The sequence below is a fragment of the Afipia dichlorophenoxyacetatis genome (assembly GCF_055386385.1).
On sequence record NZ_AP029250.1, the window covers coordinates 4141102 to 4198772 of the forward strand.

Genomic DNA, 57671 nt, shown 5'->3' on the forward strand with positions numbered 1-57671 from the left:
GACAGGCGGCTGGAGCCTGCTGCTGAGCGTGTTTCCATTCACGGTCTATCCACTGTTCGCGGAGGAATCCTGGCTCGGCCCGTTCCGCGGCTCCCAGTCCACGCTTTCACAGACCACCGCGTATCACATGCTCTCCGGTGAAAGCCTGCTTGGCATTCCGATTCAAGCTTTCGCCGATACCGTGATTGGCTTCCTTGTTTTCGGAACCGCATTGATGATGACGGGAGCCGGAAAATTCTTCATCAATCTATCGTTCGCACTGTGCGGCACATTTCGCGGCGGCGCTGCGAAAGTCTGTATTTTTGCCAGCGGCTTGCTCGGAACGGTTGGCGGGAGCATTGTCTCCAACGTCTTGACCGCCGGCACGATGACGATACCGGTCATGAAGAAAACCGGCTTTACACCCTCTTACGCCGGTGCGATCGAGGCCTGCGCATCCACCGGCGCCGTTCTTGCACCTCCCGTGCTTGGGGCCACTGCGTTCGTCATGGCGCAATTTCTCAACACGGGTTATGCCGATGTCGCGCTCGCCGCGACCATTCCTTCCATTCTTTATTACTTCGGGTTGTTCGCGCAGGTGGACAGCTATGCCGCCCGTCACAATCTGAAAGGTCTTCCCCGTGCAGAGCTTCCTCGCCTGAAGGACGCTTTCCTCGACGGCTGGTACTATTTGTTCGTCATCGTCATCCTTGTGGTGATGCTGCTGTACTTCAAGCGAGAGAGCCACGCACCGTTCTATGCAACCGCCCTCCTCGTGATCCTGCATCAATGGTCGGGACCAGCCCCGTGGAAGAATGGCAATACTATCGTTCTTGCCATCTCCGTCGTGCTGACCGCATTGATGGTGTGGTTCGACATCGCCAATGCCTTCTTCTGGGGCATGTGTGCGCTGGCGGCGATGAACGAATTTTTCCCGGGCAAGAACTGGGGCGGAGATCGCTGGATCAGCTTCCTTGAGTTGAACGGCAAAACATTTGTCGAACTCATTGCCATCCTGGCCGGATGCGGCCTGCTCATCGGCGCGTTCTCAAGCACTGGCGTCATTTCGAGTCTCGCCAACGATCTTCTGCGTCTGGCCGGCGGCGATGCATTCCTGCTGCTGATCATGTGCGCTATTACGAGCCTTATTCTCGGCCTCGGACTGACGACGACGTCCTGTTACATCTTCCTCGCAATTCTGGTTGCGCCAGCGCTGGAAAAGCTCGGGCTCAACAGAATGGCCGTGCACATGTTCATCTTCTATTGGGGAATGCTGTCGTCGATCACTCCGCCTGTCGCGATCGCGTCCTTCGCCGCGGCTGGCATCGCCGGCGCCCCCGCCATGAAGACGGGCTGGGAAAGCATGTGGGTCGGCAGCATCATCTACTTCATCCCGTTCTTCTTCGTATTGAATCCGGCGCTGCTGCTTCAGGGTGAGAGCCCGTATCTCGAAGCGATCGGGCTGACTGCGATCGCCTGCGTTGGCATTGTGTTCATCTGCGGCGGCATCCAGGGATATCAGGCCTATGTCGGCGATTTGCGGCGCGCCGGCATGATGGAATGGCCGTTGCGCATCTTGCTGATCATCGGCGGGTTTACTCTCGCAACGCCGGGCGGCGGCATCATGCCGGTCTCTCAGCTGCAGATTATGACAATTGCGGTGGCGATTCTCGTTCCCACGGTGCTCGTCGCACTCTTCCTTATGCGGCGAAATCCACTAGTGGAGCAGATTTGACATTCGCCATTCGTCATGCCGCGGGCTCGTTCGGCGAATGTCAAACCAAAGAACCACTAGTTCCGGTTTAAATCCAATTGTGGCAACAATTGTGTCGATGCACTGCGATATCGACCTGTGCGTTGACGACACACCTGGCAAAATACTAGTGGGGACTAGGCCTCTTAACTGACTTGGCGTCTGGAATCTAACCGCAGCTACTTATAGTCTGTGGCCAATTGACCGACTTGACCAGAATAGGAACAACAATGCTTAGAACGCTGCTTGTCGCGACCTTGCTTGTATCGGCCACGACCATCTCATTTGCTCAGAACACCGCCCGCGGCGGCACTCCCGAAGAGCAGAAGGCCTGCGCTCCGGATGTCTCGAAATACTGCCGCGCTGTGATGAATGACAGCGACCTCACCATCCTGGGCTGCCTGAAGGCCTACCGCACGAAGCTCAGCAAGAAGTGCGACAAGGTCCTGACTGACAACGGACAGTAAACTTTCCGCTTCACTGAAGAGGAAGATAGAAGGCATTGCGCGGCCCTCAAGCCGCGCAATTTTATTTTTATCTTATGCTGATTTTCGCGCGGCGTTATCGACCAGCGTCTTTCCGAGCGACCAGATTGCGCCGGGGACGCGGTGGCTGCTTTCGATCACTGTATCGAAGGCACTGGTGATCCAGTTGCAGTCTTCGTCCGTAATTGTCAGCGGCGGCAGCAACTTGATCGTATGGCTGGCGTGGCCGGCGACCTGCGTGAGGATCTTGTGATCCTTAAACAGCGGAATAGTGATCAGCTGACAGAACAGCCCTTTGCTTGCGGTCTCCAATACGCTCCACGACGCCTTCAGCGCGAGCGATTTCGGCGGTCCGAACTCAACACCGATCATCAGACCCTTGCCGCGCACGTTCTTGAGCAATTCATAACGCGGCACCATTGCCGACAAGGTCGACAGCAACTGGGCACCACGCGTCGCGGCGTTCTCGATCAGCTTTTCGGACTTGAGCACATCGAGGGTCGCGATCCCCGCCGCCATGGCAAGATCGTTCTTCGCAAAGGTCGAGCCGTGCACAACGGCGCGGTCCATGCGGTCAAATGTCTTGTCAAAAATGGCCTTGCGCATCAGCACGGCGCCCACCGGCACGTGCCCACCGGACAGCGACTTGGAGAGCAGAACCATATCCGGCTCGACATTCCAGTGCTCTACCGCAAGAAAGCGACCTGTCCGGCCCATGCCAGTCTGGATCTCATCGGCGACGAAAATCGTCCCGTATCGTTTACAAAGGGCTGCTGCCCCAGCCAAAAATCCATCATCAGGAATATTGACGCCCTTGCCCTGGATCGGCTCGACGATGAAGGCTGCGATCTGGCGCGACATCAGCGCCTTCTCGAGTGCGGCAAGATCATTGAATGGGACAGACGAACAATCGGGCAACAACGAACCGAAGCCTTCACGGAAATTCCGGTCTCCAGTCAGCGACAATGATCCATAGGTCAGCCCGTGATAGGCATGATCACAGTACAGGATGCCGGGACGACCAGTGGCTGCGCGCGTGAATTTGATCGCAGCTTCGACACATTCCGTCCCCGAATTCGCAAAAAAGACCTTGTCTAAATAGGGGACTTGCCCGATCAGCCGCTCAGCCAGAATGCCCGCCAGAGTGGAAAGATCGAGCTGGACAAGGTTAGGCAAATCACTGTCAAGGACGCTCTTGAGGGCTTCTTTGACGGTCGGATGGTTGCGGCCAAGAGCGAAGACACCAAATCCGCTTAGCAGATCGAGATAACGACTATTGTCTCGGTCATAGAGATATTGTCCCTGCCCGCGCTGAAATCCGACGTCATAGCCGATCGTCTTGAGAACCCTGACGAGTTGCTCGTTGAGATATCTTGTGTGGAGGGCGTTGCGCTGGAACTGACGGTCCGCGAACATCTCTGAAATGTCTAGATTCGACTGCATGATGTTCTACATACTTCGGTTGTTGGGCATCTAGTCAACCTAAAATAATGTATGCGTCCTTTTGTCTAATGCTGGAACAACGAACGATTCTTGTGCTTTAAACCGTTTGCAGTGCACGCGAGGATTCATGCGAAAAACAGCCCTCAGTGGAATAATTCTCTTAACCGCCGTGACAACGGCAAATGCTGCCGAACCTCTCGGCGAATGGCGTGACGAAGACGGTAAGGCGACAATCAAAATTGTCGACTGCAATTCGAGACTCTGGGGCGTTGTGGCCTCGGAATCGATCCCCGGAGGCATCGACGATAAGAACCCCGATAAAGCGAAGCGGACTCGACCGACGCTTGGAATGCCTGTGCTTTTGAACCTGAAGAAGTCAGGCGAAAAGGAAAAATGGGAAGGCAAGGTCTACAACGCCGAAAACGGCAAGACCTACGACGCCACCATTCAGCTTAAATCTGCCAACGCGCTTCGCGTCGAAGGCTGCCTTGTTTGGCCGCTCTGCGGCGGACAGACGTGGACACGTGTCGAACCCGGCATGTCCGGCTTTAATTATGGGCCGGCAGCCGAGGCAGGCGCAGCCGGTGCACCGAAAGCGCCGGCCGCCAAAACGACAGCTACGGCGCCCACGGCAAAAACCACAGCAACCGCAGTTCCTGCCGCTGCTCCGAAGGGGGCAGCTCCAAAAGGAGCCGCCGCCCCCACCGGCAGTAAAGCTGGCGCGGCAACAGACACCGCAACCAGCGAGGTTTGCTTACTTCCCGAGATCGCGGGGGCGCCCCATTAGAGCGGGCTGAAACAAGACCGCTGCTGCAAGCGTCGTCACAAGAGACAGCGCCAACAGTTTGCCCATACTTGACGTACCGGGATGGCTCGACAGCCATAGGCTGCCGAACGCCGTCGCGGTGGTCATTGCACTGAAGAAGATTGCTCGCGTCAGACTGGACTGCAGCAGGTTGGTCTGACCGCCGCGCCACGCCGTTACGTAGTAAATCTTGAACGCCACACCGATACCGAGCAACAGCGGCAACGCGATGATATTCGCGAAATTCATCGGCAGACCGATGAGGACGCAGATTTCAAGGGTCACTACGCCTGCCAAGATTAACGGCACCAGCGTCAACAAGACGTCGCCGATACGTCGCAATACGATCCAAAGTAGGATCGCGATCGACAACAGTGCCCAACCGCCCGCCTGAATGAAGGCGGCCACGATCGTGTCACCCGATTTCAGGATGGAGATCGGTCCACCGATCGCCGTTGGCTCGACCTTCAGGACCGCAGCCGCGAACCTCCGCAGGGTGTCGTTGTCATTCGGATCGCCCTTGGGCTGAACTTCGACACGCACACGTCCGTCCTGTGCGATCCATTCACTCGTAATGTCTTCCGGCAAGGTCTTCGCGCTGACCGGCTGCGCCTTGAGCATGCTGCGAACCTGGTCCAGCGCGACATTGAGCGGCTCGATAAAAACCTTTTCCGCAGTCTCGCGCGTTGCCTTATCGGCCTGCGCAAGTTTGGCCAAGGCGTCGGCGAGACGGCGAGACGCGATCGCACCTGGTCCTTTATCCTCGCCCGCGAATTTGCGCAGGCTTTCTGCAGAACCATTCAGCGCCGCGACATTCTCCTCGTCCGAAGGCGGTGCCCCCTGCGCGGCTGGTTTCAGGATTGAATCAAGCGATGCGGCAGCCTTGCGAATAATCGCGAGTTTCGCCGGCTGATCCTCCGGAATGAAGCTGTCGAGCGAAATGGTCCGCGAAACCTCGGGCACCTTGGTGAGGCGGGCTTCGATTTCTTTCGCCGCGGCAGGCGTCGCCGCCATCACTTCGACCGCGTTGGTTCCAGTGTTCGGATCCCGACGCAGATCGAGATAGGTCGCAATCGATTCAACCTTCGGGCTACGAAGGTTGATCGGGTTGAAATCGAAGTGGAGGAAATAGAGCAGTGGCAAGCCGAGCACAGCCACACCGAGCGTGCAGGCAACAACCGGAACGCGGTTCCGTTCAAGGAAATCGTCCACGGGTGCCAGGAACTTAAAGCCAAGAGGCTCAGCTTCACCTGGAGGATTAAAAATCTTGAGCAAAGCGGGAAGCACCGTGATCGCCGCAAGAAATGCGATGAGCATGCCGGCTCCCGCAATGATCCCTAGTTCTGAGACGCCCTTGTAGGCGGTGGGAAGGAAGGAAAGAAAACCTGCGGCCGTCGCCACAGCGGCGAGCGTCAACGGAACAGCGGAGTTCTCACCCGCCTTCTCCAGGGCGGCAAGCAGATCGTCATGTTCATGGCGCTCTGCGCGGTACCGAACGCTGTATTGAATCCCGAAATCCACACCTAAGCCGACAAACAGCACGAAAAACGCGATGGAAATCAGATTCAGTGAGCCGACCAGCATGAGACCAACGGCGGTGGTGATCGAGAGACCAATCGCCAGCGTGATGAAAACCGCCGCGATGATTCTTGGAGATTTCAGCGCGCACCACAGGATGAAAAGCACGATGAGAACCGTGCCGATGCCATTTTCCCAGGCCCCCTCCTGAACCGTCGCAAATTCCTCATTTGAAATTGGAACAGGGCCGGTCAGGCGAACCCGCGCGCTGTATTTTCCCGCAAGGTCAAGATCCTGCGCGGCCTTGCGAATCGCATCAGTCGCCTCGCCGCCAGGCTCGAGCGCGTTGAAATCCAGTACGGGCCTGATGCTGAGAAGCACACGGCGGTCAGACGCCGTCAGCGGTTCATTGCTGGCCAGTTCCCTCCAGGAGAACGGTGCCGGCTGTTTGGTTAGAACCTTTTCGACGGTATCCGCGACCATATTGAGCGGCCGCGTCATCGAATCGCGGGAGTACTGGCCGCGCTGAGCGCCGACCAGCCCGAATTCGAGCACCCCGGTCAAACCACGGAGGCTAGGATCATCAACCAGGATATCGAAAATAGGAGCAGCCGAGGCGAGCTGGCTGGTTTGCTTGGCAACTTCCGCCGTCGGAAGGAACAAAAGGCCGTTGGTGTCGAAAAATGGCCCGCTCCCCGCCGGACGAACCCAAATGAACTTGTCGGTCTGAGGCAACAGCTGTTGCTCAAGCGCCGTGCCGGCCTGGCGGGCCAATTCGGGCGTCGGCGCCTCAATAACCGCCAAAATCAGGTCATTTCGCCCAGGAAACGCCTTTTCGTAGTCGACTTCCCGCTTGCGCCAGTCCAAATCTGGCGAAATAAGCTTCGCGATGTCGGTATTGATGGCAAAGTTCTGATGGGAATAAAAACCTGCCGCGACAGCCAAAGCAATTCCGGTAAGGAGCACCAGCCATGCATGGCGCGTGCAAAAACGAACAAGCGATACAATAGTCCTTGTCAGCACAGTTTTTCTTTCTATTTCTTGCGATCAGCTCAGGCGTAGGCAACTGCCTAGGGGATGGGCGGTTAACTGTAGGGCGTCAAACGGTGCCCTTAAGTCACACAATAGTGGCATAACGCCAGCAGCTGCTCAGAAATACTGCTGAATACCTGCCAGAATGCTACACTGCAAAACGTTCCTGTCTTGTTCTTATATGGTACTGGAAGCCTCGGTATGACCTCATCCACTCCGTTGCTCGACGCAATCAAATCACCTGCTGATCTTCGTAAGCTCAAAGAGAGCGATCTGCCACAAGTTGCGGCAGAAGTTCGAGCCGAGACGATCAACGCGGTCGCGGTTACTGGGGGTCATCTGGGCTCCGGTCTCGGCGTCGTGGAACTGACTGTGGCGATACATCATGTTTTTAATACGCCGTCAGATCGCGTCATTTGGGATGTGGGCCATCAAGCTTATCCTCACAAAATTCTCACGGAGCGACGCGACCGGATTCGCACGTTGCGACAGGGCGGCGGCCTCTCTGGTTTCACGAAGCGCGCCGAGAGCGAGTATGATTGCTTCGGTGCTGCGCATTCGTCGACATCTATTTCAGCAGGACTGGGTATGGCCGTCGCCCGCGATCTTGCTGGCGAGGAGCGAAATATCGTCGCAGTAATTGGTGACGGCGCGATGTCGGCCGGCATGGCCTATGAAGCAATGAACAATGCCGGCGCTATGGATTCGCGTCTTATCGTCATCCTCAATGACAACGAGATGTCGATCGCCCCACCCGTTGGTGCGATGTCGGCTTATTTGTCACGTCTGATTTCTGGCAACACTTATCGCTCGCTGCGCGAGATCGGCAAGCAAGTCGCCAAGCGCCTTCCGAAGTTCGTGGAGAAAGGCGCACAACGCGCTGAAGAATACGCGCGCGGCTTCCTTTCAGGCGGCACGCTGTTCGAAGAACTTGGCTTCTATTACGTCGGCCCGATCGACGGTCATAACCTCGACCACCTGCTTCCCGTGCTCAAGAACGTGCGGGACTCCAAGGTCGGCCCGACTCTGATCCACGTCGTGACGGAAAAGGGTAAGGGCTACACCCCTGCAGAGGCTGCCTCCGACAAATATCACGGTGTTGTGAAGTTTGACGTGGCAACGGGCAAGCAGGCCAAGGCTCAGGCCAATGCCCCCTCCTACACCAAGGTGTTTGGCGAGACCCTCGTTCAGGAAGCGGAGAAAGACGACAAGATCGTTGCCATCACCGCAGCCATGCCTTCGGGCACCGGCATCGACATATTCGGCAAGGCGTTTCCGAAGCGCACATTCGATGTCGGAATCGCTGAACAGCATGGCGTAACGTTCGCCGCAGGCCTCGCTTCCGAGGGCATGAAGCCCTTCGTCGCGATCTATTCGACCTTCCTGCAGCGCGCTTATGATCAGGTGGTTCACGACGTGGCCATCCAGCGTCTGCCGGTGCGCTTTGCAATCGACCGTGCCGGCTTGGTCGGCGCTGACGGCCCTACCCACGCAGGTTCGTTCGATCTGGCCTACCTGGGCTGTCTCCCGCATTTTGTCATCATGGCGGCCGCGGACGAGGCTGAGCTGAGGCATATGGTGGCGACGGCTGCCGCGATCGACGATGCCCCCTCAGCATTCCGTTTCCCACGTGGCGATGGTGTTGGCGTAGATCTTCCGGCGTTCGGCACGCCACTCGAGATCGGCAAGGGCCGAATCGTTCGCGAGGGCACCTCGGTGGCGCTCGTGTCGCTCGGAACCCGGCTCGCCGAATGTCTGAAAGCTGCAGACATTCTAAGGTCCCATGGCTTAACGACGACCGTTGCTGATGCCAGATTTGCAAAGCCGATCGATACGGATTTGATCCTCCGCCTCGCCCGCGAGCACGAGGTTCTCATCACAGTCGAGGAAGGCTCAATCGGCGGCTTTGGGGCGCAAGTGCTGCATGCCCTCGCCGAGCATGGTGCGTTGGACAAGGGATTGAAGGTTCGCTCTATGGTCCTTCCAGACACGTTCATCGATCAGGATAGCCCTGCCGCGATGTATGCGAAGGCCGGTCTCGATGCGAAGGGCATCGTGATGCGCGTCTTCGAGGCCTTGGGTCGCGAAGCTAACATCAGTGCGGTGCAGCTTGCCTGATCCAAGTCCGATGAAAATCCTGCTGGCTCAGCCGCGCGGATTTTGCGCCGGCGTTGTGCGCGCGATCGAGATCGTCGAACGCGCGCTTGAGAAGTATGGCCCGCCGGTCTACGTGCGTCACGAAATCGTGCACAACAAGTACGTCGTCGAAAGCCTCAAGGCGAAAGGCGCGGTATTTGTTGAAGACCTCCATGAGGTACCGGCCAACGCGATCACGGTCTTCAGCGCTCACGGTGTCGCGAAGAGCGTCGAGGAAGAAGCCGCCGCGCGCGGCCTTCCGGTGTTGAACGCGACCTGTCCTCTTGTCACGAAAGTTCACAATCAAGGGAAGCGATACGTCTCCAAAGGCCGTTCACTCGTGCTCATTGGACACGAGGGCCACCCGGAAGTTGTCGGAACGATGGGACAAGTCCCCGGCCCGGTCATCCTGGTGCAAAGCGTTGACGACGTGGAAGCGCTTGATTTACCGAGTGATGCGCCGATGGCGTACATCACGCAGACGACGCTGAGCGTGGACGACACCAAGGATATTATCGCCGCGCTTGAAAGGCGCTTCCCGGATATCGAGGGACCAGACACCCGCGACATCTGCTACGCGACACAAAATCGCCAGTCTTCAGTACGAGACCTCAGCAAGCTCGTCGATGTCATCCTGGTCGTTGGCGCTACCAACAGCTCCAATTCCAACCGCCTCAGGGAAATCGGGACCGAAGTCGGCGTTCCGAGCTACCTGATCGCTGACGGCAGCCAGCTCAATCCCGAATGGTTGAAAGACGCGAAAACCGTCGGCATCACGGCCGGTGCATCCGCCCCGGAAGTCCTTGTCGATGATGTTATCGAAGCCCTGCGGAAAATCGGACCAGTCACAGTGTCCGTGCTGCCTGGGCGGGAGGAAAATATCGAATTCAGGCTGCCAGCCGAACTGATGTCGAAGCAGGCAGGCTTCTCACCCGCGATGCAAGAAAGATAGTCTTTAGATGGCCATTCCGTTTTTCAAAGAGATCAAGATCGGCTCGTATCTGGTGAAGCAGAAAATGCTTGGCCGGAAGCGCTATCCGCTGGTGCTGATGCTTGAGCCGCTCTTCCGTTGCAATCTCGCTTGCGCAGGCTGCGGCAAGATCGACTATCCGGATGCGATTCTGAATCGCCGCATGACGGCGCAGGAATGCTGGGATGCCGCTGAGGAATGCGGTGCGCCGATGGTTGCGATTCCCGGCGGTGAGCCGCTGATCCACAAGGAGATCGGCGAAATCGTCCGCGGCCTCGTCGAGCGCAAGAAGTTCGTCTCGCTCTGCACGAACGCACTCCTGCTTGAGAAGAAGCTCGATCTGTTCGAGCCCTCTCCTTACCTGTTCTTCTCCGTCCATCTCGACGGCTTGAAGGACCATCACGACAAGGCGGTATCGCAAAAGGGCGTGTTCGATCGCGCCGTTTCGGCAATCAAGGCAGCCAAGGCACGTGGCTTTACCGTCAACGTCAACGCGACGATCTTCGATGGCCATCCCGCCGAAGAGATCGCCAAATTCCTCGACTTCACCACCGAGCTCGGCGTCGGCGTTTCGATGTCGCCCGGTTATGCCTATGAGCGTGCACCTGATCAGGAGCACTTCCTCAACCGCAGGAAGACGAAGGAGCTCTTCCGCAAGGTCTTCGCGTTGGGCAAGGGCAAGAAGTGGAATTTCATGCACTCCGGCCTGTTCCTCGACTTCCTGGCCGGCAACCAGAATTTCGAATGCGAACCATGGGGCATGCCTGCACGTAACATCTTTGGCTGGCAGAAGCCCTGCTACCTGCTCGGCGAAGGCTATACGAAGACCTTCAAGGAGCTGATGGAAACCACCGACTGGGATTCCTACGGCACGGGCAAGTATGAGAAGTGCGCCGACTGTATGGCTCACTGCGGCTACGAGCCGACGGCAGCGAATGCGGCTGTTTCCAATCCGTTGAAGGCTGCCTGGGTCGGCATCCGCGGCATCAAGACCGAAGGTCCGATGGCGACTGAGATCGATCTCACCAAGCAGCGCCCGGCGCAGTACGTGTTCTCGTCGGAAGTGCAGAAGCGCTTGTCGGAAATCCGCGCTGACGAAGCTCGCGCGGCGGAAGCCAAGGCTGCGAAGCTCGCTGAAGCGAAATCAGCCCAGAGCGCTTCGACAGCCGCGTAAGGAACGCAGGGCGCGGCTGAAGTCGCGCCCCGTTGAAATGAGCGCCGGGATCGACTTCGGATTGCGAGCGATCCCGCGCATCACCTTCCACATATCGACATTGCCGTTCGGCTTGATGGCATCCTTCGTAAGCTTCGGCAGCTCACGATGTGCAGGATCGCTGATCACGCGAACTGCCGCAAATGGAAGGCCATTTTCCGTCGCATAGCGTGCTGCGATATGGCTCTCCATATCGACAGCATCGGCGCCAGTTGTCGCGCGCAACGCGGCCTTGCCAATCTGACCGGTCACGACCTCTTCGACGCCGGCAAGAACACCGGACACCGTACGGCGGCGCTTTACGGGCAGCGCGATCAGATTCTCAGTCAAAGCAGCTTCTGTCGACCACCGCTCTTCAGCGGCGACGATCTCGCTTGCGACAACGATGTCTCCTGACTTGAGCGCGGGGTTAAGTCCGCCCGCCACGCCGAAGCTCACGATCCCACGAATGCTCGCCGGATCGAACGAGATCATCATCTCACGCAACTGAATTGGATTGCTGGAGCTACAAATGACGGTGAGACCAGGCCCTGCAGCAATGCGGGCCTCTTGTTTCAGGCCAGTAACAATCAGAACTGGCAGTCCGTCGTGTGCGGCGTCCCCGCCCGCGCCTATAATCACATCCCTATCCCCACGAAGCGGCTATTAGTATTACGCAAGTTGCGATACCGCGCCAGCGCCCACAGGGGAAAGAACTTAGAATATCCGTGGTATCGCAAATAGAACACACGTGGGAACCCGCCGCCGGTGTAGTTCGGCTCAGTCCACAGCCCGTCCTTGTCCTGCATTTTGATCAAATAAGATATTCCGCGCTGAGTAGCCGAATCATCGACCCTGCCTGCTGCCATCAGCGCCAGCGTGGCCCATGCCGTTTGCGAGGCCGTGCTCTCGGAACGCTCATAGCCCTTGTAATCGAGCCTGTAGCTGTTGCCATCTTCGCCCCAGCCGCCGTCGGCGTTCTGAATGGCGATGAGCCAATCAGCCGCCTTGCGAATCACCGGATCATCATGAGCAACCCCGGCCGCATTGAGCGCGCACAGAACCGACCATGTGCCGTAGATGTAGTTGACGCCCCATCGCCCAAACCATGAGCCATCCGCCAGTTGAGTGCGGCGGAGATATTCAATACCCCGCGCCAGCGCCGGGCTCGTCGTCGGTGTTTCGCCAAGCTGCGCCAGCATCGAGACGCAGCGTGCCGTGACATCCTCCGTCGGCGGATCAAGCAGCGCGCCGTGGTCGGCGAACGGAATATTGTTGAGATAATATTCCAGATTGTCGGCATCGAATGCCGCCCAGCCGCCATCCTTGCTCTGCAGGCCAAGCAACCACTCGCGTCCACGCGCGATGGCTTCATCGTATTTCCCGCCCGCACCGCGGCCGCGCGCGCGATCCATTGCCATCACCACGACAGCCGTGTCGTCGAGATCCGGATAATGCGCGTTGTTATATTGGAATGCCCAGCCGCCGGGCCGCACGCCTGGCCGCTTTTCGATCCAGTCGCCCTCGACGTCGAGGACCTGACGCGGCTTCAGCCAATCGAGCGCGACATTGGCGGATTCGACTTCCTTCTCGCCGCCCACTTCCATCATCGCGTGAGCGGTCAGAGCCGTATCCCAGATCGGCGAGACGCATGGCTGGCAATAGGCTTCGTCCTTCTTGATGACGAGCAGGTTTTCAACCGACTGCCGCGCCAGCACGTAATTCGGATGATCCTTCGGATAACCGAGCAGATCGTACACCATCACGGTGTTGGCCATCGCCGGGAAGATGGCGCCAAGACCATCGACGCCATTGAGGCGTTCGGTGACGAACGCGACGGCTTTATCGATAGCCCGCTGGCGGCTCTTCTTGGGGAAGAACGGATCAGCCACGCGCAGCACAGCGTCGATGATCGCAAAGCCGGTGAACCAAGCCTGGCTCTGATGGGGCGCCTTCGGTGTCATCCCGATGCTCTTCGGGTCTTCGACGAACAATTCGTCAACGGTGACACCGAGCGGATTCCGCGCGAGCGGCTTCTTATGCATCAGCACCAGCAGCGGCACGATCACTGTGCGCGCCCAGTACGACATCTTGGTCAGATGAAACGGAAACCAGCGCGGCAGCAGCATGATCTCGACGGGCATCATCGGCACTGCGCGCCATGTGAGCACACCAAACATCGCCAGCATGATGCGGGTAAAGACATTGCTCTTGACCGCGCCGCCACGCGACAGCATCGCCTCGCGCGCGCGAACCATATGCGGGGCATCGACCGAATCGCCGATCATCTTGAGCGCGAAGTAAGCCTTCACGCTGGCACTCATATCGAACTCATGACCGTAGAACAGCGACCAGCCGCCATTCTCGTTCTGAATGCGCCGCAGATAATGCCCGATCTTGGCCTCGAGCTTGGCGTCGACCGGCTCCGCGAGATAGTGCCGCAGCAAAACATACTCGGCTGGAATCGTTGCGTCGGCCTCAAGCTCGAATACCCAGTGACCGTCCGGCTGGCGATAATTCAGCACAGCCCGGCTGGCAGCTCCAATACTGCCCTCGAGTGCCGTTGCCATAGGCACGGCATCCACTTTCTGCTCGTCCAAAGTCATGCTTGGCGGTCTATCCACTATTGCATTTTTAACGCAAAATCGGCCGCGCGATCCCCGGATCTGATCGATCCCTCGATGGTCGCAGGAAGTCCCGTATCAGTCCAATCGCCCGCAAGAAACAGGTTTTTCCACTCGGTGACCGTCCCCGGACGCATAGCATTCTGTTCCGGTGTGGCTTCGAACGTAGCACGGCGTTCCCGCACGATCTGCCAAGGTGGCAGCGGCCCTTCCGCGACGTCGTTGCCGAGATTGGCCGCCTTGCAGATATCCCGCCAGATCGCGCGAGCCAGTTCCTCGCGCGGCGTATTCACGAGCCTGTCGGCATCGCTGATGGTGACCGAGAGCCGCTGTGGAAACGCGAAAAGCCACTCAACCAGCCCTCCGATCACCCCTATCATCGGCGGCATATTCGCCGGCGGATCGTAGCGGAAGTGCGCGTTGACGATGGCGCGGAACTTCACCGGTGTCTTCAGCCCGAGCAGAATGGACGACGCCGCGCGCGGCGGCACCGCAAGCACGATCACATCACCGGGCGCGATCGTGACCGCGTCATCGCCGAACTCAAGGGTCGAGATATTCTCGCCGGCCATCAACACCTGACGCAGCTCGTGCCCGAAGTTGATGCGTGCGCCCTTCTCACGGAGCAGCTTGAGCGCGGGATCAATCAGCACTGTGCTCAATCCATCGCGCGCGATCAGCGGGCGACAAGCTTGCCCGCCCGCCAACAGTGTTTCTTTCACGATGGCTCCCGCCAAACCTGCCGAGCCCATCGGCGGATCGACGTTCAGCGCAGCGAGCAACAACGGTTGAACCAGACGATCGTACAGCGTGCCTTCGCATTTGATGGTATCGCCCACCAATGCGTCGGTCCCCGCCCAAATAACGGGAGACAGCGCGAGATAATCGCCAACTCCGGTATCGGGAACGCGACGGCTCTTGTCGAACACCCACAATGGTAAACGGCCGTTACCGAGATCCAGCATCCAGCGTTTGTTTGATTTGATATCGACGAATGAGAATTGTGCGCTCTCTGGACCGACCAAGCCTGCTTCGCTGCCGATCGACCGTGCATAGGCGCGCACATGGCTATTACCAGACAGCACAAGATGATTGCCGTTGTCGATGACGAGATCCGTCGCTCCGTCGTAGTACGAGCGGCAACGGCCACCGGCTTGGTGCGTGGCTTCGTGAACGTGAACCTGAAAGCCCGCATTCGCAAGACGAACAGCGGCAGACAAGCCGGACACACCGGCTCCGATGATGTGAGCGTTCTTTGCCATCAGATAAATGCGTACCGAATAAGAATGAAAATCTTGGCGGCCTTGCTGAGCTTGACCGGACGCCGTGGCAACGCAAAACCGCGCTCCACCAGCTTATTGAGGATCGCGTGATAGTATTCCGACATGATCTTCGGCGCACGGACCAAGCGGCGAGGATTGCGCGCCATGATCGCATCCGACGTGACGAAATGGTTGATCGCCTGTTTCAGGATATCATCGCACACTTGCGGCAGGCGCGGGTCCGACACCACGGTCGCTGGATCGTTTGATGTGATGCCCGCGGCGTTGAGGCTCTCGCGGGGCAGATAGAGGCGCCCAAGCCCGGCATCCTCATCGATATCACGCAGGATATTGGTCAATTGAAGCGCACGGCCCAGATGGTGCGCGAGAAGAATCCCGTCTTCCTCGCCAAGACCGAACACGCGCACCGACAGGCGGCCGACGGCGCTCGCGACGCGATCGCAGTAGAGGTCCAGCGTCTTCGCATCAGGCGCTCGAATATCTGCAGGGATATCCATTGCCATGCCATCGATGATCGCCATGAAGTCGTCACGCCGCAGACCGAAGCGCTTCACGAAGGGAACGTAGCTTGCCACGCGCGCTGGGGGCGTGCCTGCATACAATGCATCGATATCGCGTCGCCACTCATCGATGGCCGCAAGACGCTCGGGGCGCGGTCCATCGGAGTCCGCGATGTCATCGACCTGACGGCAGAAACTGTAGATCAGGAACATCGCATCCCGCTGCTCTTGCGGCAGAATACGCATCGCAGCATAGAACGAACTGCCTGAGGCCGAGCCCTGGGGTGTGGTTTCTGCTGTTGTCATGGAGAATTACGCACCGCCAGATGCATGCCGAACCGCGGATGCCTGGCCCGTGACACGCCGGAACAAACCGCATGCCATCGCCGACAGTGCATAGCCCAACATCTGTTGTTTGGAGAGATGAACCCGCTCACTCAGTGGATCGCGAACCTTCAGGAGATTGACGATCTTGTCAGCGAACATATCGATTACCGAGATTTCGAGCCCCAGCCGCGTATCTTTCACTTCGCATGCGAGAGAACGGCTCTCGCCGAGCAGAAGCTCAGTGCGTCGCGCCAGCGATTGGAGACACTGCAGCAACTGCGGCGATGCGCGATCCGCGCCGAGCATCTCGACCGATGCACCCGATGCCGCAAGGGCGTCGAGCGGCACGTATACGCGATCGAGATCACGATAGTCCTTACCGCAATCCTGAAGATGATTGTTGATCTGCAACGCGGCGCACAACGCATCGGATGCGGTCCATGTGGCGCGGTCCTCGCCATGGACGTCGAGCATGAAGCGGCCGACCGGCATTGCCGAATAGCTGCAGTAATGAATGACGTCATCCCACGTGTCGTAACGTTTCTTCGTAACGTCCATACGGAACGCCGTCAGCACGTCCTGCGCATGCCGCGGCGACATGCCTCGCTCAGCCAACGCTTCACGTAAGGTCACAGCCTCAGGCTGGCTATCGCCTTTGCCCAGCAGCTCAACCTCAAGAATATCGAGTTGCTCAAGTTTCGTTTGGTCGTTCAGCAGTGCGTGATCCGCGACATCATCCGCAGTCCGCACGAAATTATAGAAGGCAAGGATCAACGCGCGGTGGCGCGGATGAATGATCTTGGACGCAACCGGAAAGTTCTCGTCCTTGTGCCCTTTTCCGGAGCGCAGCTCGCCTGCTGTTGTTTCACCTGCGTTTGTCATTGCGAGCTGGATACCTGCGCTTGAGCGCGGCCCTTCCACATTCCACCACGTCCCTGAAAATGCTGAACAGCCGAATTGATCGTGAACACCATATAAGCCAATGCGATTGCGGGGAGAGCCGGCCCCCAAAGGGCCGATTGCTTATAGTACCGCAGCGTCGGCTGGAAGGCGAGCGCCATCAAAAGCCACGCAACGACGGCACATTCGCGGCTCAGATCATGACCGAATACAGTGATCACGACCGGAGCCAGAAAAACAATGGTCATCGCGACGATGACGCCAACAAGCAGCGCAAGCGAATAGTGCAGCTGCGCGTATGCGGATCGAGAGATCATGCGTCCCACCTCGGCCACGGTGTCGGATGCACGGACGCTCCTAACGTTCTGCGAGAAGCCGAGCCAGACGGGCCCTTGCGTTTTCAGACGCGCCCCAAGCGCGCAGTCGTCAATCAACGATCCTCGAATGGCCTCAATGCCACCTGAATTCCTCAGCGCGTCCCAGCGCGCAAGAATGCAGCCGCCTGCCGCGGCTGCGGTCGCGCTGTTGGGATCACGCACCCAAGAAAATGGATAGAGCATGTTGAAAAAGAAAACGAAGGCCGAGATCAGGTATTTTTCCGCGAAACTCTCACAGCGCAACGTCGCCATCACCGACGTCATCACGAGGTCTTCGCTCTTGGCGCGCGCGACAAGCCGCATCATCACGTCTCCCGAATAGACGATATCGGCATCTGTCAGCAGAACGTAATCCGGCGGGACGGGTCGGCTCTCGACCGAAGAAAGTCCCTGCTTCACGGCCCAAAGCTTTCCGGTCCAACCGGAGGGCAGTGGACGGCCGGACAACACCGTCAGACGGTCTGAAGCTCCGATCGATGCGGCAGCTTCGCTTGCGATCTCCGCTGTTCCGTCCTGGCTCTGGTCGTCAATGAGGATCATCGACAATTTGCCGGGATAAGGCTGGCCGAGGATCGATTTCACGCAATCGGCCACCCCCGCCGCTTCGTCCCGGGCCGGCACAACCACCGCAATTGTCGGCCACACCGTGAGGCCCGAGGCGGGCGCCAGATCGTCAAATTTGGAGGCTCGCCAGAATCCACCCCTGCCCGCGATCAGATAAACCCAGATCGCAAGCGCCAATACAGCAACGACAACCAGGAACATGTTGGCGGACAATTCGATTTTCTCTGGCAGATGGATGGCGGCCGTTCGGTTTGCCGCTGCAGTCGATTAGCAGGTTCGGGGCGCTAAAGACAATCCTCCTATCGAAGGAAATTTTCTTATGATTTCATCGACTTACGAAGAGGAGATTTGCACGGGAATTAACATTTCCGTGTCCGGAGGCCCTTAAAGCGTCTTCAGACCACCTCAGGGCCGCGCGATTGCGATAACGGTACTAAATTACCACTTTCGTCCTTCAGGGCGACGCCGGAGAGCTTGCGTGCTAGCCCTTCCCGCACCAGCCACCCGATCTTGAACGCAGCCTCATCGTAGCTCAGTCCCGCCCCATGGATGTTCGAGACGCAGTTGCGCTCGGCGTCGGTCAAACCCGGCCTTGGCGCGTGGGTGATATAGCAGCCGAGACTATCCGGCGCGGAGAGACCCGGCCGTTCCCCGATTAAAGTGACGGTCATCCGCGCGCCCAGAAGCGCCCCGATCTCGTCGCCGAGCGCGACGCGCGCGCCGGTGGCCACGATAACAGGGCTCAATGTCATCCCAAGCCCCACAAATCTCGCTGTGAGCCTGCGAATGACCTCCAGCCCGTGCAGATGAACAGCAGCAGACGACAGCCCATCGCCAATCATGATCGTGAGGTCGCACGCGGACTGATTCAAAGCGGAGAGACTGGCCCTGCACGGTGCATCGAGCCTGCGTCCCAGGTCGGGGCGCCGCAGATAGGTCTTGCGATCGACCGCCTCGCTCCGCACGGCGATGGCCTGCAAGTTAAGCGCTGTCAGGCCGTCCATAATTGCCGCGGCATCGAACGGCGTGTGAACCGCATCACGCGCCCGAGCATGGTCGAGTGTGAAATCGAGCAACGCCTCCGTCGGCATGCTTGCGCCGCTGCGACCGAGCGCGACCCGCGCTGGCGTGAGACGCCGCAGATCGCCGGCGGAGACGATCGAGGGCGGCAATTTGGTCATGCCGCGCTATTCCGCTGCGACAGGGACCTCTTCTTCTCGCAATTTGGTCGAGTAATACGATGCATTCTGCTGTCCGCCTGAAGCGTCACGGGCAAACAGTATCAGGTGGTGTGCGACCAAACCAACACTGATGACACGCTCGATATCGCCGATCTTGAGACGCGGCCAGGCGAACTTCCAGAATTCCCTGCGGTAGTCGCTCATCACGCCCACGCGCCAGAGGATCTTCGCCAGCATGGTCAGGCCGCGTTTGACATTCGGCCATGCGACGCGCTGGGGCGTATTTGGCGGCTGCAGGCGATTAGGATAGGTCTCACGAACGTTATGCTCGAACCGCGCAAACAGCTTTTCGGGTGTATAGGCACGCCCCATGCAGTCACGCCATGTCGACACGACATGGTCGTAAGGCAGGATGAAATCGACGTTGGAGTCGCGATCGGTGTCTTCCAGCAAACGGCCTTCGCGCTTGAGCCGATCCCAAAGAGGTGTGCGCGGCAAGGCCTGCAGCAGATTGATCGTCAGCAATGGAATGTTGGACTGGTCGATAAACTCCAGAATGCCCTCACCTGCGTCGAGCTTGTCTGTATCCAGCCCCAGAATGATACCTGAGACAACTTCCATGCCGTAGCTGTTCAAGGTCTGCACGCCTTCGAAGATCGGCACCATCATGTTGTGCTGCTTCGACATCGCCTTCAGCGCATCAGGATCCGGCGTCTCAATGCCGCAGAACACCGTCGTAAAGTAGGCATCGCGCATCAACGCCAGAATTTCCGGGCGTTTGGCGATGTTGAGCGTCGCCTCACAGGCGAACTGGATGGCAAAACCATTGCGCTTCTGCCATTCGATCAGGTGTGGCAACAGATCATGTGCCGCCTTACGGTTGCCAATGAAGTTGTCATCGACGAAGTAGACTGCGCCCAAAAGGCCGCATTCCAGCATTTTGTCGAGCTCAGCGGTCACCTGCTCCGGCGATTTCAGGCGCGGATTGCGGCCGTAAAGCGCAGGGATATCGCAGAATTCGCATTGATACGGACATCCGCTCGAGAACTGGATGCTGCCGATGAAGTAGCGATTGAGTGGGACGAGCTCATAGGCCGGAATCGGGAATTCCGACATCTCGCGCCGTTCTTTTGTGGTCAGAACGATCTGTTTATCGGGGCGCGATGAATCGCGGCCGATCAGCCGGAACAGTTCTTCGGTCGCATCGCCGAGCTCACCGACATGCAGATAGTCGAAGTTAGGGTAGTATTCAGGTGATGCACTGACCGATGGGCCGCCAAGTGCAACAGCCAGATCATGCTCGTGTGCGCGGCGACAGATGTCATTCATCTGGCGGCGCTGGATATGCATACCGCTGACGAAGACTGCGTCGGCCCACATGAAATCGCTGTCGGTCGCGGCTTCGATATTTTCATCGACAAAACGGACTTCCCAACCGGCGGGAAGTGAGGCCGCAATAAGCAAAAGCCCCTGCGGCGGCATGAAAGCCCGGACACCGTCAGTCAGCGGGTAAGCGTACTCAAATGTTCCGAAAGAGGGCGAATAGCGGGGGAAAACACAAAGAATGCGACGGATCGCGGGATTTACGGTATCTCTCATCAGGCCCCCTGCTCTGAAGATATGCAGTTGCGCATAGAACGAGCCACAAATTCGGTCAGATTAGGGCACGAATGCGACAGCCTGAACTCTGGACATTAATGCGCGGGAAGCAATCCCCGCACCAGCTCGGATGCAAACTCAGGTAGGCGCATTTCGTTACTCTTCAAGCGGAGCCCCTCTCCTGCGAGGCCGACGTGTTGCATCCAGGCATCAAATTCGGGCGCCCGCTTGAGGCCAAACACCTCCCGGACGTAGAGTGCGTCGTGAAAAGACGTCGACTGATAGTTTAGCATGACATCGTCGGCGCCGGGCACCCCCATGATGAAGGACACGCCCGCCGCAGCCAGCAGCGTCAGCAAATTGTCCATGTCGTCCTGATCGGCTTCGGCATGATTGGTGTAGCAAACGTCAACCCCCAGCGGTAGGCCGAGCAGCTTGCCACAGAAGTGGTCCTCCAGGCCCGCGCGGATGATCTCCTTCCCATCATAGAGATATTCAGGACCGATGAAGCCGACCACGCTGTTCACCAGCAGCGGATCGAACGACCGCGCGACCGCGTAGGCTCGTGCCTCGAGCGTTTGCTGGTCGATCCCGTGATGGGCGTTCGCCGACAGCGCCGAGCCCTGTCCAGTCTCGAAATACATTACATTGCTGCCGATCGTTCCCCGGCGCAGCGATAACGCCGCCTGATGCGCTTCTTTAAGGATCGCAAGATCGATCCCAAAACTCCGGTTGGCCGCCTCGGTGCCGGCAATCGACTGGAACACCAGATCGACCGGCAGGCCCTTGCCCATCAGATCGAGCGTTGTTGTAACGTGGGTCAGCACACAGCTTTGCGTGGGGATTTCCAGGCGCGAAATGACGCTGTCGAGCAGGCGCAACAGATCGCCAATGACGGCAGGATCGTCGCTCGCCGGGTTGATGCCGATACAGGCATCACCCGCGCCAAGCAGGAGACCGTCGAGGATTGACGCTGTAATTCCCTTTGCATCATCGAAGGGGTGATTGGGCTGCAGCCGCACGCTCATGCGACCATGCAAGCCGATGGTGTCGCGGAAGCGCGTGATCACTTCACACTTCCGCGCCACCAGAATGAGATCCTGGTTGCGCATAAGCTTTGACACGGCCGCCACCATTTCCGGCGTGAGACCGCGTGCAACTTCCTGCAGGACAGCGAACGTTGCCGCATCGGACAGCAACCAGTCACGGAATGCACCGACTGTCAGGGACGACACCACGTCGAAAGCCGGTTTGTCATGGGTGTCGATGATGAGCCGTGTGACTTCGTCGTCTTCGTAAGGAACAACAGCTTCGAGCAGGAATTGCTGCAGCGGGACATCCGCGAGCGCCATCCGTGCCGCGACCATCTCCTCAGCACTTTCCGCGGCAATACCGGCAAGGCGATCGCCTGAACGCGGTGGCGATGCCTTGGCGAGCAGGTCACCCAGACTTTGAAACACGAACGAGCGTGATCCAATTTGATGACGGTAGATCATTGCCACTCCACTAGCCCGAATAACTTCATTGATAATCTATCGTGCTCTGCAGCAAAACGGGATTTCCAGTTGGGACCAAAACGCTGTTATTGTGAGCAGTGAAACAAAGAACATTCGAGGAAGCGCCATGGCACAAGCCACCAATCGCCAAATTCTGCTGGTCGAAAAACCGACCGGGAAACTCGGCCCGCAGCATTTCAAGATGTCGGAATCCGCCGTGCCGGAACCGAAGGACGGTGAGGTTCTGCTGCGCGTCCTCTACATCTCGCTCGATGCGGCTAACCGCGCGTGGATGCAGGGTGCAACCTATCGCTCGGCGGTGGAAGCCAATTCGGTAATGGCCGGCGGCGGTCTTGCAGAAGTGGTGGCCTCCAAGGCTCCGGGCTTCGCGCCCGGCGATCTCGTTTTTGGCGACACGGGGTGGCAGGATTTCGCCGCCGTCCCGGCAAAGCATCTCGTCAAGGTGCCACGCATGGAGCCGCTGACGCATCTTCTGAGCGTATTCGGTATCGCAGGCCTCACCGCTTATTTTGGATTGCTTAATGTCGGCAAACCAAAATCGGGCGAAACAGTCGTGGTTTCCGCGGCAGCCGGATCTGTCGGCTCCATTGTTGGCCAGATCGCCAAGATCAAGGGATGTCGCGTGATCGGCGTCGCCGGCGGCAAGGACAAATGCGACTGGTTGACGTCTGAACTCGGGTTCGATGCAGCCGTCGACTACAAGAGCGAAGCCATCTTCAAGGCGTTGAAGGCAGCAGCGCCGAACGGCATCGATGTCTATTTCGATAACGTCGGCGGGGACATTCTCGAAGCCTGCCTGCCGCAGATGAATTTGCGTGGCCGCATTGCCTGTTGTGGCGCGATCTCGCAATACGACGGCGCTCCCTCGGCGACCGGGCCGCGTGGCATTCCGGGCTTGATCGTCGTCAAACGGCTGACCATGCAAGGTTTCATCGTCACGGATTACTACGACCAGCGCGATCAGGCGCTGGCCGATTTGCAATCCTGGGTCAAAGCCGGCCAGCTCAAGGTGCAGGAAGACGTTATCAGCGGCCTCGAAAACACGCCGCAGGCACTGATCGGACTTCTCGCAGGAGAAAATCGCGGCAAGCGCATGGTCAAAGTATAGGCACGTCAAAAAACGCCCGGATTTCAAGCCCTTCTGGGCTTTGAACCGGGCGTTTTTGTCTTTTGCTACAGGGCCATTTTGGCCTACACAGACCCCACCTCGCCCCTCCTGACTTTCCACAAGACGGACACGACGCATGCTGAATACGCCCCGCTCCCGCCGCGGTATGGTGACTTCACCCCATCATCTCGCCAGTGAAGCTGGACTGCGCGTATTGCGCGAAGGCGGCAACGCGATCGAGGCAACGCTTGCCATGGCAGCGAGCCTGCCGGTCGTCTATCCGCACATGAACTCGATCGGCGGCGATGGCTTCTGGCTGATTTCAGCGAACGGAAAACCTCCCATCGCGGTGGATGGCTGCGGCGCATCCGCTCAGGCAGCGACGACAGATTTCTATCGCGCCAAAGGCCTCTCCGCTATTCCGTCGCGCGGACCGCTTGCCGCGAACACCGTGGCAGGTACGCTTTCCGGTTGGGCGGAGACCTTCGCGATCAGCCAGGAGTTAGGCGGACGACTTCCCTTCTCGCGTCTTGTAGAAGACGCCGTCTGGTCGGCGGAGAACGGCTTCGTCGTTACCGCTGGACAGCAGGAGTTGACGGAAACCAAATTCGCCGAACTGAAAGATTCCCCGGGCTTCATCGACACCTTCCTGCTCGGCGGAAAATTGCCGAAGGAAGGCGAGCTGATGAAAATCCCAGCGCTCGGCAACGCACTTCGGCGCATCGGCCAGCACGGCCCGATGGATTTCTACACGGGAGAGCTTGCCAAGGAGATTGCGGCGGACCTCAAGCGCTGCGGCTCGCCGGTGACCCTCGACGATCTCAAGGCCCAGAAGGCGCAGCGCCGCGAAGCGCTTCATGTCGCAATCGAAGGCGCAACGCTCTATAACTTCCCCGCACCGACGCAAGGTCTCGCGTCACTGATGATCCTTGCACTGTTCGACCGGCTCGGTGTGAAGGAAGCCGAAAGCTTCGACTATCTGCACAGCATTGTCGAAGCGACCAAGCAGGCATTTCTCGTGCGCGATCGCATCATCGGCGATCCGGCACACATGATAGAAAAGGCCGAGGACTATCTCAAATCCGAGAAGCTCAACGAACTCGCTGCGAAGATCGATCGCAAGCGCGCCCTGCCCTGGCCGGTGCCGGTCAATCCCGGCGACACTGTGTGGCTCGGCGCTATCGACAAGGACGGCATCGCCGTTAGCTTCATCCAGAGCATCTACTTCGAATTCGGTTCCGGCTGCGTGTTGGAGAATTCCGGCATCGTCTGGCAGAACCGCGGTTCGAGCTTCCTGCTTGATGGCAATGGACCGCGCGCGTTACTGCCTGGCAAGAAGCCGTTCCACACGCTCAACCCAGCCATGGCGCTATTCAACGACGGACGCCGCATGGTCTATGGTAACATGGGCGGCGAAGGCCAGCCGCAGAGCCAGTCGGCCGTGTTCAGCCGTTACGCCATGTACGGCGAAGGCCTGCAGGCTGCAGTAACAGCGCCGCGCTGGCTGCTTGGAAAGACCTGGGGCGATGCCACGGTGACCCTCAAGCTCGAAAGCCGCTTCGATCCCAAGGTCGTGCAAGCGATGCGCGACGCGGGTCACGATATCGAGATGCTGCCGGATTTCACATCGACCATGGGCCATGCCGGCGCGGTGGTCATGCACCCGAACGGCGTCTTTGAAGGGGCGACCGACCCGCGCAGCGACGGCGCAGCGATGGGCTTCTAATTAACGCGAACGTCGCCGCAACGTCTTCATCATATCGATGCAGCGTGCGGTGATAACTTCCCAGTTCGCGTATTTGACATCCGTTGATGGACAAAGCCACGATCCGCCGACGGCAACGACATTCGGTTCAGCCAGCCACGCGGCAGCGTTGGCACCGCCGATGCCTCCTGTCGGACAGAAACGCGTGTGAGGAAACGGACCTGCCAGCGCGCGAAGCATGTCGATACCGCCGGACTGCTCCGCCGGAAAGAACTTCAGCACATTGAAGCCGTGTGCTTGCGCCTGCATCAACTCGGATGCTGTTGCGATGCCGGGCAAAAACGGTAGACCGCTTTTGGCGGCCGCATCGAGCAAGGCCGGCGTTGCACCGGGACTGACCCCGAAGCGTGCACCAACCGCCTGCGCGCGTTTGAGGTCGTCCGCCGTTGTAATCGTTCCGATGCCAACAACGGCGTCAGGCACCTCGGCAATGATTGCTTTCGCCGCATCGACTGCTGCATCCGTTCGCAGCGTGATCTCGAGCGTCTTGACGCCACCCAGAACCAAGGCGCTCGCGAGCGGAACAGCATCCTCGACCCGCTCGATGGTCAAAACGGGAATGACCTGTGCCGACTTCAGAAGGCCAATAAGCTCTTCATCGCGTGCCATCGGTGCGGACTGTGCGCTCATTCTTCAGTGTTCCCTTGCCTTCGTGCTCAACGGCGGCATTTCAGAACGCGGGATAATGGCCCCGCGATGCGCCACAACCGCTCCCGCAAGGCGGTGTCCCGCCTCAGCTGCTTCCAGGGGCGACGATCCTCGCAATCGAGCCGCAAGATAGGCGGCAGAAAAACTGTCTCCCGCCGCCGTGGTATCAACAACCCTCGCAACTGGGCCCGCCTTCACGATGTGATCCGTGCCGCTGGACCTGACAACGCAGGCAGGCTCCGGGAGTTTCAAGATCGCTTCGTCCGCTACCAGGAGATCGAGCAGCTCGTGACGGGGCCGCTCGCCATAGAGCGGCACCAGATCCTCAGTCGAGGCCAGCACGACGTCCGAAGTATCGAGCAGGGCTTGATAAGCGCGCCTCGCGTCCTCAAGCACCGGCCAGCCCCGCGCCCGGAAATTGGTATCGAACGCAATACGGCTGCCGCTCTCGCGGGCCTTCTTCAGAGCGGCGACGAGACGACCACGCCCCTCCTCGCTAAAGAGCGAGAGTGTAATTCCCGACAGATAAATCAGCCTGTGCGATTTGAGCGCGTCAAGAAGCGCGCCTGACTCCGGCTGATCGAGCAGCGCGCGGGCGGCGGCGCTATCGCGCCAATAGTAGAACGATCGTTCGCCAACTGCATTGGTGCGGATTGCATAAAGCCCCGGCATCTTGCCGGGGATCCGCAATACGCGGCCGGTGCCGACGCCTTCTCCCTGCCAGGCCGCGACCAGCTCATCGCTGAACGGATCATCCCCCAGCGCGGTAACGTAGTCCACCTGCACACGGAGGCGCGCGAGATAAACTGCCGTGTTGAGCGTGTCCCCACCAAAGCCGCGCGTCAGTTGATTGCCGCCACCTTCGGTAAGCTCGATCATGCATTCGCCGATGCAGGCGACTTCCGTCATCGCTGCACCGGACGTTGTCAGTTAACGAACTTTCCGCCGAGTTCATCCTCGATATGAATGCGGATGATGTCATCAAACGTCTTTTCCGCCGTGGTGAAGCCAAGCTTCAGCGCACGCTCGGTAGAGAAATCGCGCGGCCAGCCGGCGACGATCCCCATAATCGTTTGATCAGGTTCGCGCTTGATACGCGACGTGACGTTTGCACCAGCCACGCGCGTAAGCGCGGCAATCTGCTCGCCAACTGTGGCCGAGAGACCTGGCATGCTGAGTGCACGACGCGGGCCGATGATGTTGGTGTCCATCGTCGCCGCATGGATCAAAAAGCCTACGGCTGAGCGCGGCGACGCATGCCAATGACGCACATCCTCAGAGACCGGAAGGACGGCTTCCTTTCCTGCGAGAGGCTCACGAATGATGTTGGAGAAGAAGCCGGAAGCGGCCTTGTTCGGCAAGCCTGGACGAACGCAGATGGTCGGCAGACGGATAGAAACGCCGTCAAGCAGGCCTTTGCGGGTGTAATCCGAAATCAAAAGCTCGCCGATCGTCTTCTGCGTGCCGTAGCTGGTCAGCGGCGTGTTGAAGAATTCGTCGCCGATCTTCTCAGGGAACGGCGCGCCGAAAACCGCAATCGATGACGTGAACACCACCCGCGGCTTGTAGTTGCCGCCAATCGCACGGATCGCGTCGATCAGATAGCGGGTTCCGTCGAGATTTATGCGATAGCCTTTGTCAAAATCCGCTTCCGCTTCGCCAGACACAATTGCCGCAAGATGAAAGATCACGTCCGGTTTGCCGGCGACCAGCTTCACGACCGCCGACTGCTCGGACACATCGCACGTCACGGTCTCTACCGGGATGGATGTATTCGGCTTGGCCGGTGGCACCACATCCTGCAGCGTCATACGTGTGATGTCGGTCTTGCCAAGACGGCCATCGCTCAACAGCCGGTCGACCAGCTTACGCCCGACCATGCCGGCAGCACCGAGAACAAGAATATGCAAGGCCTCGCCCTTTCTCTGGGTCTTTCTTGAAGTTGAGATTATTCTTTGACGGCGCCGGTCATGGCCGACACGTAGTGCTCGACAAAGAATGCGTAGAGAATGACCAGCGGCAGCGAGCCGACCAGCGCACCCGCCATCAGCGATCCCCACTTGTAGACGTCACCATCGACGAACTCGTTGACGATAGCGACGGGGACCGTCTTGTTTTGTGTCGAGGATAGGAACGTCAACGCGTAGATGAACTCGTTCCAGCACAGCGTGAAGCAGAAGATGAACGCTGAGATCAACCCAGGAATCGCCAGCGGCAGAATGATCTTGACCAGGATCTGCCAGCGGCTCGCGCCGTCGATCAACGCGCATTCCTCAAGCTCGTAAGGAATGGTCTTGAAATATCCCATCAGCAGCCAGGTCGAGAACGGAATAAGCAACGTGGGATAGACCAGGATGAGCGACATCGGTGAATCGAACAATCCATAGGAATGGATCACCGACGCCAGCGGAATAAACAGGATTGACGGAGGAACGAGATAGGCCAGGAAGATCGATGCACTAACGACGTTCGAGCCCTTGAACCGCAGACGAACGATCGCATAGGCGGCCAAAACGCTCGCCACGATCGACAGGAACGTCGCAGCGGTGGCCACGTACATCGTGTTCCATAGCCAGCGGGGATACTGGGTTTCGAACAGAAGCTTCTTGATGTGCTTCAATGTCGGATCGACAACCCAGAACGGGTTGAACGTATCCATGTCGATCAATTGCGCATCCGGCTTAATGGATGTCAGAGCCATCCAATAGAACGGAAATAGCAAGATGACCAGAATGATGAACAGCGGGATGTAGAGCGTAACGATCTTGCTGGGCAAAGATTCCAGATAGCTCATGCCCTCGCTGTTGTCGCTCGCGGCGACGGTCGCTGGCGGATGTGCGGCGTGATCAGTCATTGTCGGATCCTTGCTGCCATTTGCGGCGCTGCATGCCGAACCACGAGATGGTAATCGCGGCAAGAAGGAACGGAATCATGGCGGTGGCAATCGCGGCGCCCTCACCCAGGCGACCGCTGAGAATGCCGCGCTGATAGCTGAGCGTCGCCATCAGATGCGTCGAGTTCGCCGGGCCGCCACGCGTCAACGCCCAGATCAACTGGAAGTCCGTAAACGTGAACAGCACCGAGAACGTCATGACGACGGCAATGATCGGCGTGAGGATCGGATACGTGATGTAGCGGAACCGCTGCCAATTAGTGGCACCGTCAAGCGTCGCGGCTTCGTAAAGCGACGGCGAAACAGTCTGCAGGCCTGCCAGCAAGGTAATGGCGACAAAGGGTACACCGCGCCAGATATTGGCAATGATCACGCAGATGCGCGCCCAAGTCGCATCGCCAAGGAAATTGATGTTGTAATCGATGAGACCCAACCTCCGCAGCGACCATGAAATGATCGAAAACTGCGAATCGTAAATCCACCAGAATGCGATGGCGGAGAGCACCGTCGGCACGATGAACGGAATCAGCACCGCAGCACGAATGATCGCCTTTCCTGGCATATTGCGGTTCAGCAGCAGCGCCAGGTAGAGCCCGATCGCGAATTTGATCGCGCTCGCAACCGCCGTGTAGATCAGCGTGTTGGTCACCGACAGCCAGAAGACGGCGTCGTCCATCAACCATTGGTAGTTTTCGAGGCCGATAAAGCTGCCGCCGCGCCCGATGCGCAGGTCGGTGAAGCTCATCCATATGCCGAGGCCGAGGGGATAGGCCAGGAATAACAACAGGAACGCGCCCGCAGGGAGCATGAACCAGAATGCGATCCAGTTACGGTTCGCGGACAGCCGCTGCCAGAACGACAGCGTACTGACATATGGCTTCGGTGCGGGCATCGACGCCGGTATCGTGCTCATGGGCCGGACCTTCTCAGACTAACAAAAGACGCCGGCGCGAATGGACTCGCGCCGGCGGAATCAAACTTAACGATAGAGCCGCTTGGCCTGCCGTTCAGCAGACGCCATCGCGCCCTTGGCATCTTCACGGCCGGTGCAGTAGTTCGCGAACATATCGACCACGATGAAGTCCGCGATCGCCGCCGCCGCGTTTTCACCCAGCGTGCCGAGGCCCGCCGGAGTGAGCGTGCGCTTGGCCACATCGCGATACACAGTGCGCTTCGGATCGGCGGTCCAGATCGGATTGGCGTCGTAAGCCAGCAGGAAGTGCGAGAGATAGCCCTGCGCAGCCGAGACCCACGGATTGAACTGGTCGGCCTCAAGCATGAATGCCGTCAGTGCCTTACAAGCTTGTGGGTACTTGGTGAAGTTGAAGGTCAGCATCGTGAACGGCAGATGCAATTCGGTCGGCTTGCCCACCGGGCCGATCGGCATATAGGCGTGGTTCATGTCGTCGGCGATGGCTTTGTTTTCCTTCGACGCCGTCACGTAAACCGAGATGCCGTTGACGGTGCAGTGGAGCTGGCCAGACAGGAACGCCTTGTTGTTCGAGGAGTCGTTCCACGACGCGGTGCCTGGAATGAAGGTCTCGTAGAGCGCCTTCACGTATTCCAGCGACTTCATCGTCTCAGGCGAGTTGATGATGACCTTATCGTTCTTGTCGACAAGGTAACCACCGTGCGACCACAGCGCCCAGTGCATCCAGGTGTTGGCATCGCCCGAAGCGTGGCCGATCGCCATGCCCGCAGGGGTGCCGTTCTTGTTCAATCCCTTGCAGAGTTCGAGGAAGCCCGCGTTGTCCTTCGGGAATTCCTTGAAGCCGGCCTTTTCCATCGAGCTGATGCGATAATTCATCAGTGCGCCGGTGCAGGCGATTGGAATGCCGATCCACTTGCCCTTGGACTTGCCGTAGGCGTCGGCCGAAGGCGCCCAGCCGCCGTACTTGCCACCGAGGTAGGTCGCCACGTCGGTGACGTCGGTGCACTTTTCTGGGAACAAGTGCGGCAGTGAATAGAGACCCCACACCATGTCGAGGCCCTGCCCCGTGTTGGCGGCAACCGAAGCCTTCGGCTGGATGTCGTCGTAGGATTCGTTAGAGACGTTGACTTCCACACCCGTCGCCTTGGTGAAAGCCTGGATCATGTTCATGAAAGCCTGATCTTCAGCTTCCACGAAGCGCTTCCAGCGCAGCAGATTGATCTTGGCGCCTGCTTCCGGCTTCCACTGGGCGGTCTGCGCCCAAGCCTTAGCAAAGCCCATCAGTTGGTCGGCCGTCAGGGTTGCCGCACCAGCGAGCACCGAGGCGCCACCTTTCAGCAACGACCGTCGATTTGGCATAAACGTCGTCATAATTGACCTTCTCCCTGTTACACCGGCTCTTAATGATGCGGACCGGCTATTCGTTACGAACGTTATTGTTTTCAAACGTGATCAGTTGATCAGGCGCTTTCCTGTCTCCTTGTCGAAGACGTGTGCCGAACTCGCGACCGGCCTCAGCTTGATCTTGTCGCCCGGCTTGACCGGACGTCGATCGCGGATCACAGCAATCAGATCCTGATCACCGATGCGCGCAACGATCTGTGTCTCCGAGCCGGTCGGCTCGACGACGGCAACCTCTGCCTCAACGCCATCATCGGCGAATTCGAGATGCTCAGGACGGATGCCGTAGGTCACGGGCATTCCATCCAGCCCGGAACGTGATGCCAGCAGCGGCAGACGGCTGCCGTTTGCCGTTTCGACATAAGGTTGATTGCTGTTGACGAGCTTGCCTTCGAGGAAATTCATCGCGGGCGAGCCGATGAATCCGGCAACGAACTTGTTGTCCGGATGATCGTAAAGCTCGAGCGGCGAGCCCATCTGCTCCACGATTCCATCATGCATGACGACGATCTTGTCTGCCATGGTCATCGCTTCGATCTGGTCGTGCGTTACGTAAACCGTAGTGGTCTTGAGCCGCTGATGCAGCTCCTTGATTTCGGTACGCATGGCAACGCGCAGCTTGGCATCCAGGTTCGAGAGCGGTTCGTCGAACAGGAACACTTGTGGATCGCGTACAATTGCGCGGCCCATGGCAACGCGCTGGCGCTGGCCGCCAGACAACTGCCGCGGATAACGATCCAACATTTCCTTCAAACCCAGAATGTCAGCGGCTCGGTTCACGAGCTTGTTAATCTCGTCCTGGTTGGCGTTACGCAACTTGAGCGAAAAGCCCATGTTCTGCCCGACGGTCATGTGCGGATACAGCGCGTAATTCTGGAACACCATGGCGATGTCCCGCTCCTTCGGCTGCACGTCGTTCACGACGCGGTCTCCGATCGAAATCGTTCCTGATGTAATCTTTTCCAGACCCGCCAGCATGCGCAGCAAGGTCGATTTTCCGCAGCCCGAGGGCCCCACGAGAACCACGAACTGACCGTCCTCGATCGGAACTGTCACGCCGTGCAGAACTTCGAATCCGCCAAACGATTTACGCACGTCGTGAATGTGCACGGACGCCATGTAACTCTCTCCTTGTATTCCCCGGCGTCGTCCGGCCCTCAAGCCGTCGCTGCTCTGTCGTATTCTGAAACTTCGGTTTGGAAGTTTATCTTGAAGGTATTGCCAGCGGTTTGACCGTTCTTGCTATTAGACTGATGTCTTATCAGACTTTTTTACTCGTGTCCCTTAAATGGTCAAAGATCGGATGTTTGGCCCGGCAACGTTGCAGAGGTCGGGCCGACATGCAAACATTACTGAAGCCAGTCACACAAACTCGTTGTGTGCAGTGCGGGAGAAAACAGTGACAAAAAACGCCAACGACAACAACGCCAATAATAATAAAGGCAAGAGCCGCAAGCTCCGTTCCCAACTTTGGTTCGACAATCCCCATAATCCGGGCATGACCGCGCTTTATCTTGAGCGCTACCTGAATTACGGCCTGACCCGTCAGGAATTGCAGTCCGGCAAGCCGATTATCGGCATCGCGCAGACCGGCAACGATCTTTCTCCCTGCAACCGCCACCATATCGAGCTCGCTCAGCGCGTGCGCGAGGGCATCCGCGAGGCTGGCGGCATCGCTATGGAATTCCCAACCCATCCGATCCAGGAAACCGGAAAGCGGCCGACCGCGGCGCTTGACCGTAACCTTGCCTATCTCGGCCTTGTGGAAATCCTGTTCGGCTATCCGCTGGACGGCGTGGTGCTGACCACCGGATGCGACAAAACAACTCCGGCCTGTATGATGGCTGCGGCAACGGTCAATATTCCCGCGATCGTGCTTTCCGGCGGACCGATGCTCAACGGCTGGTTTAATGGCGAACGCACCGGCTCCGGTACCGTGGTCTGGAAGTCGCGCGAAGAAATGGCCGCCGGCAAGATCAATTACGATGAATTTATGGACATCGTCGCGTCCTCCGCGCCTTCGGTTGGCCATTGCAACACCATGGGCACCGCCTCGACCATGAATTCCCTGGCAGAGGCGCTCGGCTTCTCATTGCCCGGTTGCGCGGCCATTCCGGCGCCCTATCGCGAGCGCGGGCAGATTGCCTATGAAACCGGCAAACGCGCCGTCGAGATGGTGTGGGAAGATCTCAAGCCGTCGGATTTCCTCACCCGCGAGGCATTCGAAAACTGCATCGTGGTGAATTCGGCGATCGGCGGCTCGACGAACGCACCGATCCACATCAATGCTCTCGCCCGCCATATCGGCGTCGAACTCACCATCGAGGATTGGCAGAAATTCGGCCACGATGTGCCGCTGCTCGTGAACATGCAGCCTGCGGGCTTCTATCTCGGCGAGGAGTATCACAGGGCGGGCGGCGTGCCGGCCGTGGTACGCGAGCTGATGAAGCACAAGCGCATCCATGAAGGTGCGTTGACCGTCAACGGCAAGACCATGGGTGAGAACTGCAAGGCCGCGGTGACGCCGGACAACGACGTGATCCGCACCTACGACAAGCCGTTGGTGAAGGACGCAGGATTCATCGTCCTGAAAGGCAATCTGTTCGATTCCGCCATCATGAAGACCAGCGTGATCTCGAAGGAATTCCGCGACCGCTACTTGTCGAACCCGAAAGATCCTGAAGCCTTCGAAGGACGCGCCATCGTGTTCGAGGGCCCCGAAGACTATCACGATCGCATCGACGATCCGTCACTGAACATCGACGAGCACTGCATGCTGTTCGTGCGCGGTGTCGGCCCGATCGGCTATCCCGGCGGTGCGGAAGTGGTGAATATGCAGCCACCCGCGGCCCTGATCAAAAAGGGCATCACCTCGTTGCCGTGCATCGGCGATGGACGGCAGTCCGGTACCTCGGGCTCGCCATCGATCCTCAATGCTTCTCCAGAGGCGGCTGCCAACGGCGGTCTTGCGATTCTGAGGACCGGTGATCGTGTCCGCATCGACCTGAACAAGGGCGAAGCGAACATTTTGATCTCCGCTGATGAGGTGAAGCAGCGCCATGCGGATCTGATGGCGAAGGGCGGCTTTCCGTTCCCCAGCAACCAAACACCGTGGCAAGAGCTTTATCGCAACACCGTCGGCCAGCAATCCACCGGCGCGTGCCTCGAACTTGCGACGCGCTACCATAACATCGCGGGCACCATCGGCGTTGCACGCGACAACCACTAAGAAACAATTCAAGGCAGGAAACAAATGTCTGATCGATTGAAAGGCAAGCGCGCATTCGTCACGGCGGGTGCTGCGGGGATCGGGCGCGCGTGCGCCCTCGCCTTTGCTAAAGAAGGCGCCACCGTGATCGCGACCGACCTTGACGAAAAGGTCGTCGCAACACTGACCAAGGAAGGTGTCACGGAAACCTTCAAGCTCGATGCGCGTGACACAGCGGCGGTCGATGCCCTAGCCAAGCGTGTCGGCAAGGTTGATATCCTGCTGAACGCGGCGGGCTTCGTGCACAACGGCACGGTGCTGGAGTGCTCTGAAGACGACTGGGACTTCTCGTTCGACCTCAACGTGAAGTCCATGCACCGCACGATCAAAGCGTTTCTGCCCGCCATGCTCGAAGGCGGCGGCGGTTCGATCGTCAACGTCTCCTCGGCTGCGGGCGTGTTCAAGGCCGCACCGAACCGCTACGTCTACAGCGCCACCAAGGCGGCCGTTGCCGCACTCACCCGCGCCGTGGCTGTCGATTTCATCACCAAGGGCATCCGCTGCAACGCGATTTGCCCCGGTACCATCGAAACGCCGTCCATGTTGGGCCGTGCAGCGGCACTCGGCACCGGCGGCCGGGACATGTTCGTCAGCCGCCAGCCCATGGGCCGGCTCGGTACCGCAGAAGAAATTGCTGCGCTTGCCGTCTATCTCGCCAGTGATGAAAGCGCCTTCACGACCGGTGTTGCGCACATCATCGACGGCGGCTGGACGCTCTAGTTTTTGAGTGGACGCGTTTTCTTCACGCGAACCGGAATCCACTTCGCTTGAAAACGCTATGGTAAAACAGATCTGGAGAAACGCCTTGAACAAGATTGATCTGAACGGACGAGTTGCCGTCGTCACCGGCGGCGCGCAGGGTTTTGGCCGCGCCATCACTGAACGCTTTGTCGCCTCGGGTGCAAAAGTCGCCATCTGGGATTTCGACCAACCGCTGGCGGACAAGACTGCAAAGGAAATCGGTCCTGCGGTGATGGCCCTGGAGGTTGACGTCACCAGCGTTGAGGCTGTCGCAGCAGCCACTGCCGTGACGCTGAAGACATTCGGCCGCATCGATATTCTCGTCAACAACGCAGGTATCGCTGGCGTCAACAAGCCCGTCGCGGACCTGTCCTATGATGAGTGGCGTCAGGTGATGAAAATCAACCTCGATGGCCCCTTCATCTGCTGCAAAGCCGTCGTGCCAACGATGACGAAGCAGAACTACGGACGCATCGTGAACATTGCCTCGATCGCAGGTAAGGAAGGCAATCCCAACGCCTCGCACTATTCAGCCTCCAAGGCCGGTGTGATCGCGCTGACAAAGTCGCTCGGCAAGGAGTTGGCCGGCACGGACGTTGCCGTTAATGCAGTTACCCCGGCGGCTGCAAAGACCGCAATCTTCGATCAGATGACGCAGCAGCACATCGACTTCATGCTGTCCAAGATCCCACGCGGGCGCTTCCTCAAGGTCGATGAACTCGCATCACTCGTTACTTGGATGGCGTCGGAAGAATGCCTCTATACCACCGGCGCCGTATTCGACATCTCGGGTGGCCGCGCGACCTACTAAGCTTGGACTTAGAGCACTTGATAAGAAAAATGCCGGGCTTTGGCCCGGCATTTTTTATTCCACAGCTGGCGAAGTGACTACTTCCCTTCGCGCCGCATGAAATCGAAGTCGCAGCCCTCATCGGCCTGCGTGATTGTCTCATTAAAGAGCTGTGCGTAACCGCGCTTCGCCCAATCCGGCGTCTGTGATTTCGGAAGAGCGGCCTGCCGCTTCTTCAGTTCAGCCTCATCAACCAGGAGCTCGATGCTGCGGCCAGCAACATCGAGCTTGATCATGTCGCCGGTTTTCACCAAACCGAGTGGACCGCCTACCGCAGACTCCGGCGTGATGTGCAACACGATAGTGCCGAACGCGGTGCCGCTCATGCGCGCATCGGAAATACGCACCATGTCCTTCACACCCGTGCGCAGGATCTTTTGCGGGATCGGCAGGTAACCTGCCTCCGGCATGCCCGGCGCGCCCTTCGGTCCCGCATTGCGCAGCACCAACACGTCCTCAGCCTTCACATCGAGGTTTGGATCGTCGACGCGCTGCGTCATGTCCTCGACGGATTCGAAGACAACGGCTCGGCCGGTGTGCTGCAACAGATGCGGACTTGCCGCGGACTGCTTGATGACCGCACCACGCGGCGCGAGATTGCCGTGCAGGACGGCCATCGCACCTTCGGACTTGATGGGATTGCCACGCGAACGGATTGCATCCTGTCCCGGCACCTCTTCGGCCTTTGCCACAACATCGCGCAGCGTGCCACCGGCAACCGTCTTGGCATCGAGGTCGATCAGGTCGCCGAGCTCCTTCATCAGCTTCGGAACGCCACCGGCATGGTGGAAGTGTTCCATGTAGTGCTGGCCGGATGGCTTGAGGTCGATCAGCACGGGCACTTCACGGCCGAGCTGGTCGAAAGCATCCAGTTCGATGTTGTGAGGCGTGCGGTTGGCGATCGCGGTCAGATGGATCAGACCATTGGTCGAGCCGCCGATGGCTTGGAGCACCACTTGCGCGTTGCGGAACGCCGATGGCGTCAGCAACTCGCTCGGACGCGGACCACCGGTCACAGCCATCTCAGCGGCGCGCTTGCCGCTGGCCTCAGCCGAACGGATGCGCTCGGCGTGCGGCGCCGGGATGGTCGCGCTCATGGGCAGCGACAGCCCCAACGTTTCGGTGATGCACGCCATGGTGCTCGCGGTGCCCATCACCATGCAGGTGCCGACCGATGGCGCGAGACGGCCGTTGACCGCCTCGATCTCTTCGGCATCGATCTCGCCTGCGCGATATTTGCCCCACATGCGGCGACAATCGGTGCACGCGCCGAGTACTTCGCCCTTGTGATGGCCGACGACCATCGGGCCCACCGGGATTACCACTGTCGGCAGGTCGGCGCTGACAGCGGCCATGATCTGCGCGGGAAGCGTCTTGTCACAGCCGCCGATCACCACCACCGCGTCCATCGGCTGCGCGCGGATCATCTCTTCGGTATCCATTGCCATCAGATTGCGAAGATACATCGACGTCGGGTACGAAAAGCTCTCGGCAATCGAAATGGTCGGGAACACCATCGGCATGGCGCCGGCCAGCATGACGCCGCGCTTCACGGCCTCGATCAACTGCGGAACATTGCCGTGACAGGGATTGTAATCGCTGTAGGTGTTGGTGATGCCGACAATGGGACGCTCCAGCGCGTCGTCGGAATAGCCCATTGCCTTGATGAAGGCTTTACGCAGGAACAGCGAAAACCCGGGATCGCCGTAGCTGGTCAGCCCCTTCTTGAGACCTTTGGTCATTTTGCTTTGTCCGTCAGATTCTTAAGCGAAAATTCGTGCGCGAGCCGCACTTAAAGACCATTTCCCGCCGAAAGGCAAAGCTGGCGCTTTAATCGATCCGGGCACCGGAATCCTTGGCGACCTTCTTCCACTTCACGGTTTCCGCAGCGATGAAACTGGCCACTTCGGCCGACGGTTGGCCGCCAGGTTGCGCGCCCATGTCCCGCAACCGCGCGACGATATTGGGCTCCTTCAGGATATTGCTGATTTGCTTGTAGAGCTTGTCGCGAACCGCAGGCGGCGTCCTCTTGGGCACCATGAAACCAAACCAGGTGGTAACGTCATAACCGTTCAATCTAGCTTCCGCGAGTGTCGGCAAATCGGGGAAGAAAGGCGAGCGTTCGGCGGTGCTGACCGCAAGCGCGCGGACGCTGCCAGCCTGAATGTGAGGCATAGCCGATCCGCTGGTCTCGATCGCCATCTGAATTTGTCCGGCGATCAGATCAGTCATCATCGGCGCACCGCCCTTGTAAGGCACATGCACCATATCGGCACCCAGCATCGCCCGGAACAGCTCGCCCGACATGTGTTCCGTGCTGCCCGGCCCCGCTGAGCCAAAATTGATCTTGCCCGGATTGGCCTTGATATAGGCGATCAGCTCGTCAACCGTTTTCGCAGGTACCGATGGATGGACGATCAGCACGTTGGGCACTTGGGCAGCCAGCGTCACCGGCTCGAAATCTTTCTCGAAATCATACGGCAGCGACTTGTAGAGACCCGGCGCCATCGTGTGGGCCACGGTGGCCAGAAAGATGGTGTAACCATCCGGCGCGGCCTTCGCGGCCATCCCAGCCGCGAGCGTACCGCCCGCCCCGGCGCGGTTCTCCACGATAACGGGCTGACCGAGCTTTTCCGTCAGGGCTTGCGCAATTGGTCGCGCCACCAGATCCGTGGTGCCGCCCGCGGCAAACGGGACAACCAGCGTGATGGGTCGGGCCGGCCAGTCCTGCGCGTACACAGAGTTGGAAAAGAATAAGGCAACAAAAGCGAGCGCACTTCTGAAAAGAGACATGATCACTCCGTTGCGTTGACGGTCGATCGCGTTGCCTTGCGTTACATGGTTGCGCCAAGCACCCATGGCGCGAATTCGGCAGCACCGAAATCAAACGCTTCGCTCTTGGTCTGCTCGCCCGATGCAACGCGCAGCATCAGGTTGAAGATGCGCTCCCCGCATTTCTGCACGGTTTCATCGCCGTCGAGGATCGTGCCGCAGTTCACGTCCATGTCCTCTTCCATGCGCTTGAACATCGGCGTGTTGGTCGCGAGCTTGATGGACGGCGCGGGCTTGCAGCCGAACACGCTGCCACGCCCCGTAGTGAAGCAGACAAGGTTTGCACCACCCGCGACCTGGCCGGTCGCGGCAACCGGATCGAAGCCCGGAGTGTCCATGAAGACAAAGCCCTTCTTCGTGACGGCTTCGGCATAGGCGACTACGTCAACCAGATTGGTGCTGCCGGCCTTCGCCATCGCGCCCAGCGACTTTTCGAGAATGGTGGTGAGACCACCTGCCTTGTTGCCGGGGCTCGGGTTGGAATCCATCTCCGCGCCTTCACGTGCGGTGTACTCCTCCCACCAGCGCATCAGCGCCACGAGCTTCTCGCCGACCTCGCGGCTCACCGCGCGGCGCGTCAGCAAGTGTTCCGCGCCATAGGTTTCTGGTGTTTCCGACAGAATGACCGTGCCGCCATGCCGCACCAGGAGATCGCTCGCCACACCGAGTGCAGGATTTGCCGATACGCCTGAATAGCCGTCCGAACCGCCACACTGCAGGGCAACGGTCAATTCGCTCGCCGGACAGGCTTCGCGCTTCACTTTGTTGGAATCCGCAAGCACTTCGCGCACGAAAGCAACGGCTGCCTCGACCGTCTTGCGTGAACCGCCAACCTCCTGGATGTCCATGGCGCGCAACCGTCCGGCGAGCTTCTGCTCTTCCATGAACCCGCCGATCTGGTTCATCTCGCACCCAAGACCGAGCACGATCACGTGGGAGAAGTTTACGTGCCGCGCATAACCACCGAGCGTGCGCCGGAGCACCGTGAGCGGCTCGAGCTGTGTCATCCCGCAACCGGTCTTGTGCGTGAGCGCGACGACGCCGTCGACATTGGGATAATCCGCCAGCGGATCATGTCCCGTAAATGGATTCTTCTTGAACACATCCGCGACGAGGCCCGCGACGTGGGCGCTGCAGTTCACGCTGGTCAGAATGCCGATGTAATTACGCGTCGCGACGCGTCCATCCGGACGACGTATCCCCTGGAATGTCGCGGGCAAGTCAAAATTTGGCGTCGGCTTGACGTCCACGCCCCATGCGTAGTCCTTCGAGAACTCGCCCATGCCGATGTTCTGCACGTGGACATGCTGCCCCGGCGCGATCGGCTTGGTCGCGAAACCGATAATCTGGCCGTATCGTTTGACCGGCTCACCGACGGCAATCGGCTTAACAGCGACCTTATGACCGGCCGGAATTCGTTCCGTCACAGTGACGCCTTGCGCGACTTCGACGCCGGGCAACAACGCCGCGCGCGCGATCACAACGCTGTCCTCAGAATGCAGCCGAATGACGGGTGCTGGCGCCATGGGAGTCTCCCGTTTGTAACTTTGGTTTTGCCGGATATCCTCTCCGGCCTCTTTAATCTGTATCGTATAGCAGAAAACGTGGATGCCCGGCACGAAGCCGGGCATCTTTCGTCTGGTTCCGCGAAGAAGGCGTGCCTTATGCCTTCCCGCCGGAATTCTTGCGCGTTTCTGCGATATGGCTCTTGGCCGACATCGCCAGCAATCCGCTGTCGTTCAAGATCGTGACCAGCTTGAAACCACGTTGGATAGCAAGGGTCGCGCCGGCCGCGCCACTGCAGTGGATACCCGGGAATATGCCGCGCTTCTCGCAGGCCTTCACGACCTTCTCATAGATCGCAAGCATCTCCGGTTCGGTCCTGTCCAGCGTCGGATGCAGGCCGTAGGAGAAGCCGAGATCCGACGGGCCGATGTAAACGCCCGCGATGCCCGGCACGTCGAGAATGGAGTCCAGATTCTCGACCGCAGTTTTGGTCTCGATCATCGGAATGCACAGCGTCTCATCGTTGGCCGTCTGCTGATAGGTGCCAGCCGAGCCATACATCATAGCGCGGATCGGTCCGTTGCTGCGCGCTCCGCGCGGCGGATACTTGCAGTAAGAGACGAACCGCTCCGCTTCTTCCTTCGTGTTGATCATCGGGCAGATCACGCCATAGGCACCGCCGTCCAGCACCTTGCCGATGATGCCGGGCTCATTCCATGGCACGCGAACCATTGGTGTGACCGGATGGGCCTGCATTGCCTGGAAGCACTGGATCATCGACTGATAGTCCTGCACGCCGTGCTGGATATCGACGGTGACGCTGTCGAATCCACACTGCGCCATCACTTCGGCAGAGAAGCCTGAAGGGATCGCAAGCCACGCGTTCACGACGACTTTGCCGGCCGCCCAGATTTCCTTGACCTTATTTGCCATTCGCTCGTTTCCAGTTTCAGTTCTGATTTTTGTTTCACTCGGGCGAACATCATGCATGAACCGCCCTCCAATTGATGTCGTTATTGAGCGGCCTTTGCGATAGCCGCGTCATCGATTCCGACCAAGCGCGCGGTTGCGGTGATCGATTCCCAGGTTTCTTCGGTCAGCGGCACGCCGTTCTTGGTGCGCTCTGCACGCATTGCGGTTTCCGGTTCGCCGGGAATGAGAACCGAATCGTGGCCCTGCGCCAGCTTGCTGTCCTTGAAGTAGGAAATGTAGCGCGCCACTTCGCCGTCGAAGAAGTGCTCGGGGTCCACGCGCTTTGGATCGATAAAGATCGCCAGCATGCCGTTGGCGAAACGCCGATCCGGCTTGGTCGCACCGTTGCCGGTCAATGCACCACCCAGCAATTCGCACATCAGCGCCAGACCCGAGCCTTTATGCTCACCGAACGCACGGATAGCTCCCGTACCCTGCGCATGGACACGGGGGCCATTCGGCTCGTAAGGCCCGTACAGAACATGCGGGTCTTCGCTCAGGCTGCCGTCTTCAGTGACAAGCGCCCCCTTCGGCAGCTTCTTGCCGCCGCGGCTCGCGACCATGACTTTGCCTTCGGCGACGATGGAGGTCGCGAAATCGAGCACGACCGGATCCTTGCCGGGGCGCGGAATGCCGACGCAGTAAGGCGCCGTGGAGAGCTTGCGGGCAACGCCACCATACGGGGCAACGAGGATCGAGCCTGCAGCATTGACGAAGTAAATCGAGATCAGGCCTTCGGCGGCCGCCATTTCGGCCCAGTCGCCGACGCGCCCGAGATGGCCGGAATTGCGCAACGTCATCGCGGCAAGGCCGTTGGCCTTGCACTTCTCGATGCCGATTGCGACGGCTTGTGGCGTCACGGTCTGGCCATAGCCAAAGCCGCCATCGACAACCACCAGCGACGGCGTATCGACTGTCAGCTTGATCTTTTGGTCAGGGACAATGACGCCTTCTTTCGCCCATTTCACATATTGCGGCACGCGAATGACGCCGTGGCTGTCATGCCCGGTGAGATTTGCGGTCGTCAGATATTTGGCGATGCGCTCTGCTTCGGCTCTTGACGACCCTGCACGCGAAAAAATGTCAGCGACGAAGTCGATGAGCTTCTGAACTTGTATTGTAACCATTGTTAGACGTTTGCCTTCGTATGGCCGCCTAGATAAGCGGCTCTGATTGCTTCATTACCCCACAGCTCGTCGGGTTTGCCGCCGAGAGCGAGACGGCCGGTTTCCAGCACATACCCATAATCGGCGACGGACAATCCCATTCGCGCATTTTGTTCAACAAGTAAAACTGTTGTGTTCCGGCGGATTTCGGCAATGATCCGAAACACAGCCTGGACGATGACGGGGGCAAGCCCCAGCGAAGGTTCATCCAGCAGCAACAGGCGCGGCTTGGCCATCAAACCGCGCGCCACTGCCACCATCTGCAATTGTCCGCCGGACAACGTCCAACCCAGCTTGTCCGAAAAGGCCCGGATATCCGGAAACAGGTCAAACATCGCGTCGGCCTCACGGGACAGTTCGGCTTTCCCGACCCGGCGGTTGGACGCGCCGAGCATGATGTTTTCCTTCACGGTCAGACCGGGAAAAACCCGCCTGCCCTCCGGCACGTGGGAAATCCCGAGCCGGACGATCTGCTCCGGCCCAAGTCCTACGACCGATTTTCCATCGAACAGGATTTCACCAGCGCTTGGTTTCGTCAGTCCGGAAATCGCACGCAGCGTGGTGGATTTGCCCGCGCCGTTGGAGCCAAGCAACGTAACCACCTGCCCCTCGTCTACCTTCAATGAGACGCTGCGCAGCGCTTCGATTTCGCCATAACGGACGACAAGGTCCTTGATCTCAAGCAGGGCCATGTTCACTCCGTCCCGAGATAGGCTGAGATGACGTCTGGCTGCTGCAGCACCGCCAGCGATTCACCATCCGCAATGCGGCGACCGAAGTTAAGCACGGTGATGTGCTGGGCCGCCTCACGCACCAGCGTCATGTCGTGATCGATGATCAGAATGGTGAGCCCCTGTGCCGCGATGCGTTTAAGAAGATCATGAAGCTCGACCTTCTCTGTGGAGTTCAAACCCGCCGCCGGTTCGTCCAGAAGCAGAAGCGTCGGGTTTCCGGCAAGTGCACGGGCGATTTCGATCAGGCGCTGATGGCCGTATGAGAAGCTGGAAACAAGCTCATTGGCGCGTGCGCCTAGCCCCACGAAAGTCAGCGCCGACATGGCCCGTTGCGTCAGTTCATCCTGACCGCCCTTGCCGATCAAGGTATTGCCCGGCCGCTCCGCACCGATGACGACGTTTTCAAGTGCGGTCATCGATCGGAACAGCCTGATGTTCTGGAACGTGCGCCCCAGTCCCGCTGCTGTGCGCTGATGCGGAGGCATGTTGGTAATGTCTGTGCCGTCCAGCACGATCTTTCCGGACGTAACCTTGTAAAGGCCCGACAGCATATTCAACGTCGTTGTCTTGCCCGAGCCGTTCGGTCCGATCAGCGCATGAACGCCACCGCGACGAACGGAGAGATCGACCTTGTCGACAGCTTTCAGGCCACCGAAGTGCTTCGATAGCCCCGTCACCTCGAGGACCATGTCGCCCCCCGTCGTGGCCGGCGCAAGCTTCAGCGCTGGGCCAGCCACACGCGATGCGGCCTTCGTCCGCCACCTCGCTGTCAATTCATGGACAAAGCCCCAGATGCCGTCCGGCATGAACCGCACGATCAGAATGACGAACAGACCGTAGATGGCGAGGTAAAGCCCTGGGACGCTTTTGAGAAAACGCAGCCATTCCGGGATGAGAATGAGAAGGCCTGTGCCGATCACTGCACCGATCGGGGACGCGACGCCGCCGAGAAGCGCCATCGTGAGAAATACGATGGATTCTGCGAACGAGAACTGGTCCGGGCTAACGTACGAGAAGCCGCCCGCGAACAGGCCTCCTCCGATGCCTCCCAGCAGAGCGCAGATCGCAAAGGCAGAGACCTTGGTCCTGAAGATATCGATACCAGCAACGCCTGCGGCGAGTTCGTTGTCTCGCACCGCGCGCATGGCCCGCCCCATTCGCGTGTCAGGCAATTGCCAGATGATGTATCCGATCACCGCAAGCGCCGCCACGCAGAAGGCTAAGAACGATTGCTGTGTCGGAAACAATGCCGGCCGCCCGATCTTCGAGATGCCATCAGGACCGCGTGTGAGCCAGATCGCATTGATCATCACCAGCGTCACGATCTGCTGGAACGAGATCGTCACCATTGCGAGATAATGGCCGCCCAATTTGAGTGTGCTCATGCCAAGCAATGCACCGGCTGCCAGAGCCAGGAAGGCGCCTGCAATCAGGCAAAGCCAGAAATTGAGCTGATAATCGGCGGTGCCGAGACCGACGGCATAGGCGCCCAACCCGAAGAAGGCCGCCTGTGCAAGATTGATCTGTCCGCACAATCCAAGCACAACGGTCAATCCGAACACCGCGACGGCGAACGTCGTCGCCTGCATCAGGATGTTCAGGACATAGCCATCGAAAGTCATTGTCGCCGCGGCCGCTACGGCGATCGCGGCAACAACGAAATAAGGAGCGTGTCGCAACACCGATGGTGTCGAACGCGCGGGAGCGCTTACGGATACGTTTTCGCTCGGTATGGTCATGCTTTCTCCGCGACGCGTTCGCCGAAGATACCTTGCGGACGAAATACCAGGAACAGGATGAGCACCATGAACGCGAATGCGTCCTTGTACGGCACCGAGATATAAGCTGCGCCGAATGTCTCGATGATGCCAAGCGCAATGCCACCGATGATCGCGCCGGTGACATCGCCAAATCCACCGATAATGGTGGCTGCGAACGCCTTCAGCGCGATCGTCGAACCCATTTGGATCGAGACGAAGAGAATGGGCGCGACGAGAATGCCGGCAAGGCCACCAAGCACCGCAGAATAGATAAAGGTGATCATGATCATCGTCGACACGGAAATGCCGAGCAGCGAGGCCATTTCCTTATCCTGGGATGTCGCTTGCAGCTTCTTTCCGAGCATCGTGTGTTCGAAGAACCAGAAATTGAAAAACACGAGTGCGAGTGTGACGGCAATAATCAGTAGATACTGGCTATCAAGGTAGACCGGCCCAAGCTGGATACCCGGCGTCTCGAACCAGCCCTCCAGCACCTGCGGCGCAGGCCCGTAAATCGCCAGCACGGAATTCGCGAGCAGGATCGATGCACCAATGGTAGCGATGATCACCGGCAAGTACGTTCGATGGCGCAACGGATAATAGACGCCGAGATTGAAGATCACGCCAAGCAAGGCCATGCCGGCCAGCGCAAGCAGAAATGACAGCCAGTACGGCCATCCAAGATCGAGCGAGAACACGACCATCAGGTAGGCGGCGACCATCGAGAATTCGCCTTGGGCAAAATTCACGACGTTGGTTGCGCGGAAGATCAGCACGAAGCCGAGCGCCACCAATGCGTACACCGAACCGATACCGATGCCCGTAAAGAGCAACTGAAGGATCTGATCCATGAAAATCGACTTTCAAGATTCATGGCACGGCCAGACCGCTGGCCGGCTCATATCGACACGCGCTGAGAAAAGTACGGCGGCTCCCTCACAAGAAAGCCGCCGCCACTGTTACTTTTCAGCTTCGATGTGCTTCTCGAAGACGATATTTCCCTTGTCGTTCTTCACGATGTTGTAGCCATGAAGACCATCACCATTGGCGTCGAAGTTGTATTCACCTTCCGCGCCTTGATACTTCTTGATTGCGAGGATCGCGTCACGAACCTTTTCAGGCTCGGTGGACTTCGCGGTGTTCATGGCCTTTGCCAGCACGTTGACGGCATCGTAGGTCCATGCGCTCTGGTTGTCCGGCGCGAGCTTGTAAGCATCGCGATAGGCCTTGCCGTATACCTTGGATGCCTCGCTGGAATCTTCGGCATAATCAGCGACGCCGTATGTTCCATACAACGTGGCGCCGGCAAGTCGCGTTGACGATACGCCAACGATCGATGGCGACCCCACCCAAGGAATGTTGACGCCGAGCTGGCGCAACTGACGCGCGAAGATGCCGAGATCGTTCTCGAAGGTGAAGTACGAACCAAGGATATCAGCTCCGGATTGCTTGATGGCCAGCACCACCGGCGTGAAATCCTGACTCTGGTTTGCGTACCCCTGATCAAGCACGGGCTTTACTCCGAGCTTGTCCAACCCTTCGGTGAGCGCTTTTCCGCCTGCCGTGCCGAACGCGTCGGTCGAATGCAGGATCGCCCACTTCTTCTTGCCAAGCGTGTTGACACCGTAATCGGCGATCACGCTGCCCGAGTAGCTGTCGTTGGGACGGAAGCGAAACAGCCACTTGTTGCCCATGTGGGTCAGGTTGGGATCTGTTCCGCCAATTGCCATCGGCTTGCCGAGCTTCAGCACATCGGGGGCCATGGCGTGAACCTGCGTCGAACGGATCGAGCCAAGGAACGCCACGATATCCGGCTGCGCGGCCAGCTTGGAGAACGCAAGCACAACACCCGGATTGGTGGTCTGATCATCTTCCGTCACGAGTTCGAGTGGCTTGCCGAGAACACCACCTGCCTTGTTGACAGCCTCTAATGCGAGCTTTGCGCCGTTAAGTGCGAATTTGCCCTGTTCAGCGGCCGAGCCGGTGACAGGAAGAACCATGCCAATCTTAATAGTGGCACCCTGGGCGGCGGCGCTTCGGATCAATGCAGGCGCAGCAAGCCCGGCAGCCAAACCAATAGAAAAATCACGTCGTGTCAGCTTCATTGTTTTCTCCCTAATGGTCGTGCGTTTACCCGCCGACCTTATTGGGTCAGATTAGATGACCGAAAATCGACCTTGTCCACTGGCAGAAAGAAAATCGTTTGGGATGAAAACGCGTGCTGCGTCGCACGGATCAATCTTCGCCGAGAAAATAGTCAGGCGCCAAAGGTAAGCTGATAAACCCCAATTTATGCGAGAACGACCGCGATCGATTTCAGAAAGGGTTTACAACATTCTGCATCACGGGCCCGACAAGCCTCAATTGTTGCAGTTTTTACTCTTTTGGACCATTCAGCTGACATTTTCCCGTGAACCAAACCGTGGTATGAGCCACCAATACATACCGACATCAACGGATGGGCTTTAAAATGACTTTCTCGGGTCTGGGTTTTAATTCACGTCATTTTCGCGGTGGGGCTCTCGCCGCTGCAGTTATAATGGCTCCTGCCGTCGTCCACGCCGACTCCGCACCGTTTGCCAATTTTGCAGGCAACTGGTCTGGCAATGGCACTATCTCGATTGCCGAAGGGGGCACTGAACGTATCCGTTGCCGCGGGACCTATACCGTGGACGGCAGCGGCAATAACCTTCATCAAGTCCTGCGCTGCGCCAGCGACAGCTACAAGTTCGAACTGACCAGCGACGTCGCAGCCAGCGGAAGCAACATTTCCGGCTCCTGGAATGAAGCGAGCCGAAACGTCAGCGGCAGCATCTCTGGCCGCATTGCCAATGGCCAGATTGACGCCTTGGTCCAGACCAACGGCTATGCAGCGACATTCAACGTCGTGACCCGCGGCAACAAGCAGTCCGTGAACATCAGTTCGAAGGGCGAGCTCCGCGGAGTTACGATCAGCCTAGCGCGCGGCAACTGATCTTAGAAGAAGCCAAAAAAGAGCCTCATGACGGATATCCGTCATGAGGCTCTTTTTGTTTTTGACGTTCAGAAAAGCATCCCGGAGGTTCGGGATATTTCCTACTTCGCTGCCTTATTACCCCAAGCATCCTGAATGCGGCGCGATGTGCTGATCAGGAACATCGCAGTCGGCCGCAGGATGAAGAGGTCGGCGATCAATGCGGCGATCATTGAAAATGCGCTGAGCCATCCAAACAGGCGCAGCGACGGCAGATCCGAAAAGACCGTGACCACCAAGCCGCAAGCCAGCACCACGGTGGTCAAGATCAGCGCCGGCCCAACCAGCACCGTGGCGCGCTCCACCGCCTTGCCTTCGTCAAGACCAGGCCGCTCCTCCAGCCGCAAGCGGTTGAGGAAGTGAATCGTCGCACTCAGCCCCAGTCCGAACGAGACAGTCAGCGCCACCACGCTGGCGAATTGCAGTCCCTCTCCCATCAGCCAAAGCACGGTGCCCGAGAGCACCACCGGGAAAATGCCCGGCAGGATGCTCACAAGCATCACGACCACAGAGCGGAACGCGAGCCCGATAAAGGCGGCGACCAGTAGGAATTCGATCGTAAGACCGTGATTGAGCTTGTCGATCATGGCGGCGCTGTTACGAGCGGCGATGGCCGACAGGCCTGTCACTGCGATTTCATATCCCGGGTGTGCTGAGCGCACCGCCCCCATGGCCGCATCGAGCTTTTCAACGGTCGGCAGGATCTCGCTGGAATCGAGATCCGGCACACGCCCTGAAACGACAACCGCATCCTCTTCCTTAGAGATGAAGCGCCTGACCAGATAGGCTGGAAGCATATCGACATACTGCTTCAGAGTTTCGACGTCAGACTTTCCTGCCTTTTCAGCGATCCAGCGCCGCAGCGTCTCCAGCGACCAGACGTTACCGACACCTGCCTGCTTTTCGATGATCGAATGCACCGCCGCAATCGTGTCCAGCGTTTCCTTGTCATAGAGAGACTTGCCCTTCGGAAACTCGATCAGCACGTCGATCGGATTGGCGCCGGTCAACTTGGCATCAAGACGGCTCGAGGCCTCAACGGCCTGCTGCTTGTCCGGCACCTGATCGGCAAGGCGATAGCGCGGCTCAAGGTGTGCGTAGACAATACCGAGACCGCCGACCACCAGTAATGCGATCAGGCTGAACAACGCAGGCCTTCCGACCATGCGCACGGCGATCCAGGCAACAAAGGCGCGGAGCGCCTCAACACCCTGATCCGCTCCCTTGATCTTGGTGGCCAGCAGGTTCTCATTGCGCACAAGGAGAACACCGAACACCGGCACGAGCGACAGCACGGCGAGCAGTGCAATCAACGTCGCCATCAATCCCGCTTCACCGAAGGTGCGGATCAGGTCGGAATCGGAAAACTGCAGAGCGATGAAGGACAGCGCTGCAGTGCCGTGGGTCAGCACGCAAGCTGGGCCAACCACCAGGACGGCATTCCGAAAAGCTGTATACTTGTCCTCGCCTGCAATGAGCCGGTCGCGAGCCGCGAACGTTAGCTGCATAGAGTCCGAGAAACTGATGACCATGATCAGCGGGGTCATCACGTTCAGGAACATGTTGAGGCTGAATCCCAACCAGCCCAGCGCGCCGATCGAAAGCAGGATCGCCAGCAGCGGCGGAAAGGCTGCGACGATCATGAATGAGACGCGGCGGAAGAAGATGATCGCGATGATGCAGCCCGCGAGAATGCCCGCGATGTTGTAGGTGAGACCGTCGCGCTCGACGGCGTTGCGGATCTCAAGCTGCATGACCGGAACGCCGGAGAGCTGGCTGGTGAGGCCCGTGCCTTCCAGGTCTTCCGACATCGCCTTGCGGACTTCGCCGATGGTGGTGTTGAGACCCTTGTTGCCGACGATCTGCGGGTCCAGCGCCAGCACGATCAGCGCGAGTGTACCGTCTTCCGACAACAGCTTGCCGCGGATCACTTCGTTGCTCTTCACCTTCTCGATGAAGGCGTCGTAGTCCTTGCCCTCCGGCAATGTCTCGGGGAACAGCGCCGCCGGCAGCCTGCCGTTTTCAGGAGGCTGGCGCGCAGAGAACAGCGAGATGATGCCACGTGTGCCGTCGACCAATTGCAGGTCGGTGACCAGATCGCGCAGCTTCTCAAGCGAATTCCGCTCCAGCAGCGTCTTGCCTTCCACCACCACCAGCACATCGTACTCGCTGGAGGGGAAACGCTTCGTCACTTCCTCGTACTGCTTGTATTCGCGGGTATCGGATCGGAAGAGCTGGCTGAGCGAGTCGTCGATCTTGATGCGCTGAATGCCGAAGACTGCGATGACGCAGAGCGCGAGGAGAATGGCGGCTGCCAGCTTTGGCGCGCGGAGTGGGATCAGGCCGATCCTCTCGATCCCAAAAGCGATACTGAATTTACCGGCCGCGCCGGGGGTCGGATCGTTTGAAATTCCGTGAGACAAGGCAAATCCGATTCGATGGAAGGCAGGGAACTTTTATCTAGCAGATTTCCGGCGTGACGAGGCGTGGCATCCAAATAAAGCAGGAATAAGTGCCTGAAAGTCACACATTTAAGAGCGAGTTCCCTCTCGCCTAAAGGTTAGGTCAGCCCCCTACTTGCTCGGAAGTGAGGGCTATGTCCCCCGCGATGACGGTCGGCCCTGAGATCGCCCCTTCGGCCCTCCGGGAAGCCTACAAACGGGCCCGGACCTAATAGATTTGCAGTGAATATGGCCCCGGGAGCCGTCCTGCGTTACTGGGCCGGACTGCCATATACCCTTCCTGCAACCTGCTGATATAACGCCGCCATGTCTTACAAGGTCGCTGCTTTTTATCAATTCGTCACCCTGCCGGATTTTCAGGCCCTGCGGGAGCCGCTGCGTAACATGTGCGTGGCCCTGGATATCAAGGGTATCATCCTGCTTGCCGAGGAAGGCATCAACGGCACGGTCGCCGGCCGCGAAGTCGCGATCGACGCGCTGGTCAATCAGATGCAGAACGGCGCCCTTTTCAACGGTCGCCTCGACAACCTCGAGCTTAAATACTCTGGCGCCGCTGAGATGCCTTTCAACCGAATGAAGGTGCGGCTGAAGAAGGAAATCGTGACCATCGGCGACCCGGACACCGATCCGAATGCCAAGGTGGGGGTTTATGTCGATGCCGCGGACTGGAATGATCTGGTCAAGCAGCCGGACATCCTTTTGATCGACACCCGCAACCAGTTCGAGGTGGAGATGGGGACGTTCGAGGGCGCGCTTGACCCAAATATTACCCGCTTTGGCGAATTTCCCGATTTCGCCAGCCGCGCGCTCGATCCGGCCAAGCATAAGAAGATCGCCATGTTCTGCACCGGCGGCATCCGCTGTGAAAAGGCCAGCTCCTACCTGCTCTCCCAAGGCTTTGAGGAAGTTTATCACCTCAAGGGCGGCATCCTGAAATACCTTGAGGATGTTCCTCAGGACCAAAGCCTGTGGCGCGGCGAGTGCTTTGTTTTCGATCAGCGGGTGGCGCTCGGCCATGGTCTCTCGGAACGGCCAAAGTCCACCCTTGAAGGCGAAACGAGCGAGTCCCCTGATGAGTGAGTCCCAGTCGCTGGCGGCACGGATCGACGCGCTGGAAATCCGTATCGCCTATCAGGATGAGACAATTGAGACCCTGAACAAGACCATTACCGAACAGTGGCGCCAAATTGACGCACTAACCCGGGAGGTGGCCAATCTGCGCGACCGCCTTCATGACGCCGAGATGAAATCGGTCGCCGGGGCACCGCCCGAACCACCGCCCCCGCACTATTGACGCGGGTGGCCAATCCAGCGCAGGAGTCCACTCAGGAGAATGGGAGGACATCAATGCGTAAAATTGCACTTTTCGCAGCAGTCGCCGCAGCGGCCCTGGCCGCGACATCGGCATCGGCTGACGACCTGAAGATCGCGCTGATCTATGGCAAAAGCGGCCCGTTAGAGGCCTATGCCAAGCAGACCGAAACCGGACTGCGGATGGGACTGGAATACGCGACCAAAAACACCATGATGGTGGATGGCCGCAAGATTGTCATCATCACCAAGGACGATCAGGGCAAGCCGGACCTCGCCAAGGCTGCGCTCGCCGAAGCCTATCAGGACGACAAGGTCGATATCGCGATCGGGACAACGGCGTCGGGCGCGGCACTCGCCATGCTGCCCATCGCTGAAGAAAACAAGAAGGTGCTGATCGTGGAGCCGGCAGTTGCCGATGCCATCACCGGCGACAAATGGAATCGCTACATCTTCCGCACCGGCCGCAACTCGTCCCAGGACGCGATCGCCAACGCCGTTGCTATCGGCAAGCAGGGCGTGACCATTGCCACCCTCGGCCAAGATAACGCCTTTGGCCGCGACGGCATCGCAGCGTTCAAGGAAGCGCTCGCCAAGACCGGCGCAACGCTTGCGGCTGAAGAATATGTGCCGCCGACAACGACCGATTTCACTGCGGCAGGACAGCGTCTGTTCGACGCGCTGAAGGACAAGCCGGGCCGCAAGATCATCTGGGTGATTTGGGCTGGCGGCGGCGACCCGCTGACCAAGCTGCAGGACATGGACCCGAAGCGCTACAGCATTGAGCTGTCCACCGGCAGCAACATTCTTCCCGCCCTCGCCGCCTACAAGCGGCTGCCCGGCATGGAAGGCGCGGCCTACTACTATTACGGCATCCCGAAGAATCCGATCAACGACTGGCTTGTCACTGAGCACCAGAAGCGCTTCAACACGCCACCGGACTTCTTCACGGCAGGTGGTTTTGCTGCAGCAATGGCCGCTGTAACGGCGGTTGAAAAAGCCAAGTCCACCGACACCGAGAAGTTAATTGCGGTGATGGAAGGCATGGAATTCGATACGCCGAAAGGCAAGATGGTATTCCGCAAGGAAGACCATCAGGCGCTTCAGAGCATGTATCACTTCCGCATCAGGGTCGATCCGAACCTCCCATGGGCTGACAATGAGCTGGTCCGGGAATTGAAGATCGAGGACATGGACATCCCGATCCGTAACAAGCGCTGAGCCTCTTGAAACCTGATGGCCGGGCATGTCCCGGCCATCGCCATTTATGCCTCTGGCGTGAAGCCGGTCTGCCCGGCATAAATCAGTCTGGCGATTCCAATGCGAGCAGGCCGATGACTCTCACCCTCGAAACGCGTGACATGACCATCCGCTTCGGTGGCCACGTCGCCGTCAATAAGGTCAGTTGCACGTTCCGTCCGGGCGAACTCACCGCCATTGTCGGACCGAATGGCGCCGGAAAAACCACCTATTTCAATCTGATCTCGGGACAGCTTCGTCCAACCAGCGGTGAAGTCTTGCTCGATGGCGAGAATATCACCCGGCTGTCCGCGCCACTGCGCACGCGCAAAGGACTTGGCCGCGCGTTCCAGCTCACCAATCTCTTTCCGAATTTAAGCGTGGAAGAAAACGTCCGCCTTGCGGTACAGGCAGCCTCCGGCGTCCATTACGACATGCTGCGGCCGTGGATGAAACGCCGCGATCTGATTGAACGTGCCGACGAAATCCTCAACACCATCGCGCTCGGCAGTCGGCGCAATGTGGCAGCCGCAGCCCTCTCTCACGGCGATCAGCGCAAGCTCGAAGTTGCACTGATGATGGCGCTTGAACCCAAAGTCTTTATGTTCGACGAACCAACCGCTGGCATGAGCGTGGACGAAGTCCCGGTCGTGCTCGACCTGATCGCGAAGCTCAAAACTGACAGCAGCAAGATTATCCTGCTGGTCGAGCACAAGATGGATGTCGTGCGCTCGCTGGCGGACCGCATCATCGTCTTGCACAACGGCCAGCTTGTTGCAGACGGAAAACCTGCAGAGGTGATCGCATCGCCCATCGTGCAGGAGGCTTACCTTGGCGTCGCTCCCGGAAAGACCGCAGCATGAGCGACATGCTGACCCTCACCGACGTGCACACCCACATCGGGCAATATCACATCCTGCATGGCGTCGACTTCCTGGTGCCTGCAGGCCAGATCACGATGCTGCTCGGCCGCAACGGCGCAGGCAAGACGACAACGCTCCGCACCATCATGGGGCTGTCGTCCCCCTCCTCCGGCCAGATCCTCCTCGCCGGACAAAATATCGAGAAGAAGGCCACGCCGGATATCGCAGGCCTCGGCGTCGGCTACGTGCCGGAAACGATGGCGGTGTTTTCCGATCTGACGGTCAAAGAGAACCTCGTGCTGGCCGCACGCCAAGGCCCGCTCGACGATACGCAACTGCAATGGATCTTCGGATTCTTTCCGGCCTTGAAACGTTTCTGGCTGTCGCGTGCTGGTTCGCTTTCGGGCGGGCAAAAGCAGATGCTGTCCATCGCGCGCGCCATCGTCGAACCGCGCAAGCTGTTGCTGATTGATGAGCCGACCAAAGGCCTTGCGCCCGCGATCGTGGTCAACCTGATCGAGTGTCTTGCCGAAGTGAAAAAGCGCGGCGCAACTATCCTTCTTGTCGAACAGAATTTTCGTGTCGCACAGGAAGTCGGTGACAGCGTCGTCGTGATGGACAATGGCAAGATCATTCACCGCGGCATGATGAGCGATTTGGCACAGGATACCCCACTGCAGGAAAAACTCCTTGGCCTCAGCCTGGAGGCACATCAATGACCGACCTCGCCGCCACCGAACCGTTACCACAGGCCAAGCGGGATTTCATTCCGTTGCTGCTGCCGATTGCGCTGGCTCTCGTAACCATACCGCTGATCGGATCACCCAGCACCTGGGTCACGCTCACTGTGGCAAGCCTTGCCATGGGAATGATGATCTTCATCATGGCGTCCGGCCTCACGTTGGTATTCGGTCTAATGGATGTGCTGAACTTCGGTCACGGTGCTTTCATCGCGGTCGGTGCCTATGTAGCGACGCTGGTGCTGGTCCCCCTAGCGCCCTACGTCCAGGCGGACTCGCTATGGCTCAATCTCGCGGCTCTCGCACCAGCGGCGTTGCTGTCGATGGCTGTCTCAGGCGCGCTCGGCCTGGTGTTCGAGCGCGTGTTGATCCTTCCCGTGTACGGCAATCATCTCAAGCAAATCCTCATCACCATGGGCGGACTGATCGTCACCGAGCAGGCCCTCTATGCGCTGTGGGGACCAGTGCGAATTCCGCTGCCGCTTCCTTCCTCGCTGCGCGGCTCTTTCATCTTCGGTGATATTGCGATTGCCAAATACCGCGTGCTTGCAATGATCGTTGGCCTTGTCGTGTTTGGAAGCATTCTCCTGGTGCTGAACCGGACCAAAATCGGCCTCCTGATCCGCGCCGGCGTCGAGAATGGCGAAATGGTGGAAGCGCTCGGATACCGCATCAAGCGGCTGTTCCTCGGTGTCTTCATGGCAGGCTCCGCGCTTGCGGGCCTCGGTGGCATCATGTGGGCGCTCTACCGCGAGGAAGTGCATGCTTCGATGGGCGGCGATCTGATGGTGCTCGTCTTCATCGTCATCATCATCGGTGGCCTCGGCTCGATCAGCGGCTGCTTCATCGGCGCGATTTTGGTGGCGATGGTCGCCAATTATGGCGGCTTCCTTGTGCCGAAGCTCGCACTGGTCTCGAACATCCTGCTGATGGTGGCGATCCTGATGTGGCGGCCCCGCGGCCTCTTTCCGGTGACAAATCGATGATGATCCTTTCCGGCGATCCGCCGCGCAGCCGCATTCTAAGCCTTCTGCTCATCGTCATCGTGGCAACGTTGGCGCTGGCGCCCTTCCTGTTCCCCGGCGCGAAAGCCATGAACGTCGCCACCAAGATCTGCGTTTTTGCAGCTTTGGTCGCGTCCTATGACCTTCTGCTTGGCTACACGGGCACCGTGTCGTTTGCCCACACCATGTTCTATGGCATCGGCAGTTACGCCATCGCTATTGCACTCTATGCGCTCGGACCGACATGGAGCGGCATCGCTGCAGGCATTGCCATTGGTCTTCCGCTGGCGGTGCTGCTCGCGCTCGGCATCGGCCTGTTTTCGCTTCGCGTGCAAGCGATCTTCTTTGCGATGATCACGCTGGCTGTGGCGTCGGCCTTTCAGGTGCTGGCCTCCCAGATGTCCTGGCTCACCGGTGGCGACGACGGGCGAAGCTTCCAGCTTCCCGAACTGCTACGCCCCGGCACCGTGCTGATTTCGAAGGACGTGTTCGGATTCGAATTCAATGGCCGCACACTGACCTACTACATCGTGTTTCTTGCCGCGGCTGCGATGATCCTTGCCCTGCTCCGCATTGTGAACTCGCCGTTCGGCCGTGTACTCCAGGCGATACGCGAAAATCGCTTCAGAGCCGAAGCCCTGGGCTACCGCACTGTGTTTCACCTGACCTGGGCGAATTGTCTCGCCGCGCTGGTGGCGGCAGCAGCGGGCATGCTGAACTCGCTGTGGCTGCGCTATGCCGGCCCTGACACGTCGCTCAGCTTCACCATCATGGTCGATATTCTCCTGATGGTCGTCATCGGCGGCATGGGCACAATTTATGGCGCCATCATTGGCGCCGCGATGTTCATCCTCGCGGAAAACTATCTGCAGACACTGATGGGCATGGCCGCCAAAGCGACCGCGAGCGCGGGCATTCCCGTGCTACCCGATCTGCTTGCTCCCGATCGCTGGCTGCTGTGGCTCGGACTGCTCTTCATCGCGAGCGTGTATTTCTTCCCGACCGGCGTTGTCGGCAAGCTCCGCAGCCGGAAATCCTGATCCCACAAGTGCGGTCCGCGGCCAATAGCCTGCGGATTTTGCGATCCAAATGCGCTAGGCTTCTGGTAGCAATGCCGCTGGATCCCGCATGAGCACCTATCGCCTCGACCATCTGTTCGCGCCGCGCTCCATCGTGCTGATCGGAGGAAGCCCGAAATCCAATTCGGTCGGCGGCACCACGCTACGCAACCTCCGCGCTGGCGGGTTCAGCGGGCAGATCCATGTGATCAACCGGAAATATCCCGAGATCGAAGGCATCAAGACATTGCCGGACATTAAGGATGTGCCCGGAACACCGGACCTTGCGATCATCAGCGTTCCGCCGTCGTCTGTCGAAAGTGTTGTCAGAAAAGTCGGCGCGCGGGGCTGCCCGACCGCCATGATCCTGACCGCGGGACTGGGGCACGGCACGGGGTCCTCCACCGAATCCATCGCACAGACTGCGCGCGCGACGAGCTTGCGGCTGATCGGCCCCTCGCTCGGTATTCTCGTCCCCCGCATCAATCTCAACGCCAGTTTCGCTTCGCGCCTGCCGAAGGCGGGAGATCTCGCCCTGATCTCGCAATCGGGAGCGATATCAACCGCTCTGGTCGAATGGGCCATGAACCGAGACGTAGGATTTTCAGCCATCGCATCGATGACAGAAAATCTCGACGTCGATTTCAGCGATCTGCTGGATTATTTCGCGCTCGACACCGAAACGCGCGCCATTCTCCTCTATGTCGAATCCATCAGTGATGCGCGCAAGTTCATGTCGGCGGCAAGAGCCGCCGCCCGCGTCAAGCCGGTGGTCGTCATCAAATCCGGGCGGCACAAACAAGGCGCGCGCGCGGCGGCCACACACACCGGTGCACTCGCCGGGTCCGATGCGGTCTATGATGCCGCGTTCCGGCGTGCAGGTCTGGTGCGCGTGCTCGATATGGACGAACTATTCTCGGCTGCTGAAACGCTTGGACATATCCAATCATCCCATGGCCATCGGCTGGCCATTCTCAGCAATGGTGGCGGCCTTGGCGTTCTCGCCGTGGATAGGTTGATCGACCTTGGGGGTGAACTGGCGAGCATCTCGGAGGACGTCAAAAACGCTCTCGCAGAAATTCTTCCTGAACGATGGTCGAACGCCAATCCGGTCGATATCCTCGGTGATGCGGACGGAGAGCGTTACGCGCAGGCCTGCGAGCAGATTCTTGGCGATACCGCCAACAACGCGCTCCTGATCATGAACTCGCCGAACACCCT

At 58.9% G+C, this 57671-nt stretch carries 47 protein-coding genes and 1 pseudogene (2 of these 48 only partly in view); 20 read left to right on the top strand and 28 right to left on the bottom strand.

Features of this window, described 5'->3' with window-relative positions; all coding sequences use genetic code 11:
- Both ACZ5C3_RS19390 and ACZ5C3_RS19395 read left to right on the top strand, forming a co-directional pair.
- Window positions 1-1714, top strand: partial view of a TRAP transporter permease gene (locus ACZ5C3_RS19390; protein WP_464044225.1) — the 3' portion only. The gene continues 518 nt to the left of window position 1, outside the view; 1714 of the gene's 2232 nt are visible here — the last part of the coding sequence; its start codon lies beyond the left edge, outside the window; the stop codon is at window positions 1712-1714.
- 248 nt (window positions 1715-1962) lie between these two features.
- Complete coding sequence (locus tag ACZ5C3_RS19395; protein ID WP_464032211.1) at window positions 1963-2199, top strand: hypothetical protein; 237 nt, start codon at window positions 1963-1965, stop codon at window positions 2197-2199.
- 72 nt (window positions 2200-2271) lie between these two features.
- On the opposite strand, the gene ACZ5C3_RS19400 is transcribed toward ACZ5C3_RS19395, so the two are convergent.
- The gene (locus tag ACZ5C3_RS19400; RefSeq protein ID WP_464038380.1) at window positions 2272-3663 is read right to left on the bottom strand and encodes an aspartate aminotransferase family protein; all 1392 of its coding nucleotides are present in this window, start codon (window positions 3661-3663) and stop codon (window positions 2272-2274) included.
- A gap of 124 nt (window positions 3664-3787) precedes the next feature.
- Here ACZ5C3_RS19400 and ACZ5C3_RS19405 point away from each other — a divergent pair, with 124 nt between their 5' ends.
- The gene (locus ACZ5C3_RS19405) at window positions 3788-4447 is read left to right on the top strand and encodes a DUF2147 domain-containing protein (protein ID WP_464044226.1); all 660 of its coding nucleotides are present in this window, start codon (window positions 3788-3790) and stop codon (window positions 4445-4447) included.
- On the opposite strand, the gene hpnN is transcribed toward ACZ5C3_RS19405, so the two are convergent.
- Window positions 4415-7006: a hopanoid transporter HpnN gene (gene hpnN / locus ACZ5C3_RS19410; RefSeq protein WP_464044227.1), complete on the bottom strand. Its 2592-nt coding sequence runs from the start codon at window positions 7004-7006 to the stop codon at window positions 4415-4417. The genes ACZ5C3_RS19405 and hpnN overlap by 33 nt on opposite strands.
- A gap of 210 nt (window positions 7007-7216) precedes the next feature.
- Between hpnN and dxs the strand changes: the two genes are divergently transcribed.
- Genes dxs through hpnH form a run of 3 tightly spaced genes read left to right on the top strand, consistent with a single transcriptional unit; the run spans window position 7217 to window position 11295 of the window.
- A complete protein-coding gene (gene dxs / locus ACZ5C3_RS19415) occupies window positions 7217-9133 on the top strand; it encodes a 1-deoxy-D-xylulose-5-phosphate synthase (protein ID WP_464044228.1) in 1917 nt (638 codons plus the stop codon).
- A 10-nt stretch (window positions 9134-9143) separates the two neighbouring features.
- Complete coding sequence (gene ispH, locus ACZ5C3_RS19420; RefSeq protein ID WP_464032215.1) at window positions 9144-10103, top strand: 4-hydroxy-3-methylbut-2-enyl diphosphate reductase; 960 nt, start codon at window positions 9144-9146, stop codon at window positions 10101-10103.
- 7 nt (window positions 10104-10110) lie between these two features.
- Complete coding sequence (gene hpnH / locus ACZ5C3_RS19425) at window positions 10111-11295, top strand: adenosyl-hopene transferase HpnH (protein WP_464032217.1); 1185 nt, start codon at window positions 10111-10113, stop codon at window positions 11293-11295.
- Here the strand turns inward: hpnH and ACZ5C3_RS19430 are convergent.
- The 9 genes from ACZ5C3_RS19430 to ACZ5C3_RS19470 form a co-directional block, all read right to left on the bottom strand.
- Window positions 11266-11955, bottom strand: a complete 690-nt coding sequence (locus ACZ5C3_RS19430) for a phosphorylase (RefSeq protein WP_464032218.1) — start codon at window positions 11953-11955, stop codon at window positions 11266-11268. The two genes, hpnH and ACZ5C3_RS19430, sit on opposite strands and share 30 nt — an antisense overlap.
- Complete coding sequence (shc, locus tag ACZ5C3_RS19435; protein ID WP_464032219.1) at window positions 11952-13919, bottom strand: squalene--hopene cyclase; 1968 nt, start codon at window positions 13917-13919, stop codon at window positions 11952-11954. The genes ACZ5C3_RS19430 and shc overlap by 4 nt, the downstream gene beginning before the upstream one ends.
- 17 nt (window positions 13920-13936) lie before the next feature.
- Window positions 13937-15199: a hydroxysqualene dehydroxylase HpnE gene (gene hpnE / locus ACZ5C3_RS19440; RefSeq protein ID WP_464032220.1), complete on the bottom strand. Its 1263-nt coding sequence runs from the start codon at window positions 15197-15199 to the stop codon at window positions 13937-13939.
- On the bottom strand, window positions 15199-16026 hold the full coding sequence (hpnD, locus tag ACZ5C3_RS19445; RefSeq protein WP_464032221.1) for a presqualene diphosphate synthase HpnD: 828 nt from the start codon (window positions 16024-16026) through the stop codon (window positions 15199-15201). The genes hpnE and hpnD overlap by 1 nt, the downstream gene beginning before the upstream one ends.
- 6 nt (window positions 16027-16032) lie before the next feature.
- Entirely contained in the window at window positions 16033-16929 is an 897-nt protein-coding gene (gene hpnC / locus ACZ5C3_RS19450; protein ID WP_464032223.1) for a squalene synthase HpnC, read from the bottom strand.
- The gene (locus ACZ5C3_RS19455; RefSeq protein WP_464044229.1) at window positions 16926-18101 is read right to left on the bottom strand and encodes a glycosyltransferase; all 1176 of its coding nucleotides are present in this window, start codon (window positions 18099-18101) and stop codon (window positions 16926-16928) included. The genes hpnC and ACZ5C3_RS19455 overlap by 4 nt, the downstream gene beginning before the upstream one ends.
- Before the next feature lie 182 nt (window positions 18102-18283).
- Window positions 18284-19069 (bottom strand): ethanolamine ammonia-lyase subunit EutC, encoded by a 786-nt coding sequence (gene eutC, locus ACZ5C3_RS19460; protein ID WP_464032229.1) that lies wholly within the window; start codon window positions 19067-19069, stop codon window positions 18284-18286.
- A gap of 6 nt (window positions 19070-19075) precedes the next feature.
- Window positions 19076-20668 (bottom strand): B12-binding domain-containing radical SAM protein, encoded by a 1593-nt coding sequence (locus ACZ5C3_RS19465; protein WP_464032231.1) that lies wholly within the window; start codon window positions 20666-20668, stop codon window positions 19076-19078.
- 95 nt (window positions 20669-20763) lie between these two features.
- Window positions 20764-22164 (bottom strand): ethanolamine ammonia-lyase subunit EutB, encoded by a 1401-nt coding sequence (locus tag ACZ5C3_RS19470; protein ID WP_464032232.1) that lies wholly within the window; start codon window positions 22162-22164, stop codon window positions 20764-20766.
- 127 nt (window positions 22165-22291) lie between these two features.
- On the opposite strand from ACZ5C3_RS19470, the gene ACZ5C3_RS19475 reads away from it, so the two are divergent.
- Together ACZ5C3_RS19475 and ACZ5C3_RS19480 are read left to right on the top strand one after the other, a co-directional pair.
- Entirely contained in the window at window positions 22292-23293 is a 1002-nt protein-coding gene (locus tag ACZ5C3_RS19475) for an NADP-dependent oxidoreductase (protein ID WP_464032234.1), read from the top strand.
- 136 nt (window positions 23294-23429) lie between these two features.
- Window positions 23430-25019: a gamma-glutamyltransferase family protein gene (locus tag ACZ5C3_RS19480; RefSeq protein ID WP_464032235.1), complete on the top strand. Its 1590-nt coding sequence runs from the start codon at window positions 23430-23432 to the stop codon at window positions 25017-25019.
- Here ACZ5C3_RS19480 and eda read toward each other — a convergent pair whose 3' ends face one another.
- The 7 genes from eda to ACZ5C3_RS19515 form a co-directional block, all read right to left on the bottom strand.
- Window positions 25020-25688: a bifunctional 4-hydroxy-2-oxoglutarate aldolase/2-dehydro-3-deoxy-phosphogluconate aldolase gene (eda, locus tag ACZ5C3_RS19485; RefSeq protein ID WP_464032237.1), complete on the bottom strand. Its 669-nt coding sequence runs from the start codon at window positions 25686-25688 to the stop codon at window positions 25020-25022. It abuts the gene before it with no gap.
- A gap of 3 nt (window positions 25689-25691) precedes the next feature.
- Window positions 25692-26615, bottom strand: coding sequence for a sugar kinase (locus tag ACZ5C3_RS19490; protein WP_464032239.1), 924 nt, complete (start codon window positions 26613-26615; stop codon window positions 25692-25694).
- 17 nt (window positions 26616-26632) lie between these two features.
- A complete protein-coding gene (denD, locus tag ACZ5C3_RS19495) occupies window positions 26633-27616 on the bottom strand; it encodes a D-erythronate dehydrogenase (protein WP_464032240.1) in 984 nt (327 codons plus the stop codon).
- A gap of 38 nt (window positions 27617-27654) precedes the next feature.
- A complete protein-coding gene (locus tag ACZ5C3_RS19500) occupies window positions 27655-28560 on the bottom strand; it encodes a carbohydrate ABC transporter permease (protein ID WP_464032242.1) in 906 nt (301 codons plus the stop codon).
- Window positions 28553-29512 (bottom strand): carbohydrate ABC transporter permease, encoded by a 960-nt coding sequence (locus tag ACZ5C3_RS19505; RefSeq protein ID WP_464032244.1) that lies wholly within the window; start codon window positions 29510-29512, stop codon window positions 28553-28555. Before ACZ5C3_RS19505 ends, ACZ5C3_RS19500 begins: the two co-directional genes overlap by 8 nt.
- Before the next feature lie 66 nt (window positions 29513-29578).
- Complete coding sequence (locus ACZ5C3_RS19510; RefSeq protein ID WP_464044230.1) at window positions 29579-30901, bottom strand: ABC transporter substrate-binding protein; 1323 nt, start codon at window positions 30899-30901, stop codon at window positions 29579-29581.
- A gap of 81 nt (window positions 30902-30982) precedes the next feature.
- Complete coding sequence (locus ACZ5C3_RS19515; protein ID WP_464032246.1) at window positions 30983-32050, bottom strand: ABC transporter ATP-binding protein; 1068 nt, start codon at window positions 32048-32050, stop codon at window positions 30983-30985.
- A gap of 280 nt (window positions 32051-32330) precedes the next feature.
- On the opposite strand from ACZ5C3_RS19515, the gene ACZ5C3_RS19520 reads away from it, so the two are divergent.
- The 3 genes from ACZ5C3_RS19520 (at window position 32331) to ACZ5C3_RS19530 (ending at window position 35751) form a co-directional block, all read left to right on the top strand.
- Window positions 32331-34160 (top strand): IlvD/Edd family dehydratase, encoded by a 1830-nt coding sequence (locus tag ACZ5C3_RS19520; RefSeq protein WP_464032248.1) that lies wholly within the window; start codon window positions 32331-32333, stop codon window positions 34158-34160.
- A gap of 24 nt (window positions 34161-34184) precedes the next feature.
- Window positions 34185-34919 carry an SDR family oxidoreductase gene (locus tag ACZ5C3_RS19525; protein WP_464032250.1) on the top strand — a complete coding sequence of 245 codons (735 nt, stop codon included), beginning with the start codon at window positions 34185-34187 and terminating at the stop codon, window positions 34917-34919.
- 85 nt (window positions 34920-35004) lie between these two features.
- The gene (locus tag ACZ5C3_RS19530) at window positions 35005-35751 is read left to right on the top strand and encodes an SDR family NAD(P)-dependent oxidoreductase (protein WP_464032252.1); all 747 of its coding nucleotides are present in this window, start codon (window positions 35005-35007) and stop codon (window positions 35749-35751) included.
- 77 nt (window positions 35752-35828) lie between these two features.
- On the opposite strand, the gene ACZ5C3_RS19535 is transcribed toward ACZ5C3_RS19530, so the two are convergent.
- The 9 genes and pseudogenes from ACZ5C3_RS19535 to ACZ5C3_RS19575 all read right to left on the bottom strand — a co-directional run bounded on the left by ACZ5C3_RS19535 (window position 35829) and on the right by ACZ5C3_RS19575 (window position 46865).
- Window positions 35829-37532: an IlvD/Edd family dehydratase gene (locus ACZ5C3_RS19535; protein WP_464032254.1), complete on the bottom strand. Its 1704-nt coding sequence runs from the start codon at window positions 37530-37532 to the stop codon at window positions 35829-35831.
- An 88-nt stretch (window positions 37533-37620) separates the two neighbouring features.
- Window positions 37621-38583 (bottom strand): Bug family tripartite tricarboxylate transporter substrate binding protein, encoded by a 963-nt coding sequence (locus ACZ5C3_RS19540; RefSeq protein ID WP_464032256.1) that lies wholly within the window; start codon window positions 38581-38583, stop codon window positions 37621-37623.
- 41 nt (window positions 38584-38624) lie between these two features.
- The gene (locus ACZ5C3_RS19545; RefSeq protein ID WP_464032258.1) at window positions 38625-40148 is read right to left on the bottom strand and encodes a UxaA family hydrolase; all 1524 of its coding nucleotides are present in this window, start codon (window positions 40146-40148) and stop codon (window positions 38625-38627) included.
- 136 nt (window positions 40149-40284) lie between these two features.
- Complete coding sequence (locus ACZ5C3_RS19550) at window positions 40285-41061, bottom strand: HpcH/HpaI aldolase family protein (protein ID WP_464032259.1); 777 nt, start codon at window positions 41059-41061, stop codon at window positions 40285-40287.
- Between the two features lie 80 nt (window positions 41062-41141).
- Window positions 41142-42212: pseudogene (locus ACZ5C3_RS19555) on the bottom strand (malate/lactate/ureidoglycolate dehydrogenase); the annotation flags it as partial.
- A gap of 17 nt (window positions 42213-42229) precedes the next feature.
- Entirely contained in the window at window positions 42230-42958 is a 729-nt protein-coding gene (locus ACZ5C3_RS19560) for an ABC transporter ATP-binding protein (protein WP_464032261.1), read from the bottom strand.
- A gap of 2 nt (window positions 42959-42960) precedes the next feature.
- A complete protein-coding gene (locus tag ACZ5C3_RS19565; RefSeq protein WP_464032263.1) occupies window positions 42961-44739 on the bottom strand; it encodes a branched-chain amino acid ABC transporter ATP-binding protein/permease in 1779 nt (592 codons plus the stop codon).
- Complete coding sequence (locus ACZ5C3_RS19570) at window positions 44736-45611, bottom strand: branched-chain amino acid ABC transporter permease (protein ID WP_464032265.1); 876 nt, start codon at window positions 45609-45611, stop codon at window positions 44736-44738. The genes ACZ5C3_RS19565 and ACZ5C3_RS19570 overlap by 4 nt, the downstream gene beginning before the upstream one ends.
- Before the next feature lie 108 nt (window positions 45612-45719).
- A complete protein-coding gene (locus ACZ5C3_RS19575; protein ID WP_464032267.1) occupies window positions 45720-46865 on the bottom strand; it encodes an ABC transporter substrate-binding protein in 1146 nt (381 codons plus the stop codon).
- 365 nt (window positions 46866-47230) lie between these two features.
- Between ACZ5C3_RS19575 and ACZ5C3_RS19580 the strand changes: the two genes are divergently transcribed.
- Window positions 47231-47734 carry a hypothetical protein gene (locus ACZ5C3_RS19580; RefSeq protein WP_464032269.1) on the top strand — a complete coding sequence of 168 codons (504 nt, stop codon included), beginning with the start codon at window positions 47231-47233 and terminating at the stop codon, window positions 47732-47734.
- A gap of 101 nt (window positions 47735-47835) precedes the next feature.
- On the opposite strand, the gene ACZ5C3_RS19585 is transcribed toward ACZ5C3_RS19580, so the two are convergent.
- The gene (locus ACZ5C3_RS19585) at window positions 47836-50196 is read right to left on the bottom strand and encodes an efflux RND transporter permease subunit (RefSeq protein ID WP_464032270.1); all 2361 of its coding nucleotides are present in this window, start codon (window positions 50194-50196) and stop codon (window positions 47836-47838) included.
- A gap of 345 nt (window positions 50197-50541) precedes the next feature.
- Between ACZ5C3_RS19585 and trhO the strand changes: the two genes are divergently transcribed.
- The 8 genes from trhO to ACZ5C3_RS19625 all read left to right on the top strand — a co-directional run.
- Complete coding sequence (gene trhO / locus ACZ5C3_RS19590; RefSeq protein ID WP_464032272.1) at window positions 50542-51315, top strand: oxygen-dependent tRNA uridine(34) hydroxylase TrhO; 774 nt, start codon at window positions 50542-50544, stop codon at window positions 51313-51315.
- Window positions 51308-51529 (top strand): SlyX family protein, encoded by a 222-nt coding sequence (locus ACZ5C3_RS19595; protein WP_464032273.1) that lies wholly within the window; start codon window positions 51308-51310, stop codon window positions 51527-51529. Before trhO ends, ACZ5C3_RS19595 begins: the two co-directional genes overlap by 8 nt.
- Window positions 51530-51582: 53 nt before the next feature.
- Complete coding sequence (locus tag ACZ5C3_RS19600) at window positions 51583-52767, top strand: substrate-binding domain-containing protein (RefSeq protein ID WP_464032275.1); 1185 nt, start codon at window positions 51583-51585, stop codon at window positions 52765-52767.
- Between the two features lie 113 nt (window positions 52768-52880).
- Complete coding sequence (locus ACZ5C3_RS19605; protein WP_464032277.1) at window positions 52881-53648, top strand: ABC transporter ATP-binding protein; 768 nt, start codon at window positions 52881-52883, stop codon at window positions 53646-53648.
- Window positions 53645-54367 (top strand): ABC transporter ATP-binding protein, encoded by a 723-nt coding sequence (locus tag ACZ5C3_RS19610; RefSeq protein WP_464032279.1) that lies wholly within the window; start codon window positions 53645-53647, stop codon window positions 54365-54367. The genes ACZ5C3_RS19605 and ACZ5C3_RS19610 overlap by 4 nt, the downstream gene beginning before the upstream one ends.
- Entirely contained in the window at window positions 54364-55374 is a 1011-nt protein-coding gene (locus ACZ5C3_RS19615; protein ID WP_464032281.1) for a branched-chain amino acid ABC transporter permease, read from the top strand. The genes ACZ5C3_RS19610 and ACZ5C3_RS19615 overlap by 4 nt, the downstream gene beginning before the upstream one ends.
- The gene (locus ACZ5C3_RS19620; RefSeq protein WP_464032282.1) at window positions 55371-56432 is read left to right on the top strand and encodes a branched-chain amino acid ABC transporter permease; all 1062 of its coding nucleotides are present in this window, start codon (window positions 55371-55373) and stop codon (window positions 56430-56432) included. Before ACZ5C3_RS19615 ends, ACZ5C3_RS19620 begins: the two co-directional genes overlap by 4 nt.
- 88 nt (window positions 56433-56520) lie before the next feature.
- Window positions 56521-57671, top strand: the beginning of a protein-coding gene (locus ACZ5C3_RS19625) for a bifunctional acetate--CoA ligase family protein/GNAT family N-acetyltransferase (protein WP_464032283.1). It continues 1543 nt past the right edge of the window; 1151 of the gene's 2694 nt are visible here — the first part of the coding sequence; it begins with the start codon at window positions 56521-56523; its stop codon lies beyond the right edge, outside the window.

Coding starts and splice junctions, on each gene's coding strand:
- ACZ5C3_RS19570 (WP_464032265.1), bottom strand. CDS start 45,611: ATGGATCAGATCCTTCAGTTGCTCTTTACGGGCATCGGTATCGGTTCG.
- ACZ5C3_RS19405 (WP_464044226.1), top strand. CDS start 3,788: ATGCGAAAAACAGCCCTCAGTGGAATAATTCTCTTAACCGCCGTGACA.
- ACZ5C3_RS19560 (WP_464032261.1), bottom strand. CDS start 42,958: ATGGCCCTGCTTGAGATCAAGGACCTTGTCGTCCGTTATGGCGAAATC.
- ACZ5C3_RS19500 (WP_464032242.1), bottom strand. CDS start 28,560: ATGACTGATCACGCCGCACATCCGCCAGCGACCGTCGCCGCGAGCGAC.
- ACZ5C3_RS19525 (WP_464032250.1), top strand. CDS start 34,185: ATGTCTGATCGATTGAAAGGCAAGCGCGCATTCGTCACGGCGGGTGCT.
- ACZ5C3_RS19395 (WP_464032211.1), top strand. CDS start 1,963: ATGCTTAGAACGCTGCTTGTCGCGACCTTGCTTGTATCGGCCACGACC.
- ACZ5C3_RS19505 (WP_464032244.1), bottom strand. CDS start 29,512: ATGAGCACGATACCGGCGTCGATGCCCGCACCGAAGCCATATGTCAGT.
- hpnH (WP_464032217.1), top strand. CDS start 10,111: ATGGCCATTCCGTTTTTCAAAGAGATCAAGATCGGCTCGTATCTGGTG.
- ACZ5C3_RS19480 (WP_464032235.1), top strand. CDS start 23,430: ATGCTGAATACGCCCCGCTCCCGCCGCGGTATGGTGACTTCACCCCAT.
- ACZ5C3_RS19540 (WP_464032256.1), bottom strand. CDS start 38,583: ATGTCTCTTTTCAGAAGTGCGCTCGCTTTTGTTGCCTTATTCTTTTCC.
- ACZ5C3_RS19510 (WP_464044230.1), bottom strand. CDS start 30,901: ATGACGACGTTTATGCCAAATCGACGGTCGTTGCTGAAAGGTGGCGCC.
- ispH (WP_464032215.1), top strand. CDS start 9,144: ATGAAAATCCTGCTGGCTCAGCCGCGCGGATTTTGCGCCGGCGTTGTG.
- ACZ5C3_RS19605 (WP_464032277.1), top strand. CDS start 52,881: ATGACTCTCACCCTCGAAACGCGTGACATGACCATCCGCTTCGGTGGC.
- hpnE (WP_464032220.1), bottom strand. CDS start 15,199: ATGGCAAAGAACGCTCACATCATCGGAGCCGGTGTGTCCGGCTTGTCT.
- ACZ5C3_RS19580 (WP_464032269.1), top strand. CDS start 47,231: ATGACTTTCTCGGGTCTGGGTTTTAATTCACGTCATTTTCGCGGTGGG.
- ACZ5C3_RS19465 (WP_464032231.1), bottom strand. CDS start 20,668: ATGAGAGATACCGTAAATCCCGCGATCCGTCGCATTCTTTGTGTTTTC.
- ACZ5C3_RS19610 (WP_464032279.1), top strand. CDS start 53,645: ATGAGCGACATGCTGACCCTCACCGACGTGCACACCCACATCGGGCAA.
- eda (WP_464032237.1), bottom strand. CDS start 25,688: ATGAGCGCACAGTCCGCACCGATGGCACGCGATGAAGAGCTTATTGGC.
- ACZ5C3_RS19545 (WP_464032258.1), bottom strand. CDS start 40,148: ATGGCGCCAGCACCCGTCATTCGGCTGCATTCTGAGGACAGCGTTGTG.
- ACZ5C3_RS19490 (WP_464032239.1), bottom strand. CDS start 26,615: ATGACGGAAGTCGCCTGCATCGGCGAATGCATGATCGAGCTTACCGAA.
- ACZ5C3_RS19550 (WP_464032259.1), bottom strand. CDS start 41,061: ATGGCAAATAAGGTCAAGGAAATCTGGGCGGCCGGCAAAGTCGTCGTG.
- trhO (WP_464032272.1), top strand. CDS start 50,542: ATGTCTTACAAGGTCGCTGCTTTTTATCAATTCGTCACCCTGCCGGAT.
- ACZ5C3_RS19475 (WP_464032234.1), top strand. CDS start 22,292: ATGGCACAAGCCACCAATCGCCAAATTCTGCTGGTCGAAAAACCGACC.
- ACZ5C3_RS19565 (WP_464032263.1), bottom strand. CDS start 44,739: ATGACCATACCGAGCGAAAACGTATCCGTAAGCGCTCCCGCGCGTTCG.
- ACZ5C3_RS19615 (WP_464032281.1), top strand. CDS start 54,364: ATGACCGACCTCGCCGCCACCGAACCGTTACCACAGGCCAAGCGGGAT.
- eutC (WP_464032229.1), bottom strand. CDS start 19,069: ATGACCAAATTGCCGCCCTCGATCGTCTCCGCCGGCGATCTGCGGCGT.
- ACZ5C3_RS19575 (WP_464032267.1), bottom strand. CDS start 46,865: ATGAAGCTGACACGACGTGATTTTTCTATTGGTTTGGCTGCCGGGCTT.
- ACZ5C3_RS19515 (WP_464032246.1), bottom strand. CDS start 32,050: ATGGCGTCCGTGCACATTCACGACGTGCGTAAATCGTTTGGCGGATTC.
- hpnD (WP_464032221.1), bottom strand. CDS start 16,026: ATGACAACAGCAGAAACCACACCCCAGGGCTCGGCCTCAGGCAGTTCG.
- ACZ5C3_RS19595 (WP_464032273.1), top strand. CDS start 51,308: ATGAGTGAGTCCCAGTCGCTGGCGGCACGGATCGACGCGCTGGAAATC.
- ACZ5C3_RS19600 (WP_464032275.1), top strand. CDS start 51,583: ATGCGTAAAATTGCACTTTTCGCAGCAGTCGCCGCAGCGGCCCTGGCC.
- dxs (WP_464044228.1), top strand. CDS start 7,217: ATGACCTCATCCACTCCGTTGCTCGACGCAATCAAATCACCTGCTGAT.
- ACZ5C3_RS19620 (WP_464032282.1), top strand. CDS start 55,371: ATGATGATCCTTTCCGGCGATCCGCCGCGCAGCCGCATTCTAAGCCTT.
- shc (WP_464032219.1), bottom strand. CDS start 13,919: ATGACTTTGGACGAGCAGAAAGTGGATGCCGTGCCTATGGCAACGGCA.
- hpnC (WP_464032223.1), bottom strand. CDS start 16,929: ATGACAAACGCAGGTGAAACAACAGCAGGCGAGCTGCGCTCCGGAAAA.
- ACZ5C3_RS19535 (WP_464032254.1), bottom strand. CDS start 37,532: ATGACCAAAGGTCTCAAGAAGGGGCTGACCAGCTACGGCGATCCCGGG.
- ACZ5C3_RS19470 (WP_464032232.1), bottom strand. CDS start 22,164: ATGATCTACCGTCATCAAATTGGATCACGCTCGTTCGTGTTTCAAAGT.